The following is a 57,671-nucleotide window of genomic DNA, read 5'->3' on the forward strand; positions in this document are numbered from 1 at the left end:
CGAAATAGGTGCCTGTCACTACCCGGTATTTGGCGAATACATATATTGTACTCCCTGGTTGTTTTCCTTTAATACTTACCATGTACTAACAACACCTGTTGCTGTAAGATGGTAATTACATGAACTTTATTTCATTTTAAGTAATAATCAAAATATGAAAAATGGTATGGTTTCTTTCTTATTTCATCTATTTTACTGAGTGGAATTGGTATTATTAATCGGAGTTCCCGAACTTTAAACTCAGAGGCTTTTCTGTAAGAATAATTAAACGACAGATTCCTTTATAAAGAGAAAATGAATGGTTCCCTAAAGTGAACTTTATATGAATGCTGCTATCATAATAGAAAAGGCGTGAGTTAAAGTGAGTTTATTAGTTTTCACTAAGTATATAAGATCAAACAGAGAAGCTCTGGCTAAAGAAATTGTAGACGCCGTAATACAAAGAATGAAACTGGATATACCGAAATGGGAGGAAGACCAGGCAGTTACAATGTATGTTGAGCTTTTAGGCTTTTTGGCGGAATCGATTGATGAAGAATTAAGTGAGGTGCCGTCCAGTCTTATTGAGTGGAGTAAGAAAAATGCTGAGATGCAGGTTACTGCTGAAGGTCGAATATCCGAGATTGTTCTCCGGTATCCCCCTACAAGAGAGGTTTTTAGCGACTTAATAACAGGAATTAGTTTAGAGCTTGATTTATCCTTAAGAGAACACACAAAAATTTTGAAAAAAATAAATTCTTTTTTAGATGTGAGCCTGACGGAAACTTGTATAACCTATGAATGTCTTATGGAAAGATATAAGGCAGACAAATTAAAAGAAATACTGAAACTTTCAGCGCCTATTGTTCCAGTCAAAGAGGATATAGTAATTATCCCTCTAATTGGAAGGATTGATGAAAAATGCGCTGAACATATAATGGAAAATGTAATCCCTAAGGTTTCCAGCATGAAAATAAAGCATGTAATAGCTGATTTTTCCGGAGCTTTGACAATCGATTCCTATAGTGCAGAGGCTCTTCATCGAATAGGAGGGGCGCTTCGTTTAATGGGTATTAATGTTGTAAGTGCCGGTCTGCGGAGTGATACAGTTTTGAACGTTATTGACAGTACGATTGATTTAGCTGCCATAAAAACTTATGCAGACGTGAAACACGCTTTAGAAAACATTGATTAGTCCCCGCAATCTTACAATCTGATTTTTAAATAAAGAAGTCCTTCTGCAGGAGCTGTTTAAAACTACAGCTCTTTTTTTGATGCCACAGAATTGAGTTAAGCCCAAAATAATGATTAGAATAATATTATAGATTAAATGTAAAAATACAGGAAACACTGAGTTGATGTTATAAAGTTAATGATGCGGTAGATTATAACTTTTTTAAAATTAGGAGGAATTCTAATGAGTTTAAAAATCGGATTTGTAGGACTGGGAGCCATGGGCTTTCCAATGGCAGTTAATTTAAAGAAAGCCGGTTTTGAAGTGATAGCCTATGACGCTTTCAAAGGGGTGTATGAAAAGGCAAACGATGCTGGAATAAAAATGGCAGAAACTTTAAAAGAGGTAGCAGAACAAGCTGACGAAGCGATCATTTCAATGGTTCGTGACTATGAACAAAATGTTGACATCATTTTTGGAGAAGGTGGTCTATTATCTGCCCAGCCAAAAGATAAAACAATTATTGTTATGAGTACTCTCGACCCTGATACAATGAATGAATTAGGTAAGAAAGTCGATGAAGAAAGTGAATTAAAAATAATTTCTGCTTCGGTAAGTGGTGGGGTTTCAGGTGCTCAAGCTGGTACATTATCAATAATGACATCAGGTTCTGAGGCAATCGTGGATCATTTAAAGGGATACTTTGATGCGATAGGGTCCCATACGTTCTACTACGGTAATAAACCAGGTAACAGCGAGGCGGCAAAATTAATTAACAATATGATTCTGGGTATTAACATAAATGCAGTAGCTGAAGGGCTTAAATTAGCGGATAAATATGACTTGCCTGAGGAAGAGATATTAAACTTACTTCAAGTAAGTACAGGTGACAGCTGGGTAGTCCGAAATTGGAACTATATTTCTGACTGGACTGCAGATACCGAATTAGGCGTTCTAATTACAGACTTAAAAGCATCTTACAACGAAGGACTTAAACACAATGTCACATTACCTTTCAATGCCTTATCATCTACACAGTTATTTGACTCTATGGGAAAAGAAAAACCCAAAGCCTGATAATTGTTTAAAGTAATCAATTGTTGTACAACGAGTTCGTTAGGGAGAGAACAAATTTATAATGATCTCGAATTAAAGTCTTCAGCTTAAGGACGATTTTGCTTAGTTTCTTTTCACAAGAGCTTAACGAAGCAAAAGCAATCACCGCATTATAAATTACCTTGTGCTCCTCATCGAGTTCTTCATACATCGGTGAGGCTTTTTCCGGGTCAGGTCTTCTTCTGAATGAATGTTTAAAGTAACCCTCAAAGTGAAAAAGCTCCCTTACAAGTACGAGAGAAGGGGGTTTTTTGTCATGCCGGGAAACTACTATTTCAGTAACACTTATGAAGAGTCACGCGCCGGGTTCCGGGAGAAGCTGAGCGAAGTGAAGAGGTACTGGCCGGATGCAGGGCTTGAGACATACTATATTGGAAGCAGGGAAGATGACAATACGACCGATATTATTGCGGCGGATGCAATAGAGGAAACAAAGGATTTAATTATTATCACTACAGGAGAACACGGTGTTGAAGGGTTTACAGGGAGCGCTGTTCTGCAGCTCTTTATTGAGGAATATCTGCCTGAAATCAACCATAAAACCACGGGGATACGCCTTGTGCATGCCGTGAACCCGTGGGGGATGAGGAATTTCAGGAGAGTGACAGAGAGTAACATAGATTTAAACCGCAATTATATTAAGAACTGGGGAGAGGTGACGGGAAGCGTAGATCAGACATATGCCCGGGAGAAGGAACTGTTTGTCCCCGCTGAACCGCTTGAAAACGTAAGGTCCTGTAAAGAGGAATTACATTCACGTTTAAACGAGGCGTTCACAACGGAAGAGCTGGCAGACTTCAAGGACACCCCCTCCGGTCAGCATGAGTATAGGACCGGTGTCTTTTATGGGGGGAAAGACTGGGACGAACCGGCTCAGGAGTTGAAGAGCAGGTATTTAAACTGGGTGAGGGAATACGATCATCCCCTGCACATGGATATCCACTCCGGCGGCGGTCCAAAAGACGAACTGACGTTGATATTTACAGAAGCCGAGAGCCGGAGCGAAGACCGGCTGCAGGAAGACCTTTCGTATTCACATGTGATGAAATCAGCCAGTGAAGACATCTACGGTGATTCAAATCTTTATATGCAGGAAAGGGTCCAGGAAGACTTTCCCGGTAAAAAAACGGTGGTATGTTTATTCGAATTCGGGACGATCGGAGAGTCAGTGAATGATCTCATTTTCTGCACCCGGACGATGATCAACGAAAACCGTCTTTATTTTCAGGGCGCACGTAAAAAAGAAGTGAGGGAAGAGGTGAACATGGATTTTGCGCGGCTGTTTTACCCTTCCAGGGAAGAGTGGAGAAAACAGGTGATCGATAAAGGAAGAGAAGGCCTTGAAGCGGTGCTGCGAAGTGAAAACATCCAGGTGGAATCTGGTTAAAGGCCAAGAATTGAAAAATGATACAACGAAGGTTTCCCGTTAGTTCACTGAACTTTTGGGAAGCCTTTTTTTCATTTGCTGCATACAGGAGGGGTTTACAGGGGGGGATTTATTTCTCAAAATCCACCGTAAAGAGATCGTGCAACAGGTTCCACAATAAGCAACCTGAAAAAGAGTGTGTTATAAATAAACAGTTATGAGAGAATAATAGATAGTAATATTTCCGTGAACTGGTTGTTGGACCGCTGAAAAAACGTTGCTGTTTAATATTGTAAAAAAACTTATTAGGAGTCAGATAATATGAAGGTGAAAAATCACCAAGCCGCCATTTTTGCCCTGGGAGGCATGGGCGAGATCGGTAAAAACATGTACGGAATCCAATTTCAGGATGAGATTATCATTGTCGACGCTGGAGTCAAGTTCCCCGGGGACGAACTGCTGGGCGTTGATCTGGTCATTCCGGATTATACTTACTTAGTTAAGAACGCGGATAAGATTAAAGGGCTGTTTATTACTCACGGGCACTTGGATCATATTGGGGGCGTGGCGTATCTGCTGCGTGAGATCAATATCCCTGTTTATGGCGGAAAGCTTGCTCTGGGATTGCTCCGCAGCCAGCTGGAGGAACATGGACTGCTTAGAACAGCTGATCTGAGGGAAATTGGCGAAGACGATATCGTGAAATTCAATAAAACTTCCGTTTCGTTCTTCAGGACCACCCACAGCATACCGGATTCCTATGGTGTTGTGGTTAAAACACCGCAGGGAAATATTGTGCATACAGGGGATTTCAAATTTGACTTTACCCCGGTTGGAGAACCTGCAAATCTTACGAGAATGGCCGCACTTGGAGAAGAGGGTGTTCTATGTCTCCTTTCTGACAGTACGAACAGTGAAGTGCCCGGGTTTACGATGTCCGAACGTAAAGTTGGCCAGAGTATCGATCAGATTTTCCAGGCAGTTGAAGGTAGAATTATCTTCGCCACTTTTGCCTCAAATATATACCGGCTGCAGCAGGCCGTCGAGTCTGCCGTTAAATACGGCAGAAAAGTGGCGGTTTTTGGGCGGAGTATGGAAAAAGCCGTTGATCTTGCTTTGGATTTAGGGTATATCAATGTCCCGAAAGAGACCTTTATTGACTCCCGTGAATTATCCAGGATTTCCAGTGACAGAGTAGCTATTCTCTGTACAGGCAGTCAGGGAGAACCGATGGCAGCTCTTTCGCGGATTGCCTACGGAACTCACCGTCAAATACAGGTTAACCCTGGGGATACGGTTGTTTTTTCCTCATCCCCAATTCCCGGCAACGCCCTGAGTGTAAGTAAAACCATTGATCAGCTGTACCGTGCGGGAGCAGAGGTGATTCACGGGCCGTTAAATGATATTCATACCTCGGGCCATGGAGGACAGGAGGAACAGAAGTTAATGCTGAGCTTAATGAAGCCAAAGTACTTTCTGCCAATCCATGGGGAATACCGGATGCTTAAGCAGCACGTGAAACTGGCCGTGGACTGCGGGGTTGAAGAAGAGAACTGTTTTGTCATGGATAATGGTGATGTGCTGGCCATTGAAGAGAAAGAAGCCGTGATTACAGGTAAGGTACCAGCCGGTTCAGTTAATATTGATGGAAAAGGGATCGGTGATATTGGAAACATCGTTATACGAGACAGAAGAATTCTTTCCGAGGAAGGGCTTGTCGTGGTGGTCGTAACTTTAAACCTCAAGGAGTTTAAGGTCACATCCGGACCGGATCTTATCTCACGGGGATTTGTGTACATGAGGGAATCAGGAGAGCTGATCAATAAAGCCCAGAAGTTACTGTCTGACCACCTCAATGGGCTGATGAACAGTAAAACGAGTCAATGGTCGGAAATTAAAAATGAAATCACAGATCTTCTTGGACCGTTTTTATATGAAAAAACAAAGCGGAGACCGATGATTCTGCCAATCATTATGGAGGTGTAACGCCGGATTCGGAGTGTCAGGAGGATGTCCGAGCTGAAGAAACAGGCTGTTGAGAAAGTAACTCAACAGCCTTAATACTTTGATTGGAGAGTCAGTGGATGATCTCATTTTCTGCACCCGGACGATGATCAATGAAAACCGTCTTTATTTTCAGGGCGCACGTAAAAAAGAAGTGAGGGAAGAGGTGAACAGGGATTTTGCCCGGCTGTTTTACCCTTCCAGGGAAGAGTGGAGAAAACAGGTGATCGATAAAGGAAGAGAAGGCCTTGAAGCGGTGCTGCGAAGTGAAAACATCCAGGTGTAATCTGGTTAAAGACCAAGAAGTAAAAAATGATACAACGAAGGTTTCCCGGTAGTTCACTGAACTTTTGGGAAGCCTTTTTTATTTCTTTTTCTGCATGTAGGAAGGTGCAGGGGGGGATAATAGTACTTCTCACTGTGCGCAGGAAAGAAAGCAAACAGACAGAACTGAGAGGCGTGATTTGCACAAATGATTTCAGCCATTCTAATCGGGCTCACGATCCTTTTTATCGCAGCCAATCTCTATTACTTTTTCACCAGTAAGTCTTATAACAAAAGCTACTTTGATCCTGCAATGTTCTACAAACTATTCCTGGTGATGCTTGGAGTGACTTTCGGGTTCACGCTGCTTTATTATTTTTTGTCCTTCAATGAAGTGATTCTGAGAATCAATGATCCCAAGGGTGAGGTTGTAGAGCCTACCTTTTCGGATTTGCTTTACTTCAGCGGAGTCACGATCCTTGCCGTGGGGTACGGTGATCTTGTCCCTGTGGGAAGTGCCAGGCTTTTTTCCCTGCTACAGGCCGGCCTCGGTCTGCTCCTGCCTGCTGCCTACTTTATGAAAGCACTCAGCGGCGAAAGCAAAGAGGAAAGTAATGAATGAGGGGATCTTTACCTAGAGTTTCTCAATTCATTTTGAGAGAGCACAACAGTAACCTACCCAAAAAAGAATTCCAAAAGGCGTTCGGAAATACTTGCGCCTGTCAGTTCTCTTGTAATCTCAGCGCCTATGAAGCCTCCAATAATACCTAATACACCAATCGTGATATAGAATTTTGTTTTACTCCTCATAATTTAAAAACTCTCCTTGAATGTTATGACTTTTCCCTTATTTTTGGAAGGATCAAACATTTATTTCAAATTAAAGCACACCTTCCGATTGGGGAAGGTGTGCTTTTTGCCCGTGAAAGCCGGGGAAAAACTTCTTATTCTGACTGCTTCACACTGAGTACGGTGACAGTGACCAGGATGAGGATCATTCCAAGAAGCTGAATGAGGTTCAAGTGATCTCCGAGGAGCAGAACCGCAAACAATGAAGCTGTCACCGGTTCCACCATGGCGACCATCGAAGCGGTTGTGGGGGCAGTCCGCCGCATACCAATTACATAAAGGATAAATGAAATACCGGCCCCCAGAATTCCCAGTAAAAGCAGCCATCCGATGTCGTTTGACATCACCACCTCAGCTGCTTCATTCTTATCCATAACAAGAAAAAGAATCACAGAAAACGTGAAAAAGGCGATGACCAGTGTAGGCTGGGGTCTTCCAATTGAAGAGGCATTTTTAAATCCGAATATAAACAGGGCGTAGGAAAGGCCGGCCCCGAGCCCTGCTGCCACCCCGAGCATACTCACTGAAACCGAATCGGTGTTGTAGGCACCCGTAAGCAGGAGAATCCCCACAAGGACACCGGCGATGCATCCCCATTTAAACCAGGTCGAACGTTCCATCCGCAATAAAAAGGAAATTAAAAGGACGAACACAGGGGCGGTATACATAAGAGTGGCGGCCACAGCTACACTGGCAGCCTGGATACCGAGAAAATAAAGGGAGAAGTTTCCCGCAACGCCAACACCGGCCAATATAGACCATAAGTATAGACGGGGAGAGACATTCAGATTCTGTCTAAAGCGAAAGAGGAACCACGCGAAAAAACATACAAGCCCAATGGCTCCCCGATAAAATGAGATCACAATAGGATCCCAGCCGTTTGTCATTAATATATCTCCGATTCCACCGCTGATGCCCCAGAATACAGCGGCTAAAATAACTAAGCCTACACCAGAATATTTCATCATTTCCCTCCCATAAAGAAGTAATCGTGTGCAGTGGGAGGCATTCCGTGATTACAGAGTGGAAAACCTCTTACGTTTGTCAGGATTTTTGGTGACATTGGTGTTTTCCCCTTCCGGGACGGTTTTACCCCACATTTTTGAAATGAAATAGGCAGCGCAGGAGTCTGCAGCACCCAGCAGCAGAAGCAGCGGTAAAAATAATGTGTGAGTGAATCTTATGCTGAATTGTAAGTAGAAAGCACACCTTCTGAGCGTGAAGGTGTGCTTTTTGCCGGTGTACTCAGGGGAAAGAAACTTTCTCATTCGGCCTGCTTTACTTAGTACGGTAGTCGTTACCAGGATGAGCACCATTCCCGAAAGCTGAGTGGCGGTCAAATGATCTGCGGGAGCAGAACGGTGGTAAATCCTTGTGGTTCTACCTTAATTGTCTTATTTCACTGTCGTTTTTTAGATGAAGGGACACACAGCGGCATGAATAAAAATGATATGCCAGCAAAATGAAATATATAGAATCAAATCCAAAAGCTTGCAAAGTCATGTTTTCTCTTACTCTCCAAAGGAAAGAGGGTTAATAGAAAGAACAGAGAGAGGCAGGGTCTGTAAATATGCTGTCAGTTATTTTAATGGGATTCGCAATTCTGTTTATCGCAGCCAACCTCTATTATTTTTTTACGAGCAAATCTTATAAAAAGAGCTACTTTGATCCTGCGATGCTCTATAAGTTATTCTTTGTGATGCTGGGACTGACTTTCGGTTTCGCAGTGCTTTACTATGTATTGTCCTTCAATGAAGTTGTGTTAAGAATCAATGACCCCACAGGTGATCCGGCAGAGCATACTTTTCTGACCCTGCTCTACTTCAGCGGAGTCACGGTCCTCTCGGTAGGATATGGTGACCTTGTGCCTGTAGGGAGTGCCAGGCTGTTTTCGCTTATACAGGCAGCTCTTGGTTTTCTCATGCCCGCTGCCTATTTTATGAAAGCTCTCAGCAGCGGAAGTAATGGGGAAAATAATTGAGTAAGGGGATCCTATGCTGAATTGCAGGTAAAAAGCACACCTTCTGAACGGGAAGGTGTGCTTTTTGCCGGTGAAGACAGGGGGAATAAGCTTTCTCATTTGGGCCAATTTATCCTCTTGGTACCCCTTAAGGATCAACCGTCCACCAATCAAAGGTCTGTGCGAGTATGATCTTTTTTTGATAAAAGCAGCAAACTTGTACTGTGCTTTTGAAAGGAGGTCTAACAGTCCAGTATAAAAATCCTGAAGTAACTTCAAGCAGCCAACCGAAAGACTCAAATGTGCTCATGTATGATTAACAGCCCGGGGAAACGGCAAAAAAACCTTTGTAAATTAACAGGAATTCCTGGCTGTTTTGGCCTGTAAACCCCAGCGAAAGGAAAGGTGCTGACATGAGCGAAATCAATAGATATTTTAAAGAGACGTATACGGAATCCAGGGAGAGATTCAGAGATCTGCTCAGTCAGGTCCGGGAAAAGTGGCCTGACGCTGAGCTGTTCACGGAGAATGTAGGCAGGGAAGAAGACAACACGATTGATGTGATTTATTCCGAAGCCGCCTCGTCCAATGAAAAGGCGGTTTTTATGACCAGCGGTGAACACGGGATCGAAGGATACACAGGGGCTGCGGCAATTCACCTTTTTGTGGACAAGTATATGCCTAAGGTTGACTCTTCCGATACAGGGATCTGTCTGGTTCACGGGATCAATCCGTGGGGAATGAGGCATTTTCGCAGAGTCACCGAAAACAATGTGGATCTCAATCGGAACTATTTCCTTGAGCCTTCCTCCATCCCGCGCCATATCAATGAAAACTATGAAAAAGAAAGTCATATCTTTCAGCCGGTGGCTCCGGTGGAGGAGATTGGGAAAGAGAAAACAGAGCTGTATGAGGCCATCACAAAAGGGATGATGGACAAAGGCACCTCAGGCATACGGGGAGCCAAATCGATGGGGCAGTTTGTATTTGAACGTGGCGTTTATTACGGCGGGCGCAGCGCAGAACCGTCTGCTGAGTATATGAAATCCTGGCAGAAGCGCCTGCTGGACACTTTTGAGCGGATCGCCCATATGGACTGGCATACGGCGCTTGGGCCGACAAATGAAGTCACGATGGTCATTTCGGACCGCCATGAAAAAGAAGAGCAGGAGCTCCAGGACACGTACGGAATGGAAAATGTGAAAGTCTTTTCCCACGAAGATGTGAAAGGAGATTCCACCGACTACTTTTACACCCTGAGAAACGATAAAGCGCCATCGAAAAAGCTGTTCTCGGCCCTGTTTGAATTCGGCACATTCGGCACTTCCTACGAAGCGGAGTTACGGGAATTCACCACGATTATCCTGGAGAACCAGCTGTACTGGGAGGGAACCGATTACGAGGAAAGCCGTGAGTGGATTCAGAAAGAGCTGATGAACATGTTCTATCCGGGTGAAAAGGAATGGAGAGAATCAGTCCTTCGTGAAGGTGCCCGGGCCATAGAAGCTGTACTGAGTCAGGAGGGCATTCTTACTTCCGAATCTGCCGGTTCACGTTCGTAAAAGATAGGTATTGATGGATAAAGGGAAGGCACGAAGACTTGTTCTTCGTGCCTTAAAATAATTATAGCCTGTTCAAATAAAGCTGCCTGTTAGTGTATTAAAGAAATCAGTCCATGCTTTTTCCTAAACGGTAATCTGTTTTCCAGAGTTCTTAGAGAAGCTTAATAGCGTTTGCTTCAATAACCGAAGGAAAAAATAAAACACGAAAAAATTAAATACAAAACCTATTAGGTTAAAAGAAACAGAGCCACTCAAAGAGTGATAAAAGAACCATTCGGCTGGAAAACCATAGGAACGGCTACTATCTTCAATATACACGCCCAACACGGGCACAAGAGCAGCCCCTACCGTAAGAAGATAACTTATGAAATACATATTTTTATACAGCCTCATGTTTTTTCCGAATACATATACGCCGGCAATCCCTATAACCAATAACACTATAATAACCGGTACATAAAAGCCGGGTTCTCCAATGTTATACGGCCTCCTATTACTAAAAGTAACAAGCAGTAGAAGAACACTGACTATATAAATAACGTGCATTTTATTCCATTTCATTTTTACACCTCCAAAAATCTCCCCGTTACTTTACTTAATTTTATATTAACATAAATATCCAATCACTTCTTTTTACAGTAAAATCCAACGACAAACTTCACCCTGTCTAACGGGAATATTTTTCTTTCGTACTATTAATCTTTTTTCGACACCTTTTCCATTTTCATCCGTCTATAGATATAAGGGTGATACAATATCTGTAAAGTCAGGTAGACTTACAGAACTACATAAGAAGCGGGTGGAAACAATATGAATCTCATGAAAACGCTGAAGATTTCAAGTGTGACGGCAAGTCTTCTGGTGGTAATCGGGTACGTGACGTATGCGTGGCTGGATATGAGACCGGGGTCGTACGATACGAGAATCATTCAGGAAGTGGAAGACGAAATCGGCGGTCCGGTCGTTATCGAGGAAGTGATCGACTTTCCTTCCCAGGAGGAGGTCGAGGAGCGGTTCTCTCTTGAAATGTCAGAGTATGACCTGCAGCAAATCATCCATAATATGAGTCATCAAAAGATTTACGCTTCGGATAAATGGGGCGTGCCTCTCCTTATTACTGATGAAAAAATTGAGCGTTTGCTGGAAGTCGTTGAAGCAAATGAATATGAGCGTGTAGGAAATTACCGCCGAATTTTGAACCGCTGGAGTGAAGGCGATTTCTCCAAAGCCGTGGAAGATCACAATTTTATCTGGAATCTTCACGATGGAACCGTCGGAAAAGCAGAACGTCTGTTTACCGAGGAAGAGGAGAAAGCCTACATCCTCAGGCATTTCTATGAAAGTACGCTGGAAGAAGACGAAGACTAAAGCAGGGGCACGAATTAATGTAAGACGATTCCACTCAAAGATGGGGGAATAATAATGGATACACTAAAACAAAGAGTCCTTCAGGCAATGAGTTTAACAGACGATTTTTATAATCATATAAATGAAGGCTGTTTAAGGTCCAGGATCTCGGAAGTACCTTCAAATACGATTGGAGAACAGGCATACTGTCTGCTAGGAGCAAGAGAAAGTTACCTGAAGGCTTTAATAGCTGGTCAGTGGGATGGATTTGAGTGCAGTTTAACTGATAGTAATGATAAATCTTTATTAACCGGCAAATTAAAAGAAACTTATGCGAACGTAGAGGGATTTTTACAGGATAACAGCAGCGGTAAAATTAATACAGATTTACTTTTTGACTTACTGGAACACGAGGTCCAGCACCACGGCCAGTTGATTCGATTTGGTTATGCGAATAAAATTGAGTTTCCAAAGAGTTGGAATAAGCGTTATACCGTGTAATTTCTTTTCATCTGGCAGGCAAAAGCAGAGGCTCGGTTCAATCGGAACTGAGCTTTTTTGGTGTATGTAAAAAGTCGCCGCTGCAACACCTATGCATTAGCTGCGAGGGAAGGAATTGCTAACAGATATAATGAGATCCTGCATAATTTAACGCTCCCGGAGGAAGAAATAGGAACGTTTACGTTCGGGTATCACCCAGGCCAGCTTTTACATAAAAAAACAAGTAACCGGGAGGCACACCTATGTTTAGAAGAATTTTTTCCGGTATATTGAGTGCAGCAGTTTTGGCAGGCGGGCTCGGTTTTAATGGTCTCCCGGCAGAGGCCTCTAATAAAGGTAATCCGGTGGCAGAAGAGCTTTCGATGCCGCAGGAGCCGGTCGATAACGTCATCTTTATGATTCCCGACGGCTTTTCTTCCGGATACAACATGATCTACCGTCATTACAAGGAGCGCGCACCTGTCTGGGACCGCTTCCTGAAAGGGATGGTGACGACGCACTCGAGCGATAACACCATAACCGATTCGGCCGCAGCTGCCACAGCCATGGCCACCGGCGTAAAAACGAACAACGGTACGCTGGGTATGGATCCAGATGGAAACGAGCTTGAAACAATTCTTCAGGCCGCGAACAGGAACGGAAAATCTACAGGAGTTGTGGTGACGGCCACTGTGACCCACGCCACCCCCGCAGCGTTCCTGTCCCATGTGAGTACGAGGAGCAACCAGGCAGAAGCCGCCCGCCAGTATATCGATTCCGGCAAGGTGGATATCCTCCTGGGCGGAGGGCTGCACTATTTCCTCCCTGAGACGGAAGGAGGAGGGCAGGAAGAGCGGAATCTGGTTGAGGAAGCGACATCAGACGGGTACCAGGTGGTAAAGGACCGTGATGGGCTGCTTGGTATCGAGGAAGGCAGAGTGCTCGGGCTGTTTGCAGACGGGGCCATGGCCCCCGAGTTTCACCGCGGTGAAACAGACGAGCCGAGCCTGAGGGAAATGACGAGTGCTGCCATTGAACTCCTCAGCAGGGATGAAGACGGCTTTTTCCTCATGGTGGAAGGAAGCCAGATTGACCGGGCCGGCCACGGCAACGACGCTGCCTGGGCAATGGGCGACACCGAAGCTTTTGAAGAAGCGGTCATGGAAGTTCTCGAGTTCGCGGAAAAAGACGACAATACGCTCGTAGTCATGGCGGGAGATCACGATACAGGCGGTTTTTCCCTTGGATGCTGCGGGAGCAGAGTAACTGATGTGAGCCTTCTGCAGAACGTCACGGCTACCGGTGCTTATATGGAAGACAAGCTGAACAGTGATCGCTCCAACGTGCGGGAGGTCGTGAAGATGTATACGCCCATCACCCTTACGGACAGTGAGGCGGCACGAATCCGGGAAGCGGACATGCCTGCAGAGGAAATCACACGGATTGTCAGTGAGCGGTCCGGGATCGGCTGGACGTCGACCAATCATACAGGTGTCATGGTGCCGGTCTTTGCGTACGGTCCCGGGTCTGAGCAGCTGAAAGGGCTGATCGATAACACCGACCTGCCTGAGTTTATTGCAAAAGCTTACGGAATTACCCTTGGGAACGAAAAAAATAAATGAATTAAAGAGCCTGGCAGGGAAAGTTCCTGTCAGGCTTTGTGCTGTTATTTCCTGCTTTAACCTTGGATAAATATGTTAAAATACAAATGGGAATATTCCGGTGGTAATGTTTTGCCACGTCTTCTGTAAAGACGACTGTTAAATAGAGATGCTTTTAAAAAAAGTCAGATACAGGGTGGGGAGAGTAGTGACGGAGATCCTTGAGGTGAATCAGCTTAAAAAGACATACCCGGAGTCTGCGTTTTCACTGGACGCTGTGACATTTTCAGTACCGGCGGGATCGATTACCGGCTTTATCGGAGAGAATGGTGCAGGGAAAACAACGACAATGGGGGCGATCACGGGCACTCTGCATAAAGACGGAGGGTCGGTGAAGGTGTTCGGGGAGCCTATGGACGGGACGAAAGATCACCTGAAAGAACAGATCGGTGTTGTGTTTGACAGCATGAACTTCTCCGGTGAGCTGAACCCAATGCAGCTTTCGAACGTATTCAGTCAGATTTACAGCCGGTGGAACCGGGAGAGGTATGTTCACTATCTCAATCTCTTTAAACTGCCGGGAAAAAAGAAGATCGGGAGTTTTTCAAAAGGGATGTGTATGAAGCTCTCGATCGCCGTGGCTCTTTCCCACGATGCCCGGCTGCTGATTCTGGACGAGGCTACTTCAGGACTTGATCCGGTGGCGCGGGAGGATGTGCTTGAAGTGTTTTCAGCGTTCGTCCGTGACGGCGAACGGGCGATTCTCCTTTCCTCACACATCACGAGTGACATTGAAAAAGTGGCCGATAACCTGATTTTTATAAAGAACGGCACGATTCTTCTGAAGGTGAGAAAACGGGAAGTATTTGAGACGTTTGCGCTTGTACAGTGTGAAGAAGGTGAGCTTGAGAGGCTGGACAGAAGGACGGTGCTCGCATACCGTCACACAGCAGATGGGGTGGACGTCCTTGTAAAGGAGAAGGAAAAACTGCCGCAGGGAGTCAGGACGCGGGATTTTTCCATCGATGATATGACGCTGCTGCTCATGAAAGGGGAAACCGATGAAGGGTCTCGTACTGAATCACTACTACGCTATTGAAAAAGGGATCAAATCGTCAGTTGCTGCAGTAGCTGTCCTGGTTATCGCAGCACTCGTGATCCAGGAGGACTGGGCGCTGAGATTTGCGGTTTTTCTGCCGTTCCTGCTCATCCCGGTCCATGCGTTTGAAGTATTAAAGCGCGATGTGCTGTCCGGATGGAACCGGTTTGAAATTACGCTGCCGGTAAAGAGAAAGCAGATCGTGCAGAGCAAATACGCGACGTTTCTGCTGCTCTTACTCGTCAGCCTTGCTCTGCCGATGGTATTATATACGGCAGTCCATTTTCTGATCGAACCGGTTTTTACGGACATAGTTTTTAACTTTCTTATGCGGGGGATGGGTCTTGTTCTCTGTCTGGCCGCAATCGTTTATCCGCTCACGTTTAAGTGGGGGACGGAGAAATCCGACATGATTTTTATCCTGAGCCTCGCTTTTTCCTTTGGGACGTTCGGTGGCGTATCGGGGCTGCTTGCTCTCGTTATCGGCACTCCGGACTGGTATGATCAGGTGTTTTCTTTAGTGTTCCTCATTGTTGCACTGGCTTCGTTTGCCGTATCGTACATGCTCTCTCAGCGCATTTATAAAAAGAAAGAATTCTAGGTAAGCCGCAGATCTTGAGAGTGGAGCGGAGGATGAAATGCGATACGTATCGCTTATGAAAACTGCGACTGATGGAACCCTGCACAATAAGAAAGCGTATCGCCAGGCGATATGCTCTTTTTTTGGCCTCATAAGGAAGAGGTGGATTTCGAACAATGTATTGGATATTTATTTACTGCAAATATTGCGTATCACTTCCGGGTGGTAGCGATACATATACAGGAACGTAATGTATAAGCGGTTTTCTGCAGAAAAAAATACATATTGCATAGCGATACACCTTGCAAAAGTGTCAGAAAACATTCATAGTTTAGAGGGGAGGGGGTCGACGATATGCGACACGATATTCAGGCAAATGAAAGGTCTTTTACGACGAAGGAAGTGGCGGAGGAACTTGGGATCGCGACACCAACAGTCCGGAAATACGGCCAGATTCTTGAACGTAACGGATACGAGTTTTTTAAGGACGGAGACCGCCGGGTGTTTGTACAGACCGACGTCGATGCACTCCAGGCGATACGCGATACGGAGAGGCCCCTGAATGAAACAGCAGAAGACCTTGTCGCACAGCAGAAACAACGGCTTGCCAACTACAATCGAAGCGATATAGCGCTTCCCGATACATACGATACGCTGCCCCAGGATCCGAATCAGCTGCGTGAGGCATTTGCGTTTCTCGCCCAGGAACTTGCCGCTACGCGTGAGACGAATCTGCAGCTTACCCAGAGTCTGGATGAAATGAAAACTACCGTTTCCCGGCTGAAGCAGGATCACCACGTGATCAGCTCGGCGATCGGAAACTCGTCACAGAAAACCCAGTCGAAGATTGAGAAACTGACGAATGAACAGAAGACCTACTACGAAGCCCTGCTCGAACAGGAAAAGGAAAAAAGTGATTCCCTTCAGGAGGAACTGAAGGCGATCCGGGAGCAGCAGGAAAAAGAGTGGCAGGCGCAGAACGACTTCAATAAACGTCTGGAAGAAAAGATTCAGAAACCCCAGGGAACGTGGGGGAAACTCCTTTCTCTTCTCGGCAGGTAAAATTACAGAAATTAAAGGGACGGTTCTTACGCTTCAAAACGAAGCAGATGGAGCTGTCCTTTTTTCGTGCCTGAGTTCCTTCTTTTCTCCGTTATGGACTTACTTAATTTATGAGGGGGGAAGATGCGTCTGCTATTATGTGCGAACCGTCAAAATGGCTTTTCAGAACGAACAGACAGAAACTCCGGAACAGCATTTTGTTACCTTCAGGACTTCAGAATCACGGAACAATACCAGAGATTACTACAGAGATTACAAACATAAACCTTTTGTCGACGTGAACGTCGACGGTGCGACTGGACTCGTGAAAGCTCATGAAGGAATAACAAAAAGGAGCGTCTGCCAAAGAACGTTATTATTGCCACTATCTGACCTGTACCCGGTGATCAATCATTGTCTGACAGTCGTCAGGGCAGACTATGGTTCAAATATGTGATACGGAGTGATGACAATGTACCGAAAAACTATCTCCTTCTGCATTGCCCTGGTTACTGCAGTAGCGATACTCATCAGCAACGGTCAGACTGTATTCGGAAAAACGCATGAAGAAATGCAGCTTGAAGCTTTCGCGAAAGACAATGAATATATCGCAGCTGATGAGGCTATTGCCGAATTTGGGGAGCAGGCTGATGAAAAACCAGTGCTGCCAACGGTGTTCCCGTTTGAACCGACGCACAAGTACGGTCGTGTGGATGAAGAAGGGAGGCTGAGGCTGCACTACGCAATAGAGAGATGATGAAGACACCTGACGCAGCCAGAAGTGAATATTGCGCTGCATTTTATTAATAATTACTTAATCACGTTTGTCAATTAGAAGCTTGATGATAAAAGGTTGAGGGAGCTCCTTCTAGTTCTCTTTTTGACTCCTCAATTTCTACTGTCGAAAGTTTATTCAAAATAACTTCCATCTTTTAAAATAGTATACTTTTTACTATTTGTATCTGATCTGCTTCTCATGAAAACTGTTATCGTGGCATTTTTGTTTTGGAAAAAACTTATTCTTTTTTAGAGTGCAGCTGGCACCTCTCTCCCTTTAGTGGAGCGTATTTCTGCCAGGTCAGAACCAATGAAACAGAACCTTCACTCAGTAGAAAAGCCTTCCATCACCACGATGGAAGGCTTTTATCATGTTCCTCCAACCGCTTTCTCCCTCCTGGGAACCGGAAGCGGCTTGCCGATGACGAACTGGCTTAGCCGGAGAAAGGACAGCATTTTGGCAGCGGCTATGGACATGGCAACTGCGTAGACCATTGCCAGCGCAAAGTAGACGAGGGGATCCATGGCCGGGCTGTGTGGCAGGTAGTAGAGAAACAGTTTGTGAAGCAGGTAGATGTTAAACGAATACCTGCTGATGAACAGCACCGGGGCCGGAGCCCGCTTCAGCCTGGAAGCGAAGTAGATGATGATCATGATCATCGCAGCCGTGTACAGAAGCATATCGATCCGTTTCGATGATACTTCCGTAATGATGTCTCCTCTCACGAAGATAGTGAGGAGCACGAGGGAGACGGCAGGGACTGTGAAGATGATTTTTCTGTGCTCCCGGATCTTCTCCCTGACTGTCTCAAAGTACAGGCCGCAGTAATAGCCGAGTGCGAAGTAGAAGATCCAGCCGGCAAACGGCAGCCAGTAGCCCCGGGTCCAGATGTAATCGCCGACAGCACCTGTTGGCGGCGGTGTGAAATTAAAGAACGCCAGGTAGGCGATGTTGAGTGCGAAAGCAGCGGCAATCACCCGCACCGGCCGCCACTTTTTCATGTGCTCGGACAGGAAGTAGTGCAGGACGTAAAACTGAAAAATGATCAGGATAAAATAACCGGTGTAGCCGCCTGCAAACAGGTTCAGAAAGATGCTCTGCATGATGGTGCCCGCCGGGTTTTCGACCATGGCGAATACGATTCCCATAACTGCGAAGGGGATGAGCAGAAATTTGACCCGCTTACGGAGGAAGTCGTCGGGCAGGCCGTTCTGATAGGCTCTTGCCAAAAGCATTTCCGAAATGAACACAAACGCCGGTGTGCCGAAGAAAAAGATAAAGCGCGTAAAGATGAGCAGGTATTCCTGAAACTGGCTGAGGGATCCATCGTAGTTGGCGAGGGTTGTGTTGACCGCGTGGGTCACGACAACCGCCAGACAGGCGACCGCTCTCAGCCAGTAGGCCTCTTCGATGATACGGTTACGGATAAGCGGCCACTCCTTTTATGATAAAAATAAAGCTGTTTCTATTAAAATTCGTCAATTAAATTAGTACGTTGGAAGAAGTGGATTTCTGACGGGTGTACCGAAAGGGAAAGCCCTCCTGATTTTTTCAGGAGGGCTCAGGTGATAAGTGAACTAGTTGATATGCGGGCAGGTACCGCAGCAGTTGTCCTTGCTGCCGCCTTTAAGAAGGTAGGCAAGACAGCAGTGCTTACGGATGTAGTATTCCCCGTCCGGGCTGAGCTCGAAATGAAAGGACAGAGGGGACCCTTCGATCAGAAAGAGGTCAAGCGTGCGGCGGATCGTTTCTTTTTTATCCGGGTCTGATGCGCGAAGCTTGTGGGCGGTCTGGTACAGACTGTGTGCCACAAGTGAGTGCATGTGTGTCTTTTTTGCACCGGTGGCTCCGGCCATCTGTTCAAAGAGCGGATCCAGGTGTCCGGACACGAAGCGGACGATCCGTGCTTCCGCTTCTCCCCCGGTTAACGAGTCTGAAGGCGCCACGGAGGAGCGGTCCAGCATGAACGCCAGTTTCGCTTTATCCTTAACGAGCATGCCTGTATGCGCAGGGGAGGCGTCGATGGACCAGCCGTATACGGCGGCGGAAAAGAGGCCACGGACGAGAGCAGCGTAACGCTTGCCGAAGATGGTTCCCGTAACGACGCGGTTCGGGGATTCCATGGCTGTGCGCAGGCTGTCTGTGAAGCTGGAGATATAGTCAGAGCTGCGGATCAGTTCGGCGATCGTATGATCACTTTTTTCCTGCAGCTCTTCGGTAAACGTTAAGCCTGTCTGTTTTTCCAGATCAGTGAAGTTGGCAACTGGGATCATGAGGATGTCTCCTTTACAGCATTATGTACTGTCAGTATACCTTGGTTGAGAATTATTTTCAATTAGCTGTTGACAACGGATGCTTGTCGGCCGTACACTGGATTTGTATACGATAATGAGAATCGTTCTCATTACCTCCTTCTTAAGAACTGCCTTCACCCCCTTGGCAGTTCTTTTTTTTACAGAAGGATAAAAAGAATTGCTGTTTCAGAGTAAAAGAATGAAGCGGAAGGCGGCGACTCCGGCGGGAAAAGCAACAGGCGAAGACCCCGCCGGGTGTTTTTCCCGAGGAGGCTGAGGCGTTGCCCGCGGAAAGCGTCCGCCTGGAGCGGAATGTAAATAGCGGATAAGGACAATGCGGAACACTTTCAGATATATTATGCGAGGAGCGTGGTTACCATGAAATGCGGCATCTTCTTTGTCAGTATGTCAGGCAACACCGAGGATATGGCGGATATGATCGAGGCCGAGGTGAAGACTATAGACAATACTGTAAAAGTGGAGAAACACGAAATGGACGAGGTCGAGGCAGGCGAGCTCACGGGATACGACGTAATTTTCCTCGGAAGCTACACCTGGGGAGACGGGGATCTCCCCTACGAGGCGGAGGACTTTTATGATGAGCTTGAAGACGTGGACCTGTCGGGCAAAGTCGTCGGCGTCTTCGGCTCCGGCGACCGGGACTACCCTCATTTCTGCTCGGCCGTTGATATGTTAGCCGAACGTGCGGAAAAGCAGGGAGCACGGACAGTGCCGTCGAATGTAAAAATAGAGCTGGCTCCGGATACAGAAGAGGACGAGGAACAGATCCGTGCGCTGGTAAAGGACTGTATGAAAAGTCCTGTAACGTCAAAATAAACGATGACAGGAGAGGATTTTCATGATCAGTAAAGAACTGACCGACGGCTTAAACGAACAGATGAATTACGAATTTTACTCCGCCCATGTGTATCTGGCCACAGCCGCCTATTGTTCAAACGAAAGTCTGGACGGGTTTGCAAAGTTCTTTCTCGCCCAGGCAGAGGAAGAGCGCTTCCACGCGATGAAGTTCTACAACTTCCTGATCGATCTCGGGCAGCAGGCGGTAATTTCGGAGATTCCCGGACCAAAAGCCGGATTTTCCTCCGTTCAGGATGCCTTCGAAAAATCCCTTGCCCATGAAAAAGAAGTTACCCGCAGAATCTATAAGCTCGCAGACCGGGCCCTGGACGAGCGGGAGCACGCGACGATGACGTTTCTCAACTGGTTCATTGAGGAGCAGGTGGAGGAGGAGGCGTCATTTGATGCCATCATCCAGAAGCTCAAGCGCATCGAAACAGACAGCAACGCCTTTTATATGCTGGAAACGGAGCTTGGAAAACGGACATTTGAGAACGGATAACGCTGTGAAAGACTGCCGGTGAGTTTGCCCGGCAGTCTTTTATCTGCTCTGGGCTAAGGCTCTATTTGTGAAGCGGATCTTCTGTTCAGGCGGGAACAGAAATGAACCTTACGGTAGATGGAAAAAAATATTTACAAAACATTTAAAAAAGGGTTTGACGTCTGTAAATTCGTGGATTATACTTATCTACGAAAGCGCTTTCGAATGGGAGAAATGCTAAAATGGCAACGATCTATGATATAGCAAAGAAAACGGGGTATTCGATCACGACAGTGTCAAAGGCCCTGAACAACTATACCGATGTAGGGGAAAAGACAAAGAAGAAAATTCTCGAGGCAGTTGAGGAGATGGGGTATTACCCGAATTCCATTGCCCGTTCCCTGACAACGAAAAAATCGTGGGCAATCGGTGTAATCTTTGTGGAAGACCTGAAAATCGGGATGAATCATCCGTTTTTCAGTGCTGTGATTGAAGCGTTCAAGAAACAGGTGGAAGCCCAGGGCTACGATATTATTTTTCTCAGCCGTAATATTGGCGGGGAGGAAAAAAGTTACCTGGATCACGCGCTGCACCGCGGAGTAGACGGCGTCATTGTTGTCTGTTCCAATTATAAGGATGAAGAAACAGAGAAACTCATCAAGTCTCCTCTTCCGACTGTGGTCGTGGATCTGCACAGCGACGAATCGAGTGTTGTCTACAGCGACAACTACGATGGCAGTGTACTGGCAGTGAAGCACCTGTACGAGCTCGGTCACCGCAGAATTGCCCACATTCAGGGTATCCAGCGGACACATGCCGGCACGGAACGTATGCGGGGTTACAGAGATACGCTTCAGGAACTGAAGCTGGATGCTCCGGACGAATACGTGGCAGACGGGGGCTTCTTCTCCTATGAGGGAGGTTATGAAGCCATGAAAGAGCTGCTGAGCCTCGATAACCGTCCCACAGCCGTTTACGCTGCAGGGGACAACATGGCACTCGGTGCCCTGAAAGCCTGCAGGGAAATGAATGTGGCTGTGCCGGACGACGTCTCGGTTGTCGGTTTTGACGATATTGAAGTGGCAAAACACGTGACACCGGCACTCACCACGATCCGCCAGGACACGGACATGATTGGCATTAAAGCGTCAGAGCTTCTGGTGAATCAGATTAACTCAGGCAGCAAGGAAGGCCAGGCTGTAAAAGTGCCGGTCGAACTGATTGAACGGGAGTCTACAAAGGCGATTTAAGCCTTTGTAGGACACCTGGAAAAATTTTTTATACTTTACGAAAGCGCTTTAGTTAGTTTTCGGAAAAGTACAAATGATGTATGCTTATTCTATAGCAAAGTAGGGAGCCCTATATTTTTTGGACCTTCCGAAAGCGCTTTAGATAAAAAAACGATTCTTATATAAAGAATCGATAACAAATTAAAAGGGTGGGATTTCAGGATGAAAAAGGTGTTATCACTATCCATGGTTTCCATGCTGGCACTTGGGGTTACAACTGCCTGCGGTGACGATGAAAGTGCAGCTGGCAGTGAGAATTCGGGGGATCGGGAGAAGCTGACGATCTGGTCATTTACAGATGAGCTGGAAGAGCCGATTGAAATATTTGAGGAAAGACACGATGTTGATATTGATTTGACGATCATTCCGATTGAGGACTATCCGACTCGTCTTCGCCCGGTACTTGAAAACGGAACAGGCGCGCCTGACATTTTCACAGGAGAGCTTGCTTTCATTAAAGACTGGGTTGAGCAGGACTACTGGGAGGATCTGAGCCAGGAGCCTTACAATGCAGAAGAGCTTGCAGACGATTATATTGAATATGTTTTTGAGATGGGCCGTAATTCTGAAGGAACTTTGAAAGCGCTGTCCTGGCAGACAACGCCAGGGGGAATTTTTTACCGCAGAAGTATTGCCGAAGAAGTACTCGGTACAGATGACCCTGAAGCAATCGGGGAGCGCTTCTCCACGATGGAAGGCATGTTTGAAGTCGGGGAAGAGCTGAAATCCGCAGGTTACCGCCTGTTCCCGGATGAAGGAGCCGTCCGCTGGTTCTCACAGGGGCAGAATCCTCAGCCGTGGGTCAATGAAAACGACGAGCTCGTACTGACTGAAGAGCGCAAGAACCACTTTGACTATGCAAAAGAGCTTCGTGACAAAGACATGACTGCTTTTGCGCCTGAATGGTCTCCGGCATGGTTTGCGGCGATGGACGGTAAAATCAACTACAACGCCGGCTGGGATGAAGTGGATGAGGATGCATCCAACGAAGTGGAAGTGTTCTCCTACGCCCTTCCGACATGGGGACTTCACAGCGTACTGAAAATAAACGCCGAGGAAACTGCCGGTGACTGGGCAGTGACCAACGCGCCGACACCTTACTTCTGGGGCGGTACGTGGCTTGGAATCTACAGCGGATCCGATCAAAAGGACCTTGCGTGGGAATTCGTGAAAATGATGACACATGATGAAGAGTTCCTCACTGACTGGGCGCTCGACACTGGTGACGTACTTGCCTACCTTCCTGTAACAGAGGAAATCAAGGATGAGTTCCAGGACGAATTCCTTGCAGGCCAGAACAACTACAAATTCTTCCTTGAGGAAGCAGAATCAATCGATCCTGACACGGTTACACGTTACGACCAGCAGATCGATGCCATGTTTGGAAGCATGGTTGAGGATTATGTAGAGGGAGCCAAAACAAAAGAAGAAGCCATCGACGAATTCTACAACCTGGTTCGCAACGCCTACCCTCATATTCAAGTGCCAAATCAGTAACACAGTGGCTGTAAATCAGCCTGCTGAAGGGGAGGGAGCAAGTGCCTCCCCGTTTTTATTTTAGAGAGATGAAAGAAGGTGTGTGAGATGAAAAGACTGGATAAGTTTGGCTACATATTCATCGCCCCGTTTTTTCTCGTATTTATTACGTTTACAATTTATCCGATTCTACTGACGTTTTACTACAGTTTTACAAGTTATTCGGGCAGAGGGGAAGCGGAGTTTATCGGACTCGCAAACTATGCCCGTCTACTGACAGATTCCTATTTTTATCAGGCCTTTTACAATACGATGTACATCTGGGGGATTAACTTCTTTTTCCAGCTGGGTATCGCCCTGCTTCTTGCCATTTTATTTTCCGATATTCGCCTGAAAATGAAAGGTCTCGGATTTTTCCGGGCGGTATTTTATCTCCCGAACCTGATCACGATGGCGTCTGTGGCCCTTCTCTTCGGGATTTTACTCGGATGGCACCACGGTACGATCAACCATCTGCTTCTGGATCTCGGTATTATCTCCCAGCCGATTAACTGGCTCAACGATCCGACAACGGCGAGATGGTCTGTTGGTCTTATCGGGGCGTGGATGTGGTTTGGTCATACGTTCATCATTCTGATGGCGGGGATCTCGGGGATTTCCAAAGATTACTTCGAAGCCGCACTCATCGACGGAGCCAACCGCTGGCAGACGCTGACGCGGGTGACGCTTCCTCTGTTAAAGCCGATCATGCTGTACGTACTCATCACGTCTCTCATTGGCGGACTGCAGATCTTTGACCTGCCGATGCTCATTACCGACGGCATGGGTGCACCGCAGGGATCACTTAACACGATGGTTCTTTATCTGTACAATCAGGCGTTCCGTTTTGACAACTACGGATACGCGGCAGCTGTTGCTTACGGGCTGTTCATGATTACTGTGCTGTTTTCTTTCATTACGTTTAAATCGATGTACCGGAAAAATGTTAAAGAGGGGTGATCATCATGAAATCAAACACCATTGTTAAAGGGATTTTGTATGTGGCTCTCGGTTTACTTGTCATCATCAGCTTTATCCCGTTTTATATGATGATCGTAAACGCCACCCGGTCCAACGCCGAAATTCTCCAGCAGGGCTTCACGCTTCTGCCGGGAACGGCGCTCATGGATAACTATGAAACACTGATTCAGTACATGAACCTGTGGCGCGGGTTCGCCAACAGCTTGTTCGTGGCCGTAATGGTAACGGTGCTGAGTTCCTATTTCAGTGCCCTGACCGCATTCGGGTTCGCTGTTTATAAATTTAAAGGAAAGAATGTGCTGTTCGTATTTATGCTTCTTCTCATGATGGTGCCGGGGCAGCTCGGCCTGATCGGATTCTATGACCTGATCCGGGTGATGGGGCTTCTGGATACGTATATCCCGCTTATCATCCCGCCGATTGCGGCACCGTTTGTTGTGTTCTTCCTCCGTCAGTATCTGATGACGGTCATGCACCCGTCGCTCCTTGAGGCGGCGCGGATTGACGGAGCCGGAGAGATCCGGATTTTCCACCAGATCGGCTTCCCGATGATGATGCCGGCGGTGGCAACGATGGCGATCTTTACGTTCATCGGTTCATGGAACAACTACATTCTGCCGCTCGTCGTTCTCTTCAGTCCGGAAAAGTACACCCTTCCGGTTATGATGGGGGCGCTGAGAGGATCGCAGGTGGCGGAGAACCTGGGCTCCATGTATCTCGGGATCGCCATTTCGGTTGTGCCGATCATGGTCGCCTTCCTGTTCCTCTCCAAATACATCATCAGCAGTATCTCTGCAGGGGCTGTTAAAGAGTAGCGATTGTGAGGCAGCTCCGCTGGCCGCCGTCCGCTCGCTTTCCGCGGCGGTGCCGGTGAGCCTCCTCGGGCATTTGGTCTGCGGTTTTTTATTGACCCCTGCTTCTTCCTCTGCCAGTGACGCTTCGAAGCCTCCTGTGTCGAAGCATCTCGAAGCTGATTCATGATGTAACGCTCGTCACTGCCGCAGGAGTCTCGCTCCCGGCGTCCAGCTGCGCCTGCTTTCAAAGAATTCCCGGGCAGTATCTCAGCCTGTGATGTGAAGAATTAGATTCCCGGAGTTACGTGAGTCAGTAACGAAACTGAATTAAACAAACCATCCGTTCATTGAAGCGAACGCGCGACACTACTGCGGGAACAGCGTCGGCTGAAGACCCCGCAGGGGCGATTTTCCCCGAGGAGGCTGAAGCGGTGCCCGCGGAAAGGGAGCGCAGAGAGCGTAAATGAACCGTCAGAAAACCAGGAGTAACCCAGCAGTAACCCTCATATAAAGTCACCACAGAAAGATACCCAAAAATCAAAGGGAGTGCTTCCAGTGTCAAAATTTCCAAAAGAATTCGTGTTCGGTACCGCAACATCTTCCTATCAGATCGAAGGAGCCCACGATCAGGACGGCAGAACCCCGTCCATCTGGGACACATTCTCCGAAACACCGGGCAAAGTATGGAACGGCGACCACGGGCAAATGGCATGCGACCATTACAACCGCTACAAAGAAGACGTCCAGCTCATCAAGGAACTAGGCGTGGAATCCTACCGCTTCTCCATCGCCTGGCCGAGAATTTTTCCCGAGCAGGGCGTGTATAACGAGGACGGAATGAACTTTTACCGCTCGCTCATTAAAGAACTGCAGGAGGCAGGCATTAAGCCGGTCGTGACCCTGTACCACTGGGATCTCCCGATGTGGGCGTACAACCAGGGCGGCTGGGTGAACCGGGAGTCTGTGTACTGGTTCCTTGAGTTCGCCGAAGTCTGCTTCCGTGAACTCGATGAGCACGTGGACTCGTGGATTACCCACAACGAACCTTGGTGCGCAAGCTTCCTGAGCTACCACCTCGGTCATCATGCACCGGGTCACCGTAACATTGAAGAAGGACTGAAGGCCGCGCACCATATCCTCCTTTCACACGGAAAAGCCGTTCAGATGCTGAAAACGGAGTTCAAATCCAGAACACCAATCGGGATAACACTGAACCTGACGCCGGTTTACGGGAAAACCCAGTCGGCCAACGATATGCTTGCCGTGAACAACGCTGACGGATATACAAACCGCTGGTTCCTTGATCCGGTATTTAAAGGTTCCTATCCGTACGACATGATGAACCTGTTTTCAAACTTCGTCCGTGACTTCGGCTTTATTCAGGACGGGGATCTGGCGACGATTGCCGTTGAGTGCGACTTTTTCGGCATCAACTACTACAACCGCTCGCTCGTGGAATATGCGGGAAGCGAGAAGTTTCTCTTCACGGACAGCTATTCGGACTACGAAAAAACCGGCATGGGCTGGGATGTGTCACCGCAGGAATTCAAGGAACTGATCTACCGTCTGCGTGTGGACTACACCGATCTTCCGATTATTATTACGGAAAACGGCGCCGCCTACGACGACGTACTGGAAGCGGACGGTTCCGTTCATGACAAAGAGCGGACCGCGTTTATGGAAAAGCACGTGCAGGCCGTGGCTGAACTGGCCGAGGAAGGCATGAACATCTCCGGCTACTACCTCTGGTCGCTTCTCGATAACTTTGAGTGGGCGTTCGGCTATGAAAAACGGTTCGGCATTTTTTATGTGGATTTTGCCACACAGAAACGCTACTGGAAAGACAGTGCGAAGCGGTATAAGGAAATTGTCGCCCAGCGCTCGGTGACAGAGCGCAGCGATTCAGTTGCACGCTGAAAGAAAAACGGAGGGGATCATGATGACAAAAACGATCCGGATCATTGAATCCGTAAAAGATAAAGCAATGTGGCAGGAAAAAGACCCGATCGTGTTCACGGAAAAAGACCGCACAGGGGAAAACAGCGCAACGATTAACCCGGAAGCGGAGTATCAGGAATGGATGGGTTTCGGCGGGGCTTTCACCGAAGCTGCAGCATATACACTCTCGCAGGTATCTCCGGCGCACCGTGAGGAAGCGATCCGCGCTTATTTTAACGAAGGGAGCGGTCTTGGCTATACCCTCGGCCGCACCCATATCCACAGCTGTGATTTTGCCCTTGAAAATTACACCTACGTGGAGGAGGGAGACGCTTCGCTTGAGTCCTTCTCCATTGAGCGGGAGGAAAAGTACGTTCTTCCTATGATCCGTGATGCCGTGGCAGAGGCAGGCAGAGAGTTGACGCTGCTGTCTTCACCGTGGAGTCCGCCTGCGTGGATGAAAACGAACGGCGAGATGAATCACGGCGGCAAACTTAAACCTGAGTTCCGCGGCGTCTGGGCGAATTACTATGTGAAGTATATCGAAGCCATGGAAAAAGCGGGCATTCCAGTCTGGGGCGTGAGCGTGCAGAACGAACCGGCAGCGAAGCAGGTGTGGGATTCGTGTCTCTATACAGCTGTAGAAGAGTGCGATTTCATCAGGGACCACCTGGGACCGGCGCTTGAAGAGAGCGGTCTCGGGGAGAAAAAGATCGTCATCTGGGACCACAACCGGGACATTATTGTGGAGCGTGCCGAAACGGTCCTCTCCGATCCTGAGGCAGCGAAGTACGTCTGGGGAACGGGCAACCACTGGTACGTTTCGGAGGAATTTGAAAACCTCAGTATCGTTCACGAGAAGTTTCCGGACAAACACCTTTTGTTTACAGAAGGGTGTATCGAAGGCGGCGTGAAGCTCGGTGCGTGGCATACAGGCGAGCGCTACGCACGAAACATTATCGGTGATATGAACAACTGGCTTGAAGGGTTTATCGACTGGAACCTAGTCCTGAACGAGCAGGGCGGTCCGAACCACGTTGGTAACTACTGCGACGCCCCGATCATCGCCGATACGAAAACAGACGAGCTTCACTACAACAGCTCCTACTATGCGATCGGTCACTTCAGCCGCCACATCCTGCCGGGAGCAAAGCGGATCGGCCTCAAATCTTCGGCAGACGGCCTTGTGATGACTGCATTTAAAAATACAGACGGCTCGGTCGTTCTCGTTGTGCTGAACGAACAGGAGAATGACGTACCGTTTTCCCTCAGCATGGAAGGTCACGGAGCGGAGGCTGTTTCAAAGGCCCGGTCCATTGCCACGTATGTAATGTCTTAAAGGTTTGGAGAGATGAACATGTACACATTAACGGACGATTATCGTTTTCAGATAAAAGACTATCAGCAGCGCCCGCCGTTTTCGAGCTTTCTCCCGGGGATTGCCGGGGTTCAGGGCGTACCGATGTGGGTGTTTTACGTCAACCGCGGGCAGGGGATCGCCAGCTTCGGCGTTCAGGATAAAGACAACGCGATCCTCGAATTTCTCCCGGCGGATAAATCGTATCAGCACACCGGCGTGCAGGGATTCCGCACATTTTTGAAACTGCATCGGGAGCACGGGGTGTCGTACCTGGAACCGTTCACCACAGCAGGCACGGAAGCAGCCGAAACGATGGACGTGTCGGAAAATACGGTGGCCCTGACTTACGACCATCCTGCGGAAGGAATCCGGATCGAGGTCACGTATTTTATTTTACCGGAAGCACCTCTGGCAGGACTTGTGCGCCACGTAAAGATCACGAACACATCGGGTGAGGCGGTCCGCCTCGAAGCCCTCGACGGACTGCCGGCAATTCTGCCGAGCGGTGTGCCGAATCAGGCTTACAAAGAGCTCGGCAACACGATCAAGAGCTGGTTTGACGTGGAAAACCGCGAGAACGGTGTGCCGTTCTACAAGCTGCGGGGAAGCATGGAAGACACCGCGGAAGTAAGGGAGATCCATGCCGGAAACTTCTATCTGAGTGTGATGAAACAAGGGGAGACAGAGACGCGCGTGGAGCCTCTTGTGGACCGTGATGTAATTTTCGGCACAGATACGTCCCTTTTCACGCCTCACCGTTTTAAAGACGGGAATCTGAACGACCTTCTTGAGGAAGAGCAGACCACCACAAACAAAGTGTCCGGCGGGTTTTCACCGGTGGAAACAGAACTGGCGGCAGGAGAAGCGGTGGAGCTTTACACGGTCGTCGGGCAGGCTTCTTCAGTGGAGAAGGTCAATGCGTTTGCATCCGGCGTGACAGCTGAGCACCTTGAAAAACTGAAGGACAAAGCCGTACAGATGACGAGCGGCCTGACGGAGGCAGTGGACACAAAAACAGACGTGTCCCGTTTTGACGCCTACACGCGCCAGAGCTACCTGGACAACGGGCTCCGGGGCGGTTTTCCCCATGTGTTTGAAAAAGAAGGCGGGAAAAAAGTCTACTATCTGTATTCCCGAAAGCACGGGGATCTGGAGCGGGACTATAACTTCTTTTCCATCAGTCCGACATATTATTCGCAGGGGAACGGCAACTACCGGGATATGAACCAGAACCGGCGATGCGACGTGCTGTTAAACCCCCGCGTGGAAGACTACAACGTGAAGCTGTTTATGAACCTCGTACAGCTGGACGGCTACAATCCGCTGGCTGTGCAGGGCGTGCGTTTTTCCCTTGAAGGGGTGAAAGAGGCGGATCTTGCCGATTACGTGGAAGCGGCAGATACGGCGAAGCTTCTCGGCTTTTTTGAGAAGTCCTACACGCCGGGCGAGCTCATGCACTTCGTGGAGGATGAGGGAATCCGGCTGAAAACGGATTTCGACTCATTTCTAACCGATGTGCTTACGCGCTCGGAGGAGCACTTCCAGGCGGTGTTCGGGGAAGGGTTCTGGATCGATCACTGGACGTACAACCTGGATCTGATTGACAGCTATCTCTCAATTTACCCGGACAAAGCGGAGTCATTTTTCTTCGGGGGCGGCTACCGGTTCTTTGACAGTCCGGTACGGGTGAAAACGAGAGAGGAAAAGTACACCGTCCGCGGCGGCAGACTCCGCCAGTACGAAGCCATTTCCCACGATGAGAAGAAGATGGCCGAGGCAGCGGCGAACAACGGTGTGCTCTGGATCCGCACCGGACACGGTGAGGGAGCGGTTTATGAAACGAGCCTGTATGCCAAGCTTCTCGTTCTTGCCCTTGTAAAAACGTCCACACTTGCACCACAGGGTCTGGGAATTGAAATGGAAGCAGACAAGCCGGGGTGGAACGACTCCCTGAACGGCCTTCCGGGAATGCTCGGGGCGAGTACGTCGGAGCTGTTTGAACTGGATCGTCTGATCGCGATGCTTCAGAAAGTGGACGGGGCCGGGGAAGTACGGATCCCGGTGGAAGCAGCCGAATTCCTCGAGTCAGTGGTGGAGGAGCTTACCGGGGCTGACGAGGCAGGCGCCTCCCTTGTGGGCATGACCCGCTGGCACCGGATTTCTTCGCTGAGAGAAGCGTACCGGAGCAATGTATACAACGGAATCAGCGGCGAGGAACGGGTGTATCCGGTCGGGGACGTACAAGGATTCCTGAGCGTGATGAAAAAGCGCGTACAGGAAGGGATTGACCGGGTAATATCGTTCAGCGACCCGCTGCCGCCGACCTATTTTTACTTCGAGCCGCAGGATGCTCTTGAGCAGGGGGCCGTTCCGGATCTGGAGAGTCTTGTACTGGAGCCGCGGCCGGTTACACCGTTTCTTGAAGGTGTGGTAAAATCGATGAAAGTATGCGGCGACCGGGAGCAGGCGAAGGACATCTACCGTGCGGTCCGGGCGTCGGACATTTACGACCGTAAACTGAAAATGTATAAAACGTCCGCACCGGTGGCGGGCGAACCTGGTGAACTTGGCCGGGTAAAGGCCTTTACGCCGGGCTGGCTGGAAAATGAATCGATCTTTCTTCATATGGAATATAAGTATCTACTGGCAACGCTTCAGTCGGGGCTTTATGATGAATTTTACGAGGACATCCGGCACGCGCTCATTCCGTTTCTGGATCCGGCTGTTTACGGACGCAGCACCCTTGAAAATTCGTCGTTTCTGGCAAGCAGCGCAAATCCGGATCCGAAGCTTCACGGCCGGGGATTTGTATCCAGGCTCAGCGGCTCCACGGTGGAGCACCTGTCGATCTGGTTTACGATGATGACCGGCGGTAAACCGTTTGCCGTGGAAAATGGTACACTCACCTGCCGACTGAATCCGGCTCTTCCGGGCTGGATGTTCACGGAGGACGGCGAAGTATCGTTTACGTTCCTCGGGAATGTGAACGTCACGTATGTGAACAGCGAAAGACAGGACACATTCGGTCAGGACGCGGTGAAGCCTGTGAAATTTGAGGTAATCTGGACTGACGGCACAACGGGATCGTTTGAATCGGACCGGCTCACCGGCGACACATCCGCCGCCCTACGGAACGGGGAGATCAGTGAGCTGAAAGTGTATTTGGGATAGGGATTATTTCGTCCTATTCCGCCCTTGTTTAAGATATGAGCGAAGCGGAACGCCGGAAGCGGGACTCCTGCGGCAATGGAGGGCAGGGTGAGACCCCACAGGGCGAGGCCCGGGAGGCTCAGCGCCATCGCCGCGGAAAGCGAGCGTACGGCGTGCAACTGAGCTTTGTATAGCAGGAAACAAACGACAGGAAGGTGAATGGCATGACGGGCAACGCAGTGGTGAACAGACTTTTCCAGGCACTGGAGATCTTCGTGAAAGTAACAGCTTTAAACGCTGTATGGCTTCTTTTTACCGTACTCGGGTTAGGGGTGTTCGGCTTTTTCCCAGCCGCTGCCGCCCTTCTTGCAGTCGTGAGAAAGTGGCTCATGGAGGGGATGGACATTCCGCTCTTCCGTACCTTTGCTGCGAGCTATAAAAGTGAGTTCGTCAAAGCGAATCTGTACGGTTTTCTGATTGTCCTGTACGGCTGGGTACTGTTCGTCAATTACCAGTACATGCAGATTGCCACGGGCTGGCTTCAGCCTGTCATAGCTGTGGGCTTTATAATTACTGCGGTTCTGTTTCTTCTGACCGTCACCTTTCTTTTCCCGTCGCTTGTGCACTTCAGACTGTCGTTTGCTGAAAACATCAAGTTTGCCTTTCTGCTCGGAGTCACGAAGTTTTACCTGCCGGTCCTTGCAGGGGCGGGCCTGATGCTTGTCTATCACGCGGTTCTTTATGTTCCCGGGATCCTCGGCTTTTTTATCCCGAGTATGACCGGCCTGATCCTCATGTCGGTGACCTACCTGGGGATGAGGAAGGTACCGGTTCCAAAACAATCGCCTGCAGGTTCCGAAGCTTCCGCCTGCCAGGTCTGATACGTTTAAAAAGCCCTCCATTCAGGTATTTCCTTAATGGAAGGCTTTTTTTTAAGCTGTTTTCGGAAAGATTGTTGTTTTATTCCGCTGCAGGCGGACGCTTTCACCACAGGCACAAGTGCGACATCCGTTCATGCTTCACGGTGTCTTCTATGCCGCGGGCATCGCTTCAGCCAGCAGAGTAGTTACCATGCTTCTTCCTCTGCCCGAATCGCTCCGGAGCACCTGTGTCGAAGCAGCTCGAAGCAAACTCACGATGTAAACGCTCGTCCCTGCGGGGTCTTCACCTGATGCTATTCCCGCTGGAGTCACCGCCTTTCGCTGTATAATTAATTTTGGTGAAAAACAACATCTGTACGAACACAGTCTTTTTTAATGGCCGGTGCATTCAGGTTATAAGCCTGAATCGGATCGGATACACTAAGGCACACCATCCTAAAAGGAGGAGATTCGACCGATGAGCAGTAACCACGACACCCACAGCAACCATCAGCACGAACATTCGCTTTCCTGCGGGCATACGAAAATTAAGCACGGGGACCATATCGACTATATTCACGACGGGCATCTTCATCACAAACACGAGGACCATTGGGATGAGTGTAAAATTGAAGTAACCGAAAAGAATCCGGATTCATGTACACCGGTGGAATCAGCGTGTGATCACAATGAGGACTGCGGTCACGAACTTGTGCCCCACGGCGATCATTACGACTACCTTGTAAACGGCCGTCTGCACCATGTACACGGCGATCACATCGACGATCACGGCCCGGTTGATGTGATTGATAAATAAAGAACTGTTTTCAAAAAGGCTCCCGGCTGCTGATGCCGGGAGCTTTTGTATGTGTAATGGAAGCAGCGGAAAATCCCCTCTGTGTGCTGCTACTCCTTCACTTTGACTTCCACCCGGTCCACTGCGTTGTATCCGTAGCCATTCCGGTTCCAGAACGCTGTTTCAGGCTGTGTTCCGCCTGAAGCATCCACGGCCTTCGACAGGATCGTGTACTCTCCCGGCTGAACATCCGGCCACTCGAGACTCCAGCGCGTCCAGTGGTATCCCTCCTGATCCGGATTGTGCTCTGCTTCAGACCAGGAAGAACCGCCGTCTGTACTCACTTCGACACGGTCAATGCCGCCGGTACTGCTCCAGGCAATGCCCTCGATGGTGTGCGTTCCAGACGGCAGAATGTCTCTTTGCACAGGCTGTAAAATCGAGCTGTCCGTTTTGATTTCCGTTACGGGAAATGCCCCCTCATCGCTGTCTTTCTCAGGATAATACACATAATCCTCCGTCTGAAACGGTCCGGTGAACGGCTCTTCGGAAACGCGGATCTGTCGGAGCCATTTAACGGAAGCCATGGCGTACCATCCCGGCACGATGAGGCGGAGGGGATAGCCCAATTTAAAGGGAATCGGCTGGTTATTGTGAGCGTAGGCGATGATCGTATCCTCGTGCAGCGCTTTTTCAAGTGGAAGAGAACGGACAAAGGAAACGGTTCCCTCTGTGCCGGGCTTTTTTCCCCGGTCCATGCCCTCGGTTACCACTTCGGCTGCCCCTGCTTTTATGCCGGTCACCTCAAGGAGTGTCTTCAGACGGACGCCGGTCCAGTACCCCTGGCTGATTGCGCCTTTTTCCCACTGCTCTCCGTAAACTTCCGGTTCAAAGAGTTTCCGCTTGTTCCCCGCACATTCCAGCAGTGCAGGCACTGTAACCGCAGGAAGGGAGTAGAGGTCCTGAAGGGAAAACCAGCGCGGGTTTTCCACGTGGCCGTTCACCTGAATCCATTAACGGAGAGGAGAGAGGGAAGGGTAAGGAAAATGATTGCGCCTGAAATGAAACCGCGGTTCGGTCACTCCCGGTGTAATGTAGTGAACCGGGCTTTCCTGGTTTTCGGGTACAAGGCCGCGGGTGGTAAGAAAAGGTCTGACAGACGGCGTGCTCATGAGGATCGCCACCTCCGGTAAAGTCATGAAACCAGTATATGAACCCGATGCCGGTCCTCATGACATTGAAACCACGGCCGCCTGAAAGGATGACAGTTAAAACTGACTGAAGCTGATTTTATATGGAGATCAATATTCAAATTCATCACTTTTACTGCTAATCGCTTTAAGTGATAGATTAATCGCTCTAATGCACTTGCTAATCGCTTTAAGTGATAGATTAATCGCTCTAATGCTCTTTCTAATCGCTCTAATTGCTGGATGAACCACCCTGAACAAAAAGAGTGCCGCCCCAGCCGAAATAAAACATTACGACACCCCGGCCTCTTCTTTTTTATCACGGGACCCTGCCCTTACCTTCGCTGCAGCAGGCTCGCCGGACTCGCCGTCCGTTGGTTTCCCCCAGAGCAGCCTCTGAAACACAATCCCGAACAATCCGATTCCAAGCACCGTCAGACCGACCAACTGGTAAACCCCGAACACACCGAACCACTGGACGAGGATTCCGCCGGCAATTGGAGCAGCGAGAAGAATCACGCCGGTGAGGGAGTTGAACATACCGGACATCTGGCCGACTTTTCCCTCAGGACTCTCTTTTTGAAGAATGTAGCTGTAGATGACGCTGAAAATTCCGGCTCCGACACCGACGGCAAAACAGGCGGCCACAGGCCAGAACAGGGGGATTCCCCGGGAGAGAAACCCGACGGCCGCAAAGCCTGCGCCGATCAGAGCTACAGAAGTTCCGAGGTACAATCCGTACCGCTTCAGCTCCCGGAGCCTGTTCATCACCATAATAATTACAACGGCACCGAGCCCCGAGGCGGCCATGGCCCAGCCGAGCACTTCCTGTCTGGCCGGGTAAACTTCACGAAACAGCACACCGAACTGTGCGTCCACGAGCTGGATCGCCGTAAATGCAGCCAGGGAAAAAGCAAAGCTTACAAACATCAATTTTGAGGAAAAAAGGATCTGCCACCCGCTGCGCCAAGTCTGCCAGAACGGTTCACGGGGCTCTTCGGAAACCGAGCCGCCGGCTGTATCGAGGTGGCGGAGTCTCACGAGAATTACGGCTGAAATCACGAGAGCCACTGCATAGACCGCAAAGCTCACCTGGGGAGCAAATGCTGCAGCGAGGGAGGCACCGAGAAACGGACCGATGATTTTTGATAGCTGATTGACCGTCCCGTTAAGCGTCACCGCTTTCAGGACATGATCCGGGTCCACTACCTGACGGATGATTGCCTGCTGGGCGGGGAAGTGGACGATCGTCGCTGTGGAACGTGCGAGAATTACAAGGAGTGCGGCCCAGGGGTCTGCCGTGAAAATCAGAGCCACGGTCAGGAGTGCTGTGACAACATCCGCTGTGAGCATGATTGTCACTTTGTGATACCGGTCAACCAGAATACCTGCAAACTGGCTGAATAGAGCATGGGGCAGGGCGTAAACGACCGGGATGAGGGCGATCATCCACGGTTCGGCCTGCCATACGTAGCTGAAAATGAGGAAAACGGCAATCATATCAAAAAACTGACCGAGTGTTGAAATGGAATACGAAGTGAACAGCTTTACATAGTTTCTATTTGTCCAAATGGATGGCGGATTTGTCTGCACCATCGTCATCACCTGCCTTAATGCAAGTGTATAACGCCAATGTCAGACCAGTATCAGAGGAAAAACTCCGCGCGTTTTTTTATTTCGGTTTTAAGTTCATTCAGGTGGGCAGATCCGTAGTAATCGTCTTTCTTTTTCCTGAAGTAACGGACCGTTCCGGCCGTTGCCCCGGCTCTTGGCAGAAGCAGGTCAATCAGCTGGAACAGAAACAGGTTGTAGTAGGTGTGGCCTGAGCGGCGGATCACCTCGAGTGATTCATCGATCCGCGCTTTCCCCTCTTTCACACGGCCTGCCGCCGTTTCTCCGATGCCGTCAAGCAGCATCAGGGCGGCTTTTTCCCGCATGTAGGGACGGGTTTCGAGCAGGCTGCTGACGCAGGCAAGTTCTTCTGTAAACAGAGATGTCTCTCCGTTGTAGAAGAGGACCGCAGCCTTCATGATCCGGAGCAGCGGATAAAAGCTGTGGTCCTCCGAATCCGCCTTCTCGAGGCCTGCCTTCACCAATTTCATGGCCGGGTCCGGTTTTCCCGCCCTCAAATACAGAAGCGGCAGGGTGAAATACCGAAGATCCATAGCCTCGACTTCATCCAGGGAAGCTTTCTTCTCGAGAGTACGTTCAATCAGGTCAATCGCCGCATCGGCGTCCTCTTCCAAATGACTGTAGAGAAAAAGAGGGAGGAAGGTGAACTCGTCTTGTTCTGCCTGCTCAAGCAGCGTGGTAAAGTCACTGTTTAACAGGAATCCCACAAGCCGGTGCTGTCTGGTAAAGGCCGAGCCGAGCTCCCGGCTGTTCAGAAGCTCTTTGAGCGCTTTTCCCTGTCCGTACTTGTAGTACATGTTAAACAGCTGGCCGGTCTGGCGGGAAAGCTCTTCCGGAAACGGAGCGGGACTCTCTTCCTTCAGCACGAGAGAGTAGCCGAGCCCTTTCACCGTCCGGATTTGCACAGTATCGCTGAACGGCTTCAGTTTCTGCCTGAGCCGGTAAATGTGGTCATCCACCGTCCGGTCCGTCGGAGCTTCCAGCGGCCAGACAGCATCGAGCAGGGCATCGCGGGAAAAGGTCCGGCCGGCATGCCGGTATAAATGGGCCAGAAGGTAGTATTCCTTTCGCCTTAAAGAGACGGTTACCCCGTCCACAATCACGGTATAATCCGAATTGGAAAACTGCATTGCCACCACCTCCTGGAAAGTTCCTTCTATAATCATTATGCATGATTGGGAACCGGGAGCATAGCGGTTTTATCTTTTCAGGGAAGAGGCCATTCTTACATACGTATGGCGGCGTCCGCGGATCGCGACACTCATGGCCATAATGTTTTCCGGTACGGCAATGCCTGTATAGCCGGCGTCGCCGATATGATGAATGTCGGCTCCCGCCATTTTGTTCTGAAGGGCAATCTGCCGTATGGTTGATTCGTCCGCCCCTTCCTGGGATGTCCCGATCGTGAGCATGGAGAGGGCACCGTGTTCCCTGATCAGTGCAGCGTCTTTCTGGGTCTGTTCCAGCGTTACGCCGGGCACCGTGCCGGGAGACGGGAGGAGGATCACGTCAGTCCCCGCCTCAATGAGTCCTGAAAGGATATCAGGAGAATAGATTTTTCCTCCTTCCTCACCGGCCACACCTGAACTGTGCATTTTCCCGGCCATAATCAGAAGGCTGTCACCTGCAGTTTCGCGGACAAGGCGGGCAGCTTTAATAATTTCCCTGTTCGTCACACCGGTTTTTGGGTTGCCGGTGAGGCACACAAAATCAGCGCCGTACTCCACAGCTTTTCTGACAGTCTCTTCTGAAGAGGTTCTTCCTTCACTGATCGGCTCCAGCTCTTCAAGGGGACGGCTTTCTTTGTCGACAGGCTCCAGATTGATGCCGACAGGGCGCCCGGTGAGGGCTTTGAACTCACGTATCCTGTCTTCGGGGCGGGTCTCTTCCAGTCCGGCAATAACCGGCTCCGACAGATCCAGAAGGTTCAGAAGCAGCAGATCGGCACCGAATGCACACGCAAGTTCCCCATTTGTTACGTTGCCGAACAGAGGCGGTGCCGGGGCGACGATCTCCGATAGAACGGTTCGGCCTTCCGATGCCCGAATCGCCTGTTTCAGGTCACTTCCTGTGATCTCCTGAAAGTCCGAAGCTTTACAGTCCAGTAAACGTTTCATCAAAAAACAGCTCCTTTTTCCTGCAGTATAAATCAAGCTGCGGCACAAGGCCGCAGCTCGGGAAGTTACATTCTCCGCTTCATCGCAGTTGCGACGAATTCCACGTTCGTTCCGACGATCACCTGAAGGTCGGTACTGTTCAGTTTAATGACCCCTTTGGCGCCTGCTTTTTTCAGCTCGTTTTCATTTACTTTACTCATATCGTTCATCTTCAGTCTCAGGCGGGTGACACAGTTATCAAGAGAGGCGATATTCTCTTTTCCGCCAAGAGCTTTGAGGTAGTCTTCTGCCATATGCTCGTACTTGTCTTCTTTTGAATGACCTTCCTGTTTGGCGAGATCCTCCTCGTCCTCTTCGTCCTCACGTCCCGGCGTTTTCAGGTTGAGCTTAACGATGAGGAAATAAAACACCACAAAGTAAATGGCCGCGTACACGAGACCGACACCTGCCAGCAGAAGCGGCTGGGTGGCGATGCCGAAATTCAGGAAGTAATCGATGGCACCTGCCGAGAAAGCAAAGCCGTGCAGGATGCCGAGTGCATTCGTTATAAAGAGTGACGAAGCTGTAAGAACAGCGTGAACTACGTACAGAACCGGAGAAAGGAACATAAAGGAGAACTCGATCGGTTCTGTGATTCCTGTAAGAAACGATGTCAGGGCCAGACTGATCAGCATCCCTGCTGTAGCTTTTCTGCGATGACGCTTGGATGCGAGGATCATGGCCAGACATGCAGCCGGCAGACCGAACATCATGATCGGGAAGAAACCGGCCATATAGACGCCTGCTGTCGGGTCACCCGCAAAGAAGCGGTGCAGGTCCCCTGTGGCGCCTTCGTAGCTGCCAAACTCGAACCACACAAGGCTGTTCAGGACGTGGTGAAGCCCGATTGGAATAAGCAGACGGTTGAGGAACCCGTAAATACCAGCCCCGGCAGCGCCCATGTCGATAATCCACTGGCCGATGTTATCGATCCCTTCCTGAACAGGCGGCCAGGCGTACCCGGCAATAAAGGCGAGAATCAGCATGGCAAAAGCGGTGACAATCGGCACGAACCGCCTGCCGCTGAAGAAGCCGAGCCAGTCCGGAAGCTGGATATCGTGATAGCGGTTGTAGAGCAGTCCTGCTATCACACCGGTAATCAGTCCGCCGAGGAAGGACATGTCGATGTCCGGATTGATCGTTTCTGCGCCGGCATTCAGAACAAAGAACCCGATGGCTCCGGCAAGCCCCGCAGCCCCGTTGTTATCCCTGGCGAGACCGATGGCGACCCCGATGGCAAAAAGAAGCGGCAGGTTGCCGAAAATAGCATCCCCGGCTTCCATCATAAACGGAATATTGAGCAGGTCGTCCTGCCCCAGTCTAAGGAGCAGTCCTGCTGCAGGAAGGACGGCAATGGGCAGCATAAGTGCTTTACCGATCCGCTGTAAAAAACCAAGCATAGTAAAAACCTCCTGAGTTTGAGTTTTGGCTCTGTTAAAGGCTGTTGTTGATTTTCGCTTACTTCGCTCCCTTTCCGCGGGCACCACTGCAGCCTCCTCGGGAAAACCGCCCTGCGGGGTCTTCCGTCGGTGCTTCTTTCTCTGCAGGAAAAGCTCCGAAGCAGCCTGCGTCGAAGCAGATCACAGCATACTCGTGAAGCAGATGTTCTTTGCTGTTCCCGCAGGAGTGTCGCGCGTTCGCTCCAATCAACTTTTAAAAATCTACATTTAGGATTAACGGAGCCTAAGTTTTAGTTGCATGTACACAGACCCGTCGTCTGAGTGACCTGAATCAACAAAATGAAAGGAGAGGAGTTTTATCCTCACTCTCTCCGGTCAGCAGCTTTTAGAAGCAGCCCTGAGTTTTACTGCAGACCGATTTAAAGGGACGTCACTTTTGAAAGAGCATCGTCATCGGCGATTACAGTCAGGTTCGGGTGATTTTTAAGCACTGTCGCCGGAACCTCCTCGGTCACGTCGTCCCCGTCGACCAGCGCTCTGAGAGCTTCAGCTTTATTCGTTCCTGAGGCGAGAAGGACGATTTCAAGACTGTCCATAATCGTGTCAATCCCCATCGTTATGGCGTGGGTGGGAACGTCATCCATACTGTTAAAATAGCGGGCATTCGCTTCCCGTGTGGACGGAGCAAGGGCGATCACCTGTGTTCTTGAGTGAAAAGGGGTCCCCGGTTCGTTAAAGCCGATATGGCCGTTTTCCCCGATTCCGAGCAGCTGGACGTTAATTTCCCTGAGCTCCTTGATCATCTCTTCGTAACGGGCACACTCCCGTTCCAGATCTTTGGCTGTGCCGTCAGGGAGGTGGGTGTTCTCTTTGGGAATATCGATGTGATCAAACAGGTACCGGGCCATATAGGTGTGATAACTGTTCGGATCATCGTGCGCCAGGCCGACGTACTCGTCGAGGTTAACCGTATGGACATTTTTAAAAGATACGTTATTTTCTCGGGAGAGGCGGATCAGTTCCCGGTACATCCCTTTTGGGGTACCGCCGGTGGCGAGACCAATCACGTCAGTTTCAGGATCTTTCAGTCTTTTCAGCAGCAGTTCCGCTGCCCTCAGACTCATTTCCTCATAGTTTTTCACTCTGATGATGTTCACGTTGTGTTCAGCTCCTTTAGCGGGAAAAAACGAGTTCTCCGGTGCAGAATGTATGCAGGACTGTAAAATCCCTGTCGAGGACAACGAGATCCGCATCTTTCCCCGGGGCAATACTGCCTTTACGGTCTTCAATTCCAAGCTGCCTTGCAGGGTTCATCGTCGCCATCTGCACAGCTTCCTCGACGCTGCAGCCTGTAAAGGTAATCATATTTTTTACGGCGTCATTCATTTTCAGCACGCTTCCGGCAAGTGTGCCGTCTTCAAGTTCAGCCCGGTCGCTGTTTACGGACACTTCCTGACCGCCGAGGTCATAGCTTCCCGCTGGCAGCCCTTTGGCACGCATGGCATCGGTAATAATAACGATGCCGTCTGCACCTTTGTTCAGATAGGTAAGCCGGACTATTTCAGGGCTTACGTGAATTCCATCGGTAATCAGTTCAGCCTTCAGTTCATCGTGAAGAAAAACGGCACCTGCCACGCCGGGATCTCTGTGGTGAATGCCTCTCATGCCGTTAAAAAGGTGCGTCGCGTGGCAGAGGCCATATTCAATTGCCTCTGCTGCCTCGCTGTATGTAGCATCAGAGTGGCCGATGGAGGGGACCGCGCCCCGGCTTTTTACGTGAGCCACGAAGGAAGGGGCTTTTTCCGGCGCAAGCGTCACCAGCTTAATGAGGTGATCTGATGCTTCCATAAATTTATCGAACAGCTCCGGGTCCGGATCGGCGATATGGGCCCGGGGCTGGGCGCCGGCCCGTTTTTCCGAGATAAAAGGGCCTTCAAGGTGGACACCGAGAAGTGCAGCGCCTGCGCTTTGATTCTGTTTTTTGTAAAAAGCAGCAGCGTTTTGAAGGGCTTGCATTTTTGCTTCGGTGCTCTGAGTCAGGGTGGTGGCCAGAAAAGCAGTTGTGCCCTCTTCCGGCAGCTTTTCCGCCATCACCGGGAGCGTCCAGTCTTCTGCATCCATAACGTCAGCACGGTGCGTGCCGTGAATATGTACGTCAATAAAACCGGGCACAAGCATGGAACCTTCGGGACACTCAAAAACCTCCATACCTTCCGAAGAATGGCGGGCTTCCCGGGAGCCTGCAAAGGTGATCTGCCCGTCCTCTGTTTCGATGTACGGATCTGTTAAGGTTTCTTTGCCGGAAATCAGCCGGCATCCTTTAAAAAGGAAACGATGTTTCATATTTTCAGCTCCAGTCAGCTGTCTTTTTTGGAGAATAGCGGTGAAATCTCCGAAACAGTCTTCTTTCCCCTTAATGTAACATCCTTCACGAAACTTAGTATTTCCCAATGGGCTGATGAAATCATACCTTCTGCCCACAGTGGTCAGCCTGTTCCCATACGGAGGGACTAAGCCTTAAAATGAACTTCTGTTAAGGGCAGTCGTGAAATCGTGGATTCCTTACATTACTGTCTGCTTTAGGATAAGATAAAAAGGGTAGAAGGCGTGTAGAAGCAAAACAGGATTTAAAGGAGTCATTATGGATATTTTAATGTGGATCGTTATTGCAGCCTTTTTTATACTCAGTTTCGTCGGCCTCATCTATCCGGTCATCCCGGGAATTCTTATGATCTGGCTCGGCTTTCTCACGTACCATTTCATTATGGATGGGCTCGGCACGTGGTCGTGGCTGAGTCTCATCGTCCTTACCGTGTTCATTTTCGTCGCCGATTTTGTGGCCAACTACGTCTTCGTGACCAAGTCGGGCGGTTCGAAATGGGGCGGAAGGATGGCGATTATCGGTATCATTGCGGGAGTATTCGTCATTCCGCCGTTCGGAATCATCGTGGTGCCGTTTGTGCTCGTGGTGCTCACCGAATACCTCCAGACAAAAAATGCCCGCTCCGCACTGAAAATCGGAACCGGCACCGTGTTCGCTTTCTTAAGCAGCACTGCAGCAAAATTCATCATCCAGGTGATCATCATTCTGATTTTCTTCTGGGATGTGTGGTTCAGATAATCTAATCCCAGAGAATGTGATGCGTGATGTGGAGGGACTTCTGTTTACAATCCGGGCAGGGCGTTCCCTCCAGGTTTTTCACACCTGCTTTTTTGATCCGGCTGTTCCGGCAGCGGCTGCAGCGCGTAGGGTAAGTGAACGTATCACCCTCCTCAAAGTGAATATAAACAGACGGACGGCCAAAAAGATTACCGCAGCTGAGGCAGTGATAAATGGCCTGTGAAGCATCAAAACTCTTCATGGTCTGATGTTTAAGCTTTTTTTCCAGCCTGGCTCTCGTTTTATAGTGAAGCCCTGGAATTAAGGGCGGGACCATGTATTCGCCGCCGACCCCCTCAAGAAACTCTTCCTGATATGCACAGTCTTCATTCCTGCATCTGATGCCCACGCCAGATCCCATGCCCCATTCCTCCTGAAAGGTCAGATGAAGAACTTTTCGGGACTTTAAGCACAAATCCTCCTCAAACCTTAAAAGATAGTTTTGAATTCCATATAAAAGGAAATAGCCGGTAGGAATTCTATTTTTATTTTATGGTATTGGAAACAGGAGGGTCTGCAGTGAGCAAGAAGAACAATGATCAGGGGAGGCTGATTGATTACCGGATTTTTGTACCGTCACTTCTGGTGATTATTGCGATCAGTATCCCTTTTTCCCTTTATGAAGAACAGGCTATGACGCTGCTTGAAGGCACTTTCGATACGATTGTGGAAGTGTTCAGCTGGGGGTACATCTGGTATGCGATTATTTTACTTGGAGCCGGGCTTTATCTTTCATTCTCAAAGTACGGCCAGGTTGTGCTCGGAGACCCCAATGAAAAGCCACGGTTTACGCTGTTTGAATATGCGTCGATTCTGATTGCCATGGGCGTGGGGTCGACGATTATGCGGACCGGAATGCTGGAGTGGACCTCGGTGGCAAACGATCCTCCGTTCGGTATGGAGGCCGGTTCCACCGACGCACTGCTCATGGGAAACGCCTACAGCATGTTCATGTGGAGCTTTCAGGTGTTCGCCATATTTGTCATGGCGGCTCCTGCAATGGGCTATATTCTCCACGTGAGAAAAAGGCCGCTTATGCGGATCTCGGAAGCATGCCGCTGTATTTTCGGGGACAGGTTTACGGACGGCGCCGGGGGACGGTTTCTGGATATGATTTTTCTAATAAGTATTTTGTCCGGCGCTGCCGTGACACTCGGACTTGGGACACCGATTGTCACGTACAATCTGTCACACCTGTTTAATATCGAGGTAACGTTTGGCCTTACACTTGCTATTACGATCCTGTGGGTCGTGCTGTTTTCCATCAGTGCATATGTGGGAATCGACAGGGGGATTAAGCGTCTCAGTAAGTTGAATATGTACCTTGCAGGCGGTTTTGCCCTCTTTATTATGGTCGCCGGTCCCGGGGTGTTCATTCTGGATTACTTCACCGAAACGCTTGCCAGCCTGACAACCAATTACATCAATATCTCTCTTTACACGGATTCTCTCGGGATGGAGCAGGCGTCCCACATGCAGAGCAACACAGTGTTCTGGTTTGCCTACAGCGCCACATGGGCGATGCTGCACAGCATTTTTGCGGCGAAAATCTCCCAGGGGCGGACGATCAAGGAGATGATTCTTACTTACCTGCTGGCACCGACGATGCTGTCGTGGGTGGCAACGGGTGTCCTGGGCGGCCTTGGGGTGCACCGTCACCTTACTGGGAGCGTGCCGGTTCTGGATCTCGTCCAGACACAGGATCAGATGGCAGCAATTCCTGAAATACTTGCCTCGCTTCCATGGGCTGCGATTGCGATCTCATTGTTTGCTGTCATAGCGATGATCTTTCTTACAACAACGCTTGATTCAACCACTTATACGATTGCGGCGTACACGAGTACGAAGGATATGAGTAAATACGAACCGTCCCGCTTTCTCCGGATCATGGTGGCAGCCATTATTGCCACGGTCGCACTGATTCTGATGAGAATCGGAGGCCTCGCTCCGCTTGAGGTCGTATCCGGACTCATGGGGCTGCCGATCATTGTGATCCAGTTCCTGACAATTTATGCGGCGTTCAAGATGATAAACGAAGACCGGGCGTGGGAAAACAACGTTCGGGGAGCAAGGCCTGCCAGCCGGCAGCAGAGCCGGGATGCGTAAGTTTTATAAAGAAAGAGAGAACCTTCCTTCAAACGGGGAAGGTTCTTTTGTTTTTCCTCTACCAATTCTTCCGGTAGCCTGTTATAATAATTGTGCAAACGGTTTCACAGAAAATATCATTTGTATTGCATATATAGAGGTTCAGCAAGAGGACGGAGGATTATTATGGAACGGAAATGGTGGAAAGAAGCAGTCGTATATCAGGTCTATCCGCGCAGTTTTAAAGACAGCAGCGGGGATGGAATCGGGGATATCAGGGGCATCATGTCGAAGCTCGATTATCTGAAGGAATTCGGCATCGACGTGATCTGGATCTGTCCGATTTACAAGTCGCCCAACGAGGACAACGGATACGACATTTCCGATTATCAGGATATTATGGACGAGTTCGGCACGATGGACGACTTCGATGAACTTCTGGAGGAAGCCCATAAGCGGGGGATGAAAGTGATTATGGACCTTGTGATCAATCACACGTCCGCCGATCACGAATGGTTCATCGAGTCCCGCTCCAGCAAAGACAACCCGAAGCGTGATTACTATATCTGGGCGGACCCGAGTGAAGACGGCTCCGAGCCGAACAACTGGGAAAGCATTTTCGGCGGCTCCGCCTGGGAATACGATGAAAAGACAGGACAGTACTACATGCACATTTTTGCCACCGGTCAGCCGGACCTGAACTGGGAAAACCCGGAGGTGCGCCGGGAGCTTTACGATATGGTGAACTGGTGGCTCGATAAAGGAATCGACGGATTCCGGGTGGACGCCATCTCCCATATTAAAAAGACAGCAGGCTTCCCGGACCTGCCGAATCCGAAGGGACGCAAATATGTACCTTCCTTTGACCACCACATGAACCAGGAGGGTATTCAGGAATTTCTGACTGAATTCAAGCAGGAAACCCTCGACAAATACGATGTCATGACTGTCGGCGAGGCAAACGGCGTAACCACCGATGACGCCCACCTGTGGGTCGGGGAGGAAGAGGGCAAATTCAACATGATCTTCCAGTTCGAGTCCCTCGGTCTCTGGAACAAGGATCATGATGAAGACGGCGGTTTCGATCTTGAAGCGTTCAAGGAATCGTTTACCCGCTGGCAGAAAGGGCTCGAAGGAACCGGCTGGAACGCCCTGTTCCTCGAGAACCACGATATCCCCCGGTCCGTATCAACCCTCGGGGATGACGAAAAGTACTGGAAAGAGTCGGCGAAGGCCCTTGCGACAATGTACTTTTTCATGCAGGGGACACCGTTTATTTACCAGGGGCAGGAAATCGGCATGACGAACGTCCAGTTTGACTCGATCAACGATTACGACGATGTCGACGCCCACAACCTGTACCGGAATGAAACGGAAGAGGGTAAATCACACGAGGAAATCATGGAAGTAATCTGGAGCCGCGGCCGGGATAACTCCCGAACGCCAATGCAGTGGACGAGTGATGCCAACGCCGGGTTTACGACAGGCGAGCCGTGGATGAAGGTGAATCCGAACTACAGGGACATAAACGTCGCTGCACAGCAGGATGACCCGGATTCGATCTATTCCTACTATTATAATATGATCCGGATCCGCCGGGACCATGACGTCCTGATTTACGGCGCCTACGACGTGCTTCTTGAAGATGACCAGCAGATTTACGCCTACACCCGCACGCTGGAAGGGGAAAAAGCGCTCGTTGTAACGAACATGACAGCTGAGCCTGCCGCGTTCGAACTGCCTGAGGAGCTGAAGGCAAAAGGCGCGCAGAAGCTGATCGGAAACTACGAAGACGACGCAGACCGCGACGTAAACAGCTTCGAACTTAAACCATTCGAGGCAGCGGTTTACAAACTTGAACAATAGAGCGAAGAGACGGTTCTTCTGCTGCAGACAAAATGCAGCGGGGGATCCGTTTCTTTTTATGTTCCGCGTTTCACTGAACGTGCTTTCAGTGTTTCCTCAACTGCTCCCCGGACCATCAGTCCGGCACCTGCAATGAGGGCCGCAAGGGAGAGGTATACAGGGTACGGCATGTATTCAGACATACTAATTAGAATCCAGGACATGTTCTCTGCAGTGCCTATTTGTGCGCTCGACAGAATGGCGGCATTGAGGTACTGCCCCATAAACAGGATGGCAGCGGTGAGAATGAGAATGGCGCCGGCGATGGTTTTACCCATATTGACCCCCTTTGGAAATTATCCCCTTTTTTTCCTTATACATCAGCCCTTCCCTGTATTTAGATCATGATAAACACTGAAGTTCTATTGTTAGAAAAATATTGAAGAAATATAAAACACGAGCCCTTATGAAGGAATGGTCACGTCCTTTAAGGGTGAGATTATTCAGATCATGGAGGATGATCGGGTAGGGATTATTCGTCTGGCAGTAGGAGAAAGATCGTACGGTATTCTTCTTCGGAAGTCGTCTACGTCACGTATCCAGGCCCTACGCCATTTGTGAAAGATGATATTGTCACAGTTTACGGTATCGTTGAAGGCTCCCATACTTATGAATCCACCGCAGGCCACAACATCACGCTGCCTCATATTACAGCAGTGTTTATTGAGGAATAAAAAAGGTTTCGGTTTTACTAATAAACTGAATCATGGGACGGCTCAAAAGCTGCAGAACGTAATGCGGCTTTTGAGCCGTCCCTTTTTACATATATTTTTTTGCATGCCTGTCACTTCCCCAACGGTGTCGGAAATTTTCAAAGGAAGTACAATTATATGGGAGGTGACAGGCACCTCTAAACTGCCGGGACCTATTAAACATAAAAGGAGGGGTCTCCCTTGGGAACGAAACAGCGCAGAGTGAGATCCTTACACTGGAGAACAGTCATTTCCCTCATTTTGAAGAACCGGAACACTTCAAGAGAATTGTGGCTGGCTTTTTAAAGTAGACAGCTCAACAGGTGATACACAGGGAGGGTTCTTCTGTTTCAGAGAATTGGAAACACAAGAAGTCCCCAAGTTCCAACATACCTGGAAGAGGAGGGACATAGGATTTTCTGAGGTGAAAATTATGAAGCGATATCCTGCCAGTTTCAGACCTGAAATAATAGAAACAAAGACGGCTCTTGAAGTGAGCCGGGTTCTGCTGTCCTCTCCGCGAGGAATGAACCTGCTGCGGTTACAGAACCTCTTATATTTCGCCCAGGGTTATCACCTGGCACTGCATAACCGCCCGCTGTTCTCAGATCCAATTGAAGCCAGGGATTTCGGGGTCCTTGTTCAAAGCGTTCTTCAGTCCTATATAAAGTATGGACGTGACCCGTTGCCCCGTACTGCTAAGAAAGACGTTCCCGCACTCTCAAAAGAGGAACGTGCCATACTGAATGCCGTAGTCCAAATTGCCCATGAAGCCGATCCGCACGTTATGCAGCGTTTAATCTGCTCACAAAAACCATGGATTGAAGCGAGGAAAAAAGTAAAACGGTGGCCGCTTTCCTTAGTGTGGAAGGACGTGCCTGAAATCTCCCATGACCTGTTAATAGAAGAGTTTACAAAACGAAACAAAAAGGAGGGGCTCCCCCTCCCATGAAAGAAACAGGAAAAAACGCCATCATGTTTCACATATACAGACTCGCAAGAAAAATCCCCAGATTCTCCTCATACATTTCATCGAACTGCTCGATCGGCAGGGGATTGACGCCAAGGCCGAGCTCCACGGTAAAGCCGGGACGCTGAAACTCCTGGATAAACCAGTCCTTGTAGCCGGCGAAACTGTCCACGTACTGCACTTCGCGGAAGCCGCTGACGCGGGTGAATTCCTCTACAATCGCCTCTGCTTCTTCAGGTTCCAGTCCCTGAAAGCCCCAGAAGATTACTTTTCCCTGGGTGTGGTAGGCGAGCACCCTGTCAAAATTGCTTTCCTCCGCAAGGTCCGCCATGGCGATTGCCTCTGGTTCAGTGAGCGGCTCGTACCCGGGGAAATCCCGTGGAGAAGGACTGCTCGGTTTCTTTTCCGCTTCCTCTTCCCAGAGTGCAGGGTACTGGTTGTTCAAATCCACGCCGCGAATGTTCGCTTTCCAGTCGGAAAAATCGGTGCTGTCGCGGTTGATTTCCAGCACCTCGCTACGGTAAGGCTCCTCGTCAGGAAGGCCTTCAATGAGCAGATCAACACCATCGGGATTGACCATGGGTACGAGGGAAAGGGTAGTTGTGTTATAAAGCGGCTGCATAGCAAGACCGCGGATCGGCTGCTGATTGGTGAGGGCAAGGAGGTACTCATTAAGCGTCTGCATGAGAACAGGTGTCGTAATCCATTCGTGGGCGTGAAACGAACCGTTGTGATGCACTAGCTTATCCCCACGTCCCACGCGGAGTTCCGTAAGTTCTTTTCCCATTACCGAACTGCCGATCGACCGCCTGGTAAGAAACGGGTAAATTTCAGTGAGACTTCGGATGTCATTTATCATAGCGCTGAAGCCGTAATCCCTCCGGCCAACCACGACCGGACTGTCCACGCGCACCGGCACGTTGATTACCTGGCCGATCTGAAGGTTGAGAGGATTGATGTTGGAGTTTAACAGCTGAACCATATCAAGGCTGATTCCAAGGCGCTGTGAAATCGTCCAGAACGAATCGTCTCGCTGAATTGTATACAGACTGACGTAGTAGCCCGGAATCCGGACCACCTGGCCAATCTGAAGCTGACCCGGAGTAATTTCCGGGTTGGAGTCTTCAATAAGGGGGAGGGGAATAGTGAAGATTCTGCTGTAGTACCAGAAGCTGTCGCCCCGCCGTGCGCGTATGTTCATTGTGAGATCCCGCCTTCCGGAAAAATTCCATAAGGTTATATATGAGAAGGGGAGGGCATTTATGCGGCAGAAAGGGAGTTGGGGGTTTACAAAAACGTAACTGCTGATTAAACTTATAGTTAAGATTGATTGATCAATCATTTGTGAAATGAGGTATGAAGATGCCCCTGTCAGAAGAGCAGATTCAGAACATGCAGCGGAAACGACGACAGATTCTGATTGCGGCTGCGACACTTTTTGCAGAATATGGCTACGAAGGCACGCCCGTAAAAAAAATTGCCGAAGCAGCAGGTGTTAGTTTCGGTAGTGTCTTCACGTATTTCGACAACAAAGAAACTCTTTTCCACAGTGCGGTAACAGAACCGCTGAAGGAATTCGAAAAGCTGGTTGAAGAGATCGACCCTGAAGCAGAGGACGTGCTTGCAGAACTGGAAACGATGGTGTCAAAGCACATCCGTATCTACGCGAGCATGAACGAGTTTTTAAACCTGGTCACACGGGTGCTGACCCACTACCGGAAGTTTCCCGACACTTTCAAAGAGCTCGATGAATTTCATGAGAGGCTGAGAGAAAGAGTGATGGAGCTTGTTGTATCCGGTCAGAATAAAGGCGTGCTTTATGAACAGGATCCGGGCAACGTGGCGACTGTCTACACGAGTCTTCTGATGGGAATGCGGTTAAGTCTCATAGACGAGCCGGAAAGCAGCATGTGGGAGAGACTTGTCCCGCACGTGATGCAGATTTTTGGACCGAAGCATTAATGTTCGGTCTTTCTACATATTTTATAAATGATTGATTGATCAATCGTATATAGCATACTTGAGAATATGCTGATGGCCCGGCCGGCCAGACAAGAATAAACTTGCCCGTGCGAGTACACAGAACAGTAAGTGCAGGCAGACAGTCAAGCCGGAACAGCAAACGGTAAAAAGGGGAGAAAACTCATGAAAAACTTCATCAGCACAATGAAAAGATCGATGCTCGACCGGCTTCACTTTCTAAAAATACGGGAACTTTCCCTGCCGTATGAAGCAGTGGAGGAATTTGAAGGCCTATATGAACGTTTCATTGCCACGGGAAGCGGCCATGCGTTTACCTACACCGGTCAGTATCCGGTCTGGCAGTTTCTTCACTACATGATTGAAAATAAACACATCGTCGTCCATGGCTCCAACAGCAGTACGATCGATGAATTTATCCCGCGGGAAAGTACGCTGTTTACCGGCAGCCCGGTAAAGTCTGTTTTTGCAGCAACGGACGGGATCTGGTCCCTGTTTTTTGCTGTCAGAAAAAAGGAAGGATACGAGGGCTCAATCAGAAACCTGTGCCTGACGGTGCCAGGAAAAAAAGGAATAATGCGGTATTATTATTTCTCCGTAAACGAGGAGATGGGGGAGTGCTGGACAGACGGCACCATCTATTTCCTGTCGCGGGATTCATTCCGTCAGGGTGGCATCCGGGATGAATGGGTAAGTGACAAACCGGTAAGGCCCCTTGCGAAAATGGCAGTAACACCTGCTGATTTTCCGTTTCTGAACGAAGTGCGGAGGCACAGGGAAACAGACCCCGCCTGGAAAACGATTCTGAAGGCGATGTTCCTGAAACACTGACCCAATCTGATTCTTTACAAATTAAAACCAGGCATAGCCTCATGGGCTGTGCCTGGTTATTTCAGCTTCTTAAACAGGTCAAAAATACTGAACGACGTTTTCCGGTACACTTTGTTGTAGGCGGCACGCTTCGGGTTCTTCACCCAGCCCGCGCCTTTTTTCCCATAGACGGGGACGGCCGCTTTTTTCACAGCACGCTTCGCCCGTCCTGTAGTGCGGGCCTTAAGGGAGCGCTTCACACTTGGTTTTCGCAGTCCGAATTTCATAGGAGCCTCCTTCCGATCGTTCCATTCTCATACATTAACGGTAACATATTATTACATTTAGGTGGCTTTATGAGCAGTTTTTACGAATGGTAAATCCTGAACCCGGGAAAATTAGGGGGCAGGGAGGATGATGACGATGAATGAATTGTACAGCTGGCTGCAGGACCATAAAGGAGAGCCGATTATCATCCGTAAAACGGATCTTGCCACGGGGACAGGAACGGAGCAGGATACGGATACGGTACACATGCAGCTTCACGATGTGTCGGTTCAGAACCGGAGCGGGCACTATGTGGACGGTTATGTGTCGGATGCCAAGATTGTTCTCGAAGGTTCCGGTTTTATAGGAACGGATGATGGTGAAGAGAGCATTCCGGAACATGTTTACGAAATTCTGTTTACAGACGATACCCGGACTGAAATTCTGGGGGAAACGATCACGGCCAGCTCGGAAGGGGTCAGCTATACATTTTCCGAAGACGAACAGATCTGATCGAGGATCTGTTCTTTTTTTATTGCGGGCATACTGCTGAACATATTTCCCCTGAAACAGTGAAGGATAGAAAAAGAAAAAGGAGTGAACAGCGTTGAAAGAAGAGATGCATTACGGCGGGGATTACGGCTTTATACCGGCTGTATCCGTTAAAAGCGGTGATTTTACCGAAGTAAGACCGGATGTAAGTTACTACGTGAACCAGATTGTAAACGTCATTTTTATCAGGACCGAAAACGGCTTTGTGCTTGTGGATGCAGGTATGCCCCGTTCAAAGGACCGTCTTTTTGAAGTGATTGAAGAAAACTTCGGAAGCGGACCTCCCGAGTGTATTCTTCTCACTCACGGCCACTTTGATCATGTTGGAAGCATCGTCGATCTTCTGGAAGAGTGGCCGGAAGTACCGGTTTACGCCCACCCCCTCGAGCTCCCCTATCTTACCGGAGAGCGGGATTATCCCGAGCCGGATCCGTCTGTCGAAGGTGGGTTAATTGCCAAAGTGTCGGGCTTTTTCCCGAATGAAGCGATTGATATTTCAGGTGCTCTTCGTCCCCTGCCGGATAATGGTGAGGTTCCCGGGCTCGGGGAGTTCAGATGGATACACACACCGGGACACTCAGAGGGGCATGTGTCTTTTTACCGCGAGAAGGATGGGCTTCTTCTTGCCGGGGATGCGTTCGTGACCGTGCGCCAGGATTCCCTGTACGAAGTGCTGATTCAGCATAAAAAAATCAGCGGTCCGCCCAGGTATTTTACAACCGACTGGCAAAAAGCCCAAATGTCAGTGGAAGCTTTAAGAGATCTCGGTCCGAGCGTGGTCATCACCGGACACGGGCCTGCTGCGGGTGGAACGAACCTCCGCGAGGGGCTGGACAGACTGGCGGAACATTTTCAGGAGGTAGCGGTGCCCGATCACGGCCGCTATTCATAAAAGGAGAGACTAACCATGAAGGCAGTTACGTATCAGGGAGTCAAAAAAGTGAAGGTCAAGGACATGCCGGCACCCCGGATTGAAAAAAAGGATGATATTCTCGTCCGGATTACGAGCACTGCGATCTGCGGGTCCGATCTTCATCTCGTACACGGCATGATGCCGAATTTTCACAAGGACTATATTATCGGCCACGAGCCGATGGGAATCGTAGAGGAAACAGGGCCGGAGGTGACCGCTGTGAAAAAAGGCGACCGGGTGATTATTCCGTTCAACATCGCCTGCGGAGACTGTTTTTTCTGTAAAAATCAGCTGGAGAGCCAGTGCGACAACGCCAATCCCCACGGAGAGGCCGGAGCGTACTTCGGCTATTCCGACACGTTCGGCGGCTATGCAGGCGGTCAGGCGGAACTGCTGCGGGTTCCCTACGGTAATTTTGTTCCGTTTAAAGTACCGGAGGACTGCGAAATGGAGGACGAGCAGCTGCTGTTTCTGTCCGATATCATCCCGACAGCATGGTGGGGAGTGGAGCAGGCAGGCGTAAAAAAGGGAGATACGGTGATCGTTCTCGGATGCGGTCCGGTCGGTCTTTTAGCCCAGAAATTCGCCTGGATGAAAGGGGCAGAGCGCGTAATCGCGGTTGACTATATCCAGTACCGGCTCGAGCACGCCAGAAGAATGAACAAGGTGGAAACATTCGACTTCACCGAGGAAAACGCCCTCGGCACCCACCTGAAAGAGATGTTAAAAGGCGGGGCCGATGCGGTTGTTGACTGTGTGGGGATGGACGGGAAAAAGTCAGCGTTGGAAACAGTTGAAACTGCATTAAAGCTTCAGGGGGGAACGATGGGGCCGATTCAGCTTGCCAGCCAGTGCGTGAGAAAAGGCGGGACAGTGAGTATGGTTGGTGTGTACGGCACCCGTTACAATATGTTCCCACTCGGAGACTTTTTCGCCCGAAACATTACACTGAAAATGGGGCAGGCCCCGATCATCCACTTTATTCCGGAGCTCTACAGAAAAATAAAATCCGGTGCGTTCGACCCGCGGGAAATCATTACCCACCGTCTTCCACTCACCGAAGCAGCCCACGGGTACGAAGTGTTTGATGAAAAAAAGGACGGCTGTATCAAAGTGGTTCTGAAGCCCTGAACGGAGCACCCTGAAGGAAGTTATGAAGTTTCCAGGTCAATGAATTTCCGATTTCTCCCGTTGACATTCGTGCGTTCCTGCGGTAAAGTTTTGGTAATAAAAATTGAATGAATATTTTGCAACTCTTATCAAGAGAGGTGGAGGGATTGGCCCTTTGAAGCCTCGGCAGCAGACCGCGAGCGGTACTGTGCCAAATCCAGCAGACGTACGGTCTGGCAGATAAGAAGAGCGGCAGTTCGTCCAGCGGATCCAACCTCTTCTTATTTGCAGAAGAGGTTTTTTTGTCTGCTGTCATATATAAGGGGGAGAACCGATTCAAAGGAGGGAGAATACGTGGGAAGCGCGTTTAATGAAGGGGAGCACGGAAAAAAGAACGTCATCATCCAGGAGCTCATTTACCAGGGGGTATTCAAAGTGGGTGAGAAACAGCTGTATCAGCTGTCGTTGAGGGAACTGGAAACCGCGTACCACGAGGTGCTCCGAGAGCATGAGGATGAGGACAAATAAAGAAGCCGGCTGTGCACAGGGGGATGCGCAGCCGGTTTCTTTCTGCAAAAAAAGATTTTTGAGCTACTGCTTTTGTATGATTGTCTACTCAGCCGTACAAAGAGAACAGATATAATAGTCCCCGCGATGAGCTGGCTGACAAGAAAAAGAAGGTAATTCCAGGATTTTATGACTAATTTCCGGTAAAACCGGGTACGGGTTAACCAATGACGCGATTATCAGACAGGAGGGTCTCACATGAACAAAAAACTGCAGCGGCTTATGAACCTCAAAGAAGCACTCAACAGACACGAGTCCTACGAGAACCCGGAAACAGAGTATACGAGTAAAGGTGAACCGGTCCTCTTTACCCGATTTGACCACAGTCACGGCACGGCTTTGTTTGCGTTTACCGCCAATAAGGAATTCACTTTCCAGAAACATCAGATCGACCTTTCCATAACAAATGGAACCGTACGGATTCTGGCCATGAAAATGCCCGGGAAAAGTGAACTTGATTTCGGTTATGAAAGTTTTCTCCTGAAAAAAGCTGAACACATTGCCCGCGAAAACGGCGCCGGTAAAATAAAGTTTGTGATCGACGCAGGAAGCACAGCTGCCTTTAACAGACAGGTTGCTCTATTTAAGAAAAACCATTTTAATGTTTACGGCGGGAACGCCGAAAAGGTTCTTATCCCTGAACATTCCATCATGCATCTTACGGAAAAAGAAGCAGTGGGAGACTAAAGAAACGCCCGGGAAACGATTCCCGGGCGTTTGTTCTTTCCTTCTTCCGCCGATCCTAAAGCTGGAGAGGCAGTGTTGTTGCTACAGCAACAATGTGCCGGTACACTTGTAATCAGAAGGAGTTGATCATTGTGTCAGACCTATATCAGAGACGTGTAACAGACCACTGGTACGTAAAGTATGAAGAAGCTGCGTTCCCTTTTATCCAGAAAGGGTGGGTGCTCCCTGCCGGCCAATGGGAAAAGTTTGATCCGTTTATTCTCATGGCTGAGGACTGGTTCAAAAAAGGCGCGTTTTCCGATCACCCCCACCGCGGTTTTCAGACGCTTACCTACGTCATTGACGGCCGGGTGGAGCACATTGATAACGGCGGCGGCCACGGGATTCTTGAACCCGGCGACGTGCAGTATATGAATGCCGGCTGGTATGCCCGGCACGCCGAGGAAGGGGTGGACGACGATATCGCCCACACACTGCAGCTGTGGATTAACCTGCCGGCCGAAAAAAGAAAATCCGAGACGATTTACCAGGATGTCCACAGTGAAAATATGCCGGAAGTTACGTTTAAGGGCGGCCGCGCCCGGGTGATTGCCGGAGACACTGCCGGGAAGCGCGGACCGCTTGAGTCTGTTGTTCCCATTACAATGACCGAAGTTCACCTGGACGAGGGAGCCGAGTGGACGCTGCCGCTGCCGGCAGACCATAACGCTTTCCTGTACGTTCTCTCAGGGGACATGACTTTTGGCGAGAACGAAGTCCGGCTTGCCAAACACGGAGCAGGAACCCTCAGTTTTCAGGAAGATGCTGTGGACGGGGAGGAAAGCGGACTCACCATCCGTGCTAACGCGCGCCGCTCGAAGGTGCTCGTCTACTCCGGAAAACCAATCCGGGAGGAAATCGTTCCGTACGGCCCGTTTGTCATGAACACCATGGAGGAAATCAGGGACGCCTACCGTGACTTCAATGCAGGTAAGTTCCCGGCGCCGCGGGCTTAAATCAATACGCGACTTCCCAATTTCGGGGCTGGCCTGAAAGGTGTTAAAGCTTTCCTTTCCGGTCAGCCCCGTTTTTACTCATAAATCCTCTCTCCGGTTTCATACTAAGCAGACCAGAATCGAAGAGGGGAGTGACGGTATGGGGGAATATACGATTTTTTCGGCCTCAATCGGGAACGGTCATAACGAAGCGTCGGAAGCACTGAAGAATCAGTTTCTCGCCAACGGGGAGAAGGCGGCAGTGGTGGATACGTTTCACTCGATCCATCCCCTGCTTCACTCACTCTTTTTTCACGCTTACCTGTCCATGCTCCGTTATCAGCCCGGTATCTGGGGCGAGCTGTACAAGCAGTCCGAAACACGTGCCTATTACCGCTGCCTTGATCACTTTGCGACGCTCTTCTGCCGGAAACTGAACGCAATTATTACCGAACGGGGCACCGGTGCCATCATTTCTACTCATCCGTTTGTAAATGCTTTTCTTGCCCGGTTAAAAGACAGGGCGAAGCTGAACATTCCCTTTTATACGGTGATTACCGATCTTCATCTTCACCCGGGCCATGTGAGGCCGGAAATTGATGGATACTTTATTTATCCCACCCCGCATGAAAAATTTGCGGAAAAATACAGCGTTCCTGCAGACCGTTTTTTTCCAACAGGCATCCCGATTAAAGCCATACCGGGAGGAAGTTCGAAGGAGGATATCAGGCGCAGCCTTGGCCTTGATCCTGAAATGAAAACGATTCTGATTACCGGGGGCGGCATGGGCCTCTGCAATTACGGGGGTATCCTGACCGAGCTGGAAAAAATGGACACAGCGGTTCAGATCCTCTGCCTGACTGGAACGAACCCGAGAACAGCGGACGAGGTGTCCAGTGTGAAATCGAAGCGCCATACGATCAGGGTCATTCCGTTTACCAATCGTTTTATGGATTATCTGCGTGCCAGTGATGTGGTAATTACAAAAGCAGGGGGGCTCACGCTTTCGGAAGCCCTTGCGTGTGAAACACCGCTGATTATCTTTGACCCGGTTCCGGGGCACGAATCGTGCAATGCGGAGATGCTTACAGAAGCGGGAGCGGCA

56 protein-coding genes and 1 riboswitch (1 of these 57 only partly in view) are annotated in these 57,671 nt (G+C 49.5%); of the genes, 39 read left to right on the plus strand and 17 right to left on the minus strand.

Features of this window, described 5'->3' with window-relative positions; translation table 11 throughout:
• Positions 1-361: 361 nt before the first annotated feature.
• From FGB90_RS13100 to FGB90_RS13125, 6 genes are all read left to right on the plus strand, one after another.
• Positions 362-1,174, plus strand: a complete 813-nt coding sequence (locus FGB90_RS13100; protein WP_246056179.1) for an STAS domain-containing protein — start codon at positions 362-364, stop codon at positions 1,172-1,174.
• Positions 1,175-1,396: 222 nt separating this feature from the next.
• Entirely contained in the window at positions 1,397-2,230 is an 834-nt protein-coding gene (locus tag FGB90_RS13105) for an NAD(P)-dependent oxidoreductase (RefSeq protein WP_138811300.1), read from the plus strand.
• A 295-nt stretch (positions 2,231-2,525) separates the two neighbouring features.
• Entirely contained in the window at positions 2,526-3,656 is a 1,131-nt protein-coding gene (locus FGB90_RS13110; RefSeq protein ID WP_171051819.1) for a M14 family metallopeptidase, read from the plus strand.
• A 300-nt stretch (positions 3,657-3,956) separates the two neighbouring features.
• The gene (rnjA, locus tag FGB90_RS13115; RefSeq protein WP_138811302.1) at positions 3,957-5,621 is read left to right on the plus strand and encodes a ribonuclease J1; all 1,665 of its coding nucleotides are present in this window, start codon (positions 3,957-3,959) and stop codon (positions 5,619-5,621) included.
• A gap of 94 nt (positions 5,622-5,715) precedes the next feature.
• A complete protein-coding gene (locus FGB90_RS13120) occupies positions 5,716-5,925 on the plus strand; it encodes a DUF2817 domain-containing protein (RefSeq protein WP_138811303.1) in 210 nt (69 codons plus the stop codon).
• Positions 5,926-6,111: 186 nt separating this feature from the next.
• On the plus strand, positions 6,112-6,525 hold the full coding sequence (locus FGB90_RS13125) for an ion channel (RefSeq protein WP_138811304.1): 414 nt from the start codon (positions 6,112-6,114) through the stop codon (positions 6,523-6,525).
• Between the two features lie 322 nt (positions 6,526-6,847).
• On the opposite strand, the gene FGB90_RS13130 is transcribed toward FGB90_RS13125, so the two are convergent.
• Positions 6,848-7,717 carry a DMT family transporter gene (locus FGB90_RS13130; RefSeq protein WP_138811667.1) on the minus strand — a complete coding sequence of 290 codons (870 nt, stop codon included), beginning with the start codon at positions 7,715-7,717 and terminating at the stop codon, positions 6,848-6,850.
• A gap of 51 nt (positions 7,718-7,768) precedes the next feature.
• Complete coding sequence (locus tag FGB90_RS13135; protein WP_138811305.1) at positions 7,769-8,020, minus strand: hypothetical protein; 252 nt, start codon at positions 8,018-8,020, stop codon at positions 7,769-7,771.
• 302 nt (positions 8,021-8,322) lie between these two features.
• On the opposite strand from FGB90_RS13135, the gene FGB90_RS13140 reads away from it, so the two are divergent.
• Positions 8,323-8,733 carry an ion channel gene (locus FGB90_RS13140; RefSeq protein ID WP_138811306.1) on the plus strand — a complete coding sequence of 137 codons (411 nt, stop codon included), beginning with the start codon at positions 8,323-8,325 and terminating at the stop codon, positions 8,731-8,733.
• A 392-nt stretch (positions 8,734-9,125) separates the two neighbouring features.
• Entirely contained in the window at positions 9,126-10,274 is a 1,149-nt protein-coding gene (locus FGB90_RS13145; RefSeq protein ID WP_138811307.1) for a M14 family metallopeptidase, read from the plus strand.
• Positions 10,275-10,397: 123 nt separating this feature from the next.
• On the opposite strand, the gene FGB90_RS13150 is transcribed toward FGB90_RS13145, so the two are convergent.
• Positions 10,398-10,835 carry a hypothetical protein gene (locus FGB90_RS13150; protein WP_138811308.1) on the minus strand — a complete coding sequence of 146 codons (438 nt, stop codon included), beginning with the start codon at positions 10,833-10,835 and terminating at the stop codon, positions 10,398-10,400.
• 249 nt (positions 10,836-11,084) lie between these two features.
• Here FGB90_RS13150 and FGB90_RS13155 point away from each other — a divergent pair, with 249 nt between their 5' ends.
• The 7 genes from FGB90_RS13155 (at position 11,085) to FGB90_RS13185 (ending at position 17,179) form a co-directional block, all read left to right on the plus strand.
• On the plus strand, positions 11,085-11,642 hold the full coding sequence (locus tag FGB90_RS13155; RefSeq protein ID WP_138811309.1) for a DUF6241 domain-containing protein: 558 nt from the start codon (positions 11,085-11,087) through the stop codon (positions 11,640-11,642).
• A gap of 54 nt (positions 11,643-11,696) precedes the next feature.
• Positions 11,697-12,122, plus strand: coding sequence for a hypothetical protein (locus FGB90_RS13160; protein ID WP_138811310.1), 426 nt, complete (start codon positions 11,697-11,699; stop codon positions 12,120-12,122).
• A 242-nt stretch (positions 12,123-12,364) separates the two neighbouring features.
• Positions 12,365-13,723, plus strand: coding sequence for an alkaline phosphatase (locus FGB90_RS13165; protein WP_138811311.1), 1,359 nt, complete (start codon positions 12,365-12,367; stop codon positions 13,721-13,723).
• 187 nt (positions 13,724-13,910) lie between these two features.
• Positions 13,911-14,801: an ABC transporter ATP-binding protein gene (locus tag FGB90_RS13170; RefSeq protein ID WP_138811312.1), complete on the plus strand. Its 891-nt coding sequence runs from the start codon at positions 13,911-13,913 to the stop codon at positions 14,799-14,801.
• Complete coding sequence (locus FGB90_RS13175) at positions 14,764-15,402, plus strand: ABC-2 transporter permease (protein WP_138811313.1); 639 nt, start codon at positions 14,764-14,766, stop codon at positions 15,400-15,402. The genes FGB90_RS13170 and FGB90_RS13175 overlap by 38 nt, the downstream gene beginning before the upstream one ends.
• A 333-nt stretch (positions 15,403-15,735) precedes the next feature.
• Complete coding sequence (locus tag FGB90_RS13180; RefSeq protein ID WP_138811314.1) at positions 15,736-16,443, plus strand: hypothetical protein; 708 nt, start codon at positions 15,736-15,738, stop codon at positions 16,441-16,443.
• 451 nt (positions 16,444-16,894) lie between these two features.
• Positions 16,895-17,179, plus strand: a complete 285-nt coding sequence (locus FGB90_RS13185) for a hypothetical protein (RefSeq protein WP_138811315.1) — start codon at positions 16,895-16,897, stop codon at positions 17,177-17,179.
• A gap of 389 nt (positions 17,180-17,568) precedes the next feature.
• Here FGB90_RS13185 and FGB90_RS13190 read toward each other — a convergent pair whose 3' ends face one another.
• Positions 17,569-18,627 (minus strand): acyltransferase family protein, encoded by a 1,059-nt coding sequence (locus FGB90_RS13190; RefSeq protein WP_138811316.1) that lies wholly within the window; start codon positions 18,625-18,627, stop codon positions 17,569-17,571.
• A 150-nt stretch (positions 18,628-18,777) separates the two neighbouring features.
• Positions 18,778-19,473, minus strand: a complete 696-nt coding sequence (locus FGB90_RS13195; protein WP_138811317.1) for a (2Fe-2S)-binding protein — start codon at positions 19,471-19,473, stop codon at positions 18,778-18,780.
• A 399-nt stretch (positions 19,474-19,872) separates the two neighbouring features.
• On the opposite strand from FGB90_RS13195, the gene FGB90_RS13200 reads away from it, so the two are divergent.
• From FGB90_RS13200 to FGB90_RS13250, 11 genes are all read left to right on the plus strand, one after another.
• Positions 19,873-20,331 carry a flavodoxin gene (locus tag FGB90_RS13200; RefSeq protein WP_138811318.1) on the plus strand — a complete coding sequence of 153 codons (459 nt, stop codon included), beginning with the start codon at positions 19,873-19,875 and terminating at the stop codon, positions 20,329-20,331.
• Positions 20,332-20,353: 22 nt separating this feature from the next.
• Positions 20,354-20,854: a ferritin gene (locus tag FGB90_RS13205; RefSeq protein ID WP_138811319.1), complete on the plus strand. Its 501-nt coding sequence runs from the start codon at positions 20,354-20,356 to the stop codon at positions 20,852-20,854.
• Between the two features lie 221 nt (positions 20,855-21,075).
• On the plus strand, positions 21,076-22,083 hold the full coding sequence (locus tag FGB90_RS13210) for a LacI family DNA-binding transcriptional regulator (protein ID WP_138811320.1): 1,008 nt from the start codon (positions 21,076-21,078) through the stop codon (positions 22,081-22,083).
• A gap of 201 nt (positions 22,084-22,284) precedes the next feature.
• Positions 22,285-23,619: an ABC transporter substrate-binding protein gene (locus FGB90_RS13215; RefSeq protein ID WP_138811321.1), complete on the plus strand. Its 1,335-nt coding sequence runs from the start codon at positions 22,285-22,287 to the stop codon at positions 23,617-23,619.
• Between the two features lie 87 nt (positions 23,620-23,706).
• Positions 23,707-24,597, plus strand: a complete 891-nt coding sequence (locus tag FGB90_RS13220) for a carbohydrate ABC transporter permease (protein WP_138811322.1) — start codon at positions 23,707-23,709, stop codon at positions 24,595-24,597.
• Positions 24,598-24,602: 5 nt separating this feature from the next.
• Positions 24,603-25,433: a carbohydrate ABC transporter permease gene (locus FGB90_RS13225; RefSeq protein WP_138811323.1), complete on the plus strand. Its 831-nt coding sequence runs from the start codon at positions 24,603-24,605 to the stop codon at positions 25,431-25,433.
• Between the two features lie 534 nt (positions 25,434-25,967).
• On the plus strand, positions 25,968-27,329 hold the full coding sequence (locus tag FGB90_RS13230) for a GH1 family beta-glucosidase (RefSeq protein ID WP_138811324.1): 1,362 nt from the start codon (positions 25,968-25,970) through the stop codon (positions 27,327-27,329).
• A 22-nt stretch (positions 27,330-27,351) separates the two neighbouring features.
• On the plus strand, positions 27,352-28,689 hold the full coding sequence (locus FGB90_RS13235) for a glycoside hydrolase family 30 protein (protein WP_138811668.1): 1,338 nt from the start codon (positions 27,352-27,354) through the stop codon (positions 28,687-28,689).
• An 18-nt stretch (positions 28,690-28,707) separates the two neighbouring features.
• Positions 28,708-31,881, plus strand: a complete 3,174-nt coding sequence (locus tag FGB90_RS13240; protein ID WP_138811325.1) for a hypothetical protein — start codon at positions 28,708-28,710, stop codon at positions 31,879-31,881.
• Positions 31,882-32,084: 203 nt separating this feature from the next.
• Positions 32,085-32,741 carry a YesL family protein gene (locus FGB90_RS13245; protein WP_138811326.1) on the plus strand — a complete coding sequence of 219 codons (657 nt, stop codon included), beginning with the start codon at positions 32,085-32,087 and terminating at the stop codon, positions 32,739-32,741.
• A 457-nt stretch (positions 32,742-33,198) separates the two neighbouring features.
• Positions 33,199-33,537, plus strand: coding sequence for a hypothetical protein (locus FGB90_RS13250; RefSeq protein WP_138811327.1), 339 nt, complete (start codon positions 33,199-33,201; stop codon positions 33,535-33,537).
• 89 nt (positions 33,538-33,626) lie between these two features.
• On the opposite strand, the gene FGB90_RS13255 is transcribed toward FGB90_RS13250, so the two are convergent.
• From FGB90_RS13255 to nagA, 8 genes are all read right to left on the minus strand, one after another.
• Positions 33,627-34,520, minus strand: a complete 894-nt coding sequence (locus FGB90_RS13255; protein WP_281280054.1) for a sulfite oxidase — start codon at positions 34,518-34,520, stop codon at positions 33,627-33,629.
• Between the two features lie 9 nt (positions 34,521-34,529).
• A complete protein-coding gene (locus FGB90_RS19995) occupies positions 34,530-34,688 on the minus strand; it encodes a hypothetical protein (RefSeq protein ID WP_246056182.1) in 159 nt (52 codons plus the stop codon).
• A 309-nt stretch (positions 34,689-34,997) separates the two neighbouring features.
• Positions 34,998-36,302: an MFS transporter gene (locus tag FGB90_RS13260; RefSeq protein ID WP_171051820.1), complete on the minus strand. Its 1,305-nt coding sequence runs from the start codon at positions 36,300-36,302 to the stop codon at positions 34,998-35,000.
• 50 nt (positions 36,303-36,352) lie between these two features.
• Complete coding sequence (locus FGB90_RS13265) at positions 36,353-37,468, minus strand: winged helix-turn-helix domain-containing protein (RefSeq protein WP_171051821.1); 1,116 nt, start codon at positions 37,466-37,468, stop codon at positions 36,353-36,355.
• Positions 37,469-37,537: 69 nt separating this feature from the next.
• A complete protein-coding gene (locus FGB90_RS13270) occupies positions 37,538-38,455 on the minus strand; it encodes a DUF7916 family protein (RefSeq protein WP_138811330.1) in 918 nt (305 codons plus the stop codon).
• Between the two features lie 65 nt (positions 38,456-38,520).
• A complete protein-coding gene (gene nagE, locus FGB90_RS13275; protein WP_138811331.1) occupies positions 38,521-39,894 on the minus strand; it encodes an N-acetylglucosamine-specific PTS transporter subunit IIBC in 1,374 nt (457 codons plus the stop codon).
• Positions 39,895-40,313: 419 nt separating this feature from the next.
• Positions 40,314-41,051, minus strand: coding sequence for a glucosamine-6-phosphate deaminase (gene nagB / locus FGB90_RS13280; RefSeq protein ID WP_138811332.1), 738 nt, complete (start codon positions 41,049-41,051; stop codon positions 40,314-40,316).
• Positions 41,052-41,067: 16 nt separating this feature from the next.
• The gene (gene nagA, locus FGB90_RS13285; protein ID WP_138811333.1) at positions 41,068-42,237 is read right to left on the minus strand and encodes an N-acetylglucosamine-6-phosphate deacetylase; all 1,170 of its coding nucleotides are present in this window, start codon (positions 42,235-42,237) and stop codon (positions 41,068-41,070) included.
• A gap of 298 nt (positions 42,238-42,535) precedes the next feature.
• Between nagA and FGB90_RS13290 the strand changes: the two genes are divergently transcribed.
• Entirely contained in the window at positions 42,536-43,015 is a 480-nt protein-coding gene (locus FGB90_RS13290) for a DUF456 domain-containing protein (RefSeq protein ID WP_138811334.1), read from the plus strand.
• A gap of 1 nt (position 43,016) precedes the next feature.
• Here FGB90_RS13290 and FGB90_RS13295 read toward each other — a convergent pair whose 3' ends face one another.
• Entirely contained in the window at positions 43,017-43,415 is a 399-nt protein-coding gene (locus FGB90_RS13295) for a hypothetical protein (protein ID WP_138811335.1), read from the minus strand.
• 158 nt (positions 43,416-43,573) lie between these two features.
• Here FGB90_RS13295 and FGB90_RS13300 point away from each other — a divergent pair, with 158 nt between their 5' ends.
• Together FGB90_RS13300 and FGB90_RS13305 are read left to right on the plus strand one after the other, a co-directional pair.
• Positions 43,574-45,160 (plus strand): BCCT family transporter, encoded by a 1,587-nt coding sequence (locus FGB90_RS13300; RefSeq protein ID WP_438502701.1) that lies wholly within the window; start codon positions 43,574-43,576, stop codon positions 45,158-45,160.
• Positions 45,161-45,325: 165 nt separating this feature from the next.
• Positions 45,326-47,005 (plus strand): glycoside hydrolase family 13 protein, encoded by a 1,680-nt coding sequence (locus FGB90_RS13305; protein WP_138811337.1) that lies wholly within the window; start codon positions 45,326-45,328, stop codon positions 47,003-47,005.
• A gap of 56 nt (positions 47,006-47,061) precedes the next feature.
• Here FGB90_RS13305 and FGB90_RS13310 read toward each other — a convergent pair whose 3' ends face one another.
• Positions 47,062-47,322, minus strand: coding sequence for a hypothetical protein (locus tag FGB90_RS13310; RefSeq protein ID WP_138811338.1), 261 nt, complete (start codon positions 47,320-47,322; stop codon positions 47,062-47,064).
• Positions 47,323-48,169: 847 nt separating this feature from the next.
• Here FGB90_RS13310 and FGB90_RS13315 point away from each other — a divergent pair.
• Positions 48,170-48,688, plus strand: coding sequence for a Panacea domain-containing protein (locus FGB90_RS13315; protein ID WP_138811339.1), 519 nt, complete (start codon positions 48,170-48,172; stop codon positions 48,686-48,688).
• Between the two features lie 28 nt (positions 48,689-48,716).
• On the opposite strand, the gene FGB90_RS13320 is transcribed toward FGB90_RS13315, so the two are convergent.
• A complete protein-coding gene (locus FGB90_RS13320) occupies positions 48,717-49,907 on the minus strand; it encodes a M14 family metallopeptidase (RefSeq protein WP_138811340.1) in 1,191 nt (396 codons plus the stop codon).
• Between the two features lie 161 nt (positions 49,908-50,068).
• On the opposite strand from FGB90_RS13320, the gene FGB90_RS13325 reads away from it, so the two are divergent.
• On the plus strand, positions 50,069-50,668 hold the full coding sequence (locus FGB90_RS13325; protein WP_138811341.1) for a TetR/AcrR family transcriptional regulator: 600 nt from the start codon (positions 50,069-50,071) through the stop codon (positions 50,666-50,668).
• A 183-nt stretch (positions 50,669-50,851) separates the two neighbouring features.
• Positions 50,852-51,517, plus strand: a complete 666-nt coding sequence (locus FGB90_RS13330; RefSeq protein WP_138811342.1) for a hypothetical protein — start codon at positions 50,852-50,854, stop codon at positions 51,515-51,517.
• A 56-nt stretch (positions 51,518-51,573) separates the two neighbouring features.
• Here the strand turns inward: FGB90_RS13330 and FGB90_RS13335 are convergent, their stop codons facing one another.
• Entirely contained in the window at positions 51,574-51,783 is a 210-nt protein-coding gene (locus tag FGB90_RS13335; RefSeq protein ID WP_138811343.1) for a hypothetical protein, read from the minus strand.
• A 127-nt stretch (positions 51,784-51,910) separates the two neighbouring features.
• Between FGB90_RS13335 and ymzB the strand changes: the two genes are divergently transcribed.
• From ymzB to FGB90_RS13370, 7 genes are all read left to right on the plus strand, one after another.
• The gene (gene ymzB, locus FGB90_RS13340; protein WP_138811344.1) at positions 51,911-52,276 is read left to right on the plus strand and encodes a protein YmzB; all 366 of its coding nucleotides are present in this window, start codon (positions 51,911-51,913) and stop codon (positions 52,274-52,276) included.
• A 94-nt stretch (positions 52,277-52,370) separates the two neighbouring features.
• Positions 52,371-53,207 carry an MBL fold metallo-hydrolase gene (locus tag FGB90_RS13345; protein WP_246056183.1) on the plus strand — a complete coding sequence of 279 codons (837 nt, stop codon included), beginning with the start codon at positions 52,371-52,373 and terminating at the stop codon, positions 53,205-53,207.
• Between the two features lie 15 nt (positions 53,208-53,222).
• The gene (locus FGB90_RS13350) at positions 53,223-54,359 is read left to right on the plus strand and encodes a zinc-dependent alcohol dehydrogenase (RefSeq protein ID WP_138811345.1); all 1,137 of its coding nucleotides are present in this window, start codon (positions 53,223-53,225) and stop codon (positions 54,357-54,359) included.
• Between the two features lie 122 nt (positions 54,360-54,481).
• Positions 54,482-54,585: riboswitch (SAM riboswitch) on the plus strand.
• Positions 54,586-54,692: 107 nt separating this feature from the next.
• On the plus strand, positions 54,693-54,866 hold the full coding sequence (locus FGB90_RS13355) for a Fur-regulated basic protein FbpA (protein ID WP_138811346.1): 174 nt from the start codon (positions 54,693-54,695) through the stop codon (positions 54,864-54,866).
• 237 nt (positions 54,867-55,103) lie between these two features.
• Complete coding sequence (locus tag FGB90_RS13360; protein WP_138811347.1) at positions 55,104-55,592, plus strand: hypothetical protein; 489 nt, start codon at positions 55,104-55,106, stop codon at positions 55,590-55,592.
• 92 nt (positions 55,593-55,684) lie between these two features.
• Positions 55,685-56,587: a pirin family protein gene (locus tag FGB90_RS13365; protein WP_138811348.1), complete on the plus strand. Its 903-nt coding sequence runs from the start codon at positions 55,685-55,687 to the stop codon at positions 56,585-56,587.
• 139 nt (positions 56,588-56,726) lie between these two features.
• A protein-coding gene (locus tag FGB90_RS13370; protein WP_138811349.1) for an MGDG synthase family glycosyltransferase crosses the window boundary here: on the plus strand, positions 56,727-57,671 show its 5' portion. 168 nt of this gene lie beyond the right edge of the window; 945 of the gene's 1,113 nt are visible here — the first part of the coding sequence; the start codon lies at positions 56,727-56,729; the stop codon falls past the right edge of the window.

Origin of the sequence: Alteribacter natronophilus (genome assembly GCF_006007885.1) — a bacterium.
Classification (GTDB): domain Bacteria; phylum Bacillota; class Bacilli; order Bacillales; family Salisediminibacteriaceae; genus Alteribacter; species Alteribacter natronophilus.

Excerpts from the sequence above, each read along its gene's own strand:
- FGB90_RS13105 (WP_138811300.1), top strand. The coding sequence starts at position 1,397 with ATGAGTTTAAAAATCGGATTTGTAGGACTGGGAGCCATGGGCTTTCCA.
- FGB90_RS13110 (WP_171051819.1), top strand. The coding sequence starts at position 2,526 with ATGCCGGGAAACTACTATTTCAGTAACACTTATGAAGAGTCACGCGCC.
- rnjA (WP_138811302.1), top strand. The coding sequence starts at position 3,957 with ATGAAGGTGAAAAATCACCAAGCCGCCATTTTTGCCCTGGGAGGCATG.
- FGB90_RS13125 (WP_138811304.1), top strand. The coding sequence starts at position 6,112 with ATGATTTCAGCCATTCTAATCGGGCTCACGATCCTTTTTATCGCAGCC.
- FGB90_RS13130 (WP_138811667.1), bottom strand. The coding sequence starts at position 7,717 with ATGAAATATTCTGGTGTAGGCTTAGTTATTTTAGCCGCTGTATTCTGG.
- FGB90_RS13135 (WP_138811305.1), bottom strand. The coding sequence starts at position 8,020 with ATGAGAAAGTTTCTTTCCCCTGAGTACACCGGCAAAAAGCACACCTTC.
- FGB90_RS13140 (WP_138811306.1), top strand. The coding sequence starts at position 8,323 with ATGCTGTCAGTTATTTTAATGGGATTCGCAATTCTGTTTATCGCAGCC.
- FGB90_RS13145 (WP_138811307.1), top strand. The coding sequence starts at position 9,126 with ATGAGCGAAATCAATAGATATTTTAAAGAGACGTATACGGAATCCAGG.
- FGB90_RS13150 (WP_138811308.1), bottom strand. The coding sequence starts at position 10,835 with ATGAAATGGAATAAAATGCACGTTATTTATATAGTCAGTGTTCTTCTA.
- FGB90_RS13155 (WP_138811309.1), top strand. The coding sequence starts at position 11,085 with ATGAATCTCATGAAAACGCTGAAGATTTCAAGTGTGACGGCAAGTCTT.
- FGB90_RS13160 (WP_138811310.1), top strand. The coding sequence starts at position 11,697 with ATGGATACACTAAAACAAAGAGTCCTTCAGGCAATGAGTTTAACAGAC.
- FGB90_RS13165 (WP_138811311.1), top strand. The coding sequence starts at position 12,365 with ATGTTTAGAAGAATTTTTTCCGGTATATTGAGTGCAGCAGTTTTGGCA.
- FGB90_RS13175 (WP_138811313.1), top strand. The coding sequence starts at position 14,764 with ATGAAGGGTCTCGTACTGAATCACTACTACGCTATTGAAAAAGGGATC.
- FGB90_RS13180 (WP_138811314.1), top strand. The coding sequence starts at position 15,736 with ATGCGACACGATATTCAGGCAAATGAAAGGTCTTTTACGACGAAGGAA.
- FGB90_RS13185 (WP_138811315.1), top strand. The coding sequence starts at position 16,895 with ATGTACCGAAAAACTATCTCCTTCTGCATTGCCCTGGTTACTGCAGTA.
- FGB90_RS13195 (WP_138811317.1), bottom strand. The coding sequence starts at position 19,473 with ATGATCCCAGTTGCCAACTTCACTGATCTGGAAAAACAGACAGGCTTA.
- FGB90_RS13200 (WP_138811318.1), top strand. The coding sequence starts at position 19,873 with ATGAAATGCGGCATCTTCTTTGTCAGTATGTCAGGCAACACCGAGGAT.
- FGB90_RS13205 (WP_138811319.1), top strand. The coding sequence starts at position 20,354 with ATGATCAGTAAAGAACTGACCGACGGCTTAAACGAACAGATGAATTAC.
- FGB90_RS13210 (WP_138811320.1), top strand. The coding sequence starts at position 21,076 with ATGGCAACGATCTATGATATAGCAAAGAAAACGGGGTATTCGATCACG.
- FGB90_RS13215 (WP_138811321.1), top strand. The coding sequence starts at position 22,285 with ATGAAAAAGGTGTTATCACTATCCATGGTTTCCATGCTGGCACTTGGG.
- FGB90_RS13220 (WP_138811322.1), top strand. The coding sequence starts at position 23,707 with ATGAAAAGACTGGATAAGTTTGGCTACATATTCATCGCCCCGTTTTTT.
- FGB90_RS13225 (WP_138811323.1), top strand. The coding sequence starts at position 24,603 with ATGAAATCAAACACCATTGTTAAAGGGATTTTGTATGTGGCTCTCGGT.
- FGB90_RS13235 (WP_138811668.1), top strand. The coding sequence starts at position 27,352 with ATGACAAAAACGATCCGGATCATTGAATCCGTAAAAGATAAAGCAATG.
- FGB90_RS13240 (WP_138811325.1), top strand. The coding sequence starts at position 28,708 with ATGTACACATTAACGGACGATTATCGTTTTCAGATAAAAGACTATCAG.
- FGB90_RS13245 (WP_138811326.1), top strand. The coding sequence starts at position 32,085 with ATGACGGGCAACGCAGTGGTGAACAGACTTTTCCAGGCACTGGAGATC.
- FGB90_RS13250 (WP_138811327.1), top strand. The coding sequence starts at position 33,199 with ATGAGCAGTAACCACGACACCCACAGCAACCATCAGCACGAACATTCG.
- FGB90_RS19995 (WP_246056182.1), bottom strand. The coding sequence starts at position 34,688 with ATGAGCACGCCGTCTGTCAGACCTTTTCTTACCACCCGCGGCCTTGTA.
- FGB90_RS13260 (WP_171051820.1), bottom strand. The coding sequence starts at position 36,302 with ATGGTGCAGACAAATCCGCCATCCATTTGGACAAATAGAAACTATGTA.
- FGB90_RS13265 (WP_171051821.1), bottom strand. The coding sequence starts at position 37,468 with ATGCAGTTTTCCAATTCGGATTATACCGTGATTGTGGACGGGGTAACC.
- FGB90_RS13270 (WP_138811330.1), bottom strand. The coding sequence starts at position 38,455 with ATGAAACGTTTACTGGACTGTAAAGCTTCGGACTTTCAGGAGATCACA.
- nagE (WP_138811331.1), bottom strand. The coding sequence starts at position 39,894 with ATGCTTGGTTTTTTACAGCGGATCGGTAAAGCACTTATGCTGCCCATT.
- nagA (WP_138811333.1), bottom strand. The coding sequence starts at position 42,237 with ATGAAACATCGTTTCCTTTTTAAAGGATGCCGGCTGATTTCCGGCAAA.
- FGB90_RS13290 (WP_138811334.1), top strand. The coding sequence starts at position 42,536 with ATGGATATTTTAATGTGGATCGTTATTGCAGCCTTTTTTATACTCAGT.
- FGB90_RS13295 (WP_138811335.1), bottom strand. The coding sequence starts at position 43,415 with ATGGGATCTGGCGTGGGCATCAGATGCAGGAATGAAGACTGTGCATAT.
- FGB90_RS13305 (WP_138811337.1), top strand. The coding sequence starts at position 45,326 with ATGGAACGGAAATGGTGGAAAGAAGCAGTCGTATATCAGGTCTATCCG.
- FGB90_RS13310 (WP_138811338.1), bottom strand. The coding sequence starts at position 47,322 with ATGGGTAAAACCATCGCCGGCGCCATTCTCATTCTCACCGCTGCCATC.
- FGB90_RS13315 (WP_138811339.1), top strand. The coding sequence starts at position 48,170 with ATGAAGCGATATCCTGCCAGTTTCAGACCTGAAATAATAGAAACAAAG.
- FGB90_RS13320 (WP_138811340.1), bottom strand. The coding sequence starts at position 49,907 with ATGAACATACGCGCACGGCGGGGCGACAGCTTCTGGTACTACAGCAGA.
- FGB90_RS13325 (WP_138811341.1), top strand. The coding sequence starts at position 50,069 with ATGCCCCTGTCAGAAGAGCAGATTCAGAACATGCAGCGGAAACGACGA.
- FGB90_RS13330 (WP_138811342.1), top strand. The coding sequence starts at position 50,852 with ATGAAAAACTTCATCAGCACAATGAAAAGATCGATGCTCGACCGGCTT.
- FGB90_RS13335 (WP_138811343.1), bottom strand. The coding sequence starts at position 51,783 with ATGAAATTCGGACTGCGAAAACCAAGTGTGAAGCGCTCCCTTAAGGCC.
- ymzB (WP_138811344.1), top strand. The coding sequence starts at position 51,911 with ATGATGACGATGAATGAATTGTACAGCTGGCTGCAGGACCATAAAGGA.
- FGB90_RS13350 (WP_138811345.1), top strand. The coding sequence starts at position 53,223 with ATGAAGGCAGTTACGTATCAGGGAGTCAAAAAAGTGAAGGTCAAGGAC.
- FGB90_RS13360 (WP_138811347.1), top strand. The coding sequence starts at position 55,104 with ATGAACAAAAAACTGCAGCGGCTTATGAACCTCAAAGAAGCACTCAAC.
- FGB90_RS13365 (WP_138811348.1), top strand. The coding sequence starts at position 55,685 with ATGTGCCGGTACACTTGTAATCAGAAGGAGTTGATCATTGTGTCAGAC.